Origin of the sequence: Peribacillus sp. RS7 (genome assembly GCF_041956845.1) — a bacterium.
In the GTDB taxonomy this organism is placed as follows: domain Bacteria; phylum Bacillota; class Bacilli; order Bacillales; family DSM-1321; genus Peribacillus.
The window spans coordinates 4,209,212-4,266,882 of the sequence record NZ_CP168135.1; the positions used below are offsets into that span (position 1 = coordinate 4,209,212).

48 protein-coding genes and 1 riboswitch (1 of these 49 cut by a window edge) are annotated in these 57,671 nt (G+C 38.6%); of the genes, 41 read left to right on the top strand and 7 right to left on the bottom strand.

The window, feature by feature from the left end; genetic code table 11:
- The 13 genes from rhaB to ACDZ29_RS21180 form a co-directional block, all read left to right on the top strand.
- Nucleotides 1–1,277 carry the 3' portion of a rhamnulokinase gene (gene rhaB / locus ACDZ29_RS21120; protein WP_375088567.1) on the top strand. Its footprint begins 181 nt before the window's first position, so only the last 1,277 of its 1,458 coding nucleotides appear in the window; its start codon lies off the left edge, out of view; the stop codon is at nucleotides 1,275–1,277.
- Nucleotides 1,278–1,292: 15 nt separating this feature from the next.
- Complete coding sequence (locus tag ACDZ29_RS21125) at nucleotides 1,293–2,588, top strand: class II aldolase/adducin family protein (RefSeq protein ID WP_375088568.1); 1,296 nt, start codon at nucleotides 1,293–1,295, stop codon at nucleotides 2,586–2,588.
- Nucleotides 2,589–2,707: 119 nt separating this feature from the next.
- Nucleotides 2,708–3,469 (top strand): DeoR/GlpR family DNA-binding transcription regulator, encoded by a 762-nt coding sequence (locus ACDZ29_RS21130; protein WP_375088569.1) that lies wholly within the window; start codon nucleotides 2,708–2,710, stop codon nucleotides 3,467–3,469.
- 572 nt (nucleotides 3,470–4,041) lie between these two features.
- On the top strand, nucleotides 4,042–4,941 hold the full coding sequence (locus tag ACDZ29_RS21135) for an ABC transporter ATP-binding protein (protein WP_375088570.1): 900 nt from the start codon (nucleotides 4,042–4,044) through the stop codon (nucleotides 4,939–4,941).
- Nucleotides 4,934–6,184, top strand: coding sequence for an ABC transporter permease (locus ACDZ29_RS21140; protein ID WP_375088571.1), 1,251 nt, complete (start codon nucleotides 4,934–4,936; stop codon nucleotides 6,182–6,184). The genes ACDZ29_RS21135 and ACDZ29_RS21140 overlap by 8 nt, the downstream gene beginning before the upstream one ends.
- Nucleotides 6,185–6,383: 199 nt before the next feature.
- Nucleotides 6,384–6,686, top strand: a complete 303-nt coding sequence (locus tag ACDZ29_RS21145; protein WP_375088572.1) for a hypothetical protein — start codon at nucleotides 6,384–6,386, stop codon at nucleotides 6,684–6,686.
- A gap of 315 nt (nucleotides 6,687–7,001) precedes the next feature.
- Entirely contained in the window at nucleotides 7,002–8,249 is a 1,248-nt protein-coding gene (locus ACDZ29_RS21150; RefSeq protein WP_375091191.1) for a glycoside hydrolase family 5 protein, read from the top strand.
- Between the two features lie 83 nt (nucleotides 8,250–8,332).
- A complete protein-coding gene (locus tag ACDZ29_RS21155) occupies nucleotides 8,333–8,980 on the top strand; it encodes a response regulator transcription factor (RefSeq protein WP_289324727.1) in 648 nt (215 codons plus the stop codon).
- On the top strand, nucleotides 8,964–10,355 hold the full coding sequence (locus ACDZ29_RS21160; protein WP_370014708.1) for a sensor histidine kinase: 1,392 nt from the start codon (nucleotides 8,964–8,966) through the stop codon (nucleotides 10,353–10,355). The genes ACDZ29_RS21155 and ACDZ29_RS21160 overlap by 17 nt, the downstream gene beginning before the upstream one ends.
- A 117-nt stretch (nucleotides 10,356–10,472) precedes the next feature.
- Nucleotides 10,473–11,360, top strand: a complete 888-nt coding sequence (locus ACDZ29_RS21165; RefSeq protein WP_375088573.1) for a glycoside hydrolase family 73 protein — start codon at nucleotides 10,473–10,475, stop codon at nucleotides 11,358–11,360.
- Nucleotides 11,361–11,569: 209 nt separating this feature from the next.
- The gene (locus tag ACDZ29_RS21170) at nucleotides 11,570–11,908 is read left to right on the top strand and encodes a metal-sensitive transcriptional regulator (protein WP_370017022.1); all 339 of its coding nucleotides are present in this window, start codon (nucleotides 11,570–11,572) and stop codon (nucleotides 11,906–11,908) included.
- Between the two features lie 16 nt (nucleotides 11,909–11,924).
- Nucleotides 11,925–12,131, top strand: coding sequence for a copper chaperone CopZ (gene copZ, locus ACDZ29_RS21175; protein WP_375088574.1), 207 nt, complete (start codon nucleotides 11,925–11,927; stop codon nucleotides 12,129–12,131).
- 104 nt (nucleotides 12,132–12,235) lie between these two features.
- Complete coding sequence (locus ACDZ29_RS21180) at nucleotides 12,236–14,623, top strand: heavy metal translocating P-type ATPase (protein ID WP_375091192.1); 2,388 nt, start codon at nucleotides 12,236–12,238, stop codon at nucleotides 14,621–14,623.
- A gap of 216 nt (nucleotides 14,624–14,839) precedes the next feature.
- On the opposite strand, the gene ACDZ29_RS21185 is transcribed toward ACDZ29_RS21180, so the two are convergent.
- Complete coding sequence (locus tag ACDZ29_RS21185) at nucleotides 14,840–15,343, bottom strand: DinB family protein (RefSeq protein ID WP_375088575.1); 504 nt, start codon at nucleotides 15,341–15,343, stop codon at nucleotides 14,840–14,842.
- Between the two features lie 655 nt (nucleotides 15,344–15,998).
- Between ACDZ29_RS21185 and ACDZ29_RS21190 the strand changes: the two genes are divergently transcribed.
- The 3 genes from ACDZ29_RS21190 to ACDZ29_RS21200 all read left to right on the top strand — a co-directional run bounded on the left by ACDZ29_RS21190 (nucleotide 15,999) and on the right by ACDZ29_RS21200 (nucleotide 20,311).
- Nucleotides 15,999–16,919: a patatin-like phospholipase family protein gene (locus ACDZ29_RS21190; RefSeq protein ID WP_375088576.1), complete on the top strand. Its 921-nt coding sequence runs from the start codon at nucleotides 15,999–16,001 to the stop codon at nucleotides 16,917–16,919.
- A gap of 1,094 nt (nucleotides 16,920–18,013) precedes the next feature.
- Nucleotides 18,014–19,312: an MFS transporter gene (locus tag ACDZ29_RS21195; protein WP_375088577.1), complete on the top strand. Its 1,299-nt coding sequence runs from the start codon at nucleotides 18,014–18,016 to the stop codon at nucleotides 19,310–19,312.
- 21 nt (nucleotides 19,313–19,333) lie between these two features.
- A complete protein-coding gene (locus ACDZ29_RS21200) occupies nucleotides 19,334–20,311 on the top strand; it encodes a 2-hydroxyacid dehydrogenase (RefSeq protein ID WP_375088578.1) in 978 nt (325 codons plus the stop codon).
- A 489-nt stretch (nucleotides 20,312–20,800) separates the two neighbouring features.
- On the opposite strand, the gene ACDZ29_RS21205 is transcribed toward ACDZ29_RS21200, so the two are convergent.
- Nucleotides 20,801–20,989 (bottom strand): Spo0E family sporulation regulatory protein-aspartic acid phosphatase, encoded by a 189-nt coding sequence (locus ACDZ29_RS21205; protein ID WP_370014715.1) that lies wholly within the window; start codon nucleotides 20,987–20,989, stop codon nucleotides 20,801–20,803.
- 577 nt (nucleotides 20,990–21,566) lie between these two features.
- A riboswitch (cobalamin riboswitch) is annotated at nucleotides 21,567–21,756 on the top strand.
- 153 nt (nucleotides 21,757–21,909) lie between these two features.
- Between ACDZ29_RS21205 and nikA the strand changes: the two genes are divergently transcribed.
- The 15 genes from nikA (at nucleotide 21,910) to ACDZ29_RS21280 (ending at nucleotide 39,526) form a co-directional block, all read left to right on the top strand.
- Nucleotides 21,910–23,541, top strand: coding sequence for a nickel ABC transporter substrate-binding protein (gene nikA / locus ACDZ29_RS21210; protein ID WP_375088579.1), 1,632 nt, complete (start codon nucleotides 21,910–21,912; stop codon nucleotides 23,539–23,541).
- 37 nt (nucleotides 23,542–23,578) lie between these two features.
- Complete coding sequence (gene nikB, locus ACDZ29_RS21215; protein WP_289324739.1) at nucleotides 23,579–24,517, top strand: nickel ABC transporter permease; 939 nt, start codon at nucleotides 23,579–23,581, stop codon at nucleotides 24,515–24,517.
- A 2-nt stretch (nucleotides 24,518–24,519) separates the two neighbouring features.
- A complete protein-coding gene (gene nikC / locus ACDZ29_RS21220; RefSeq protein ID WP_289324740.1) occupies nucleotides 24,520–25,350 on the top strand; it encodes a nickel transporter permease in 831 nt (276 codons plus the stop codon).
- 394 nt (nucleotides 25,351–25,744) lie between these two features.
- Nucleotides 25,745–27,487 carry an alkaline phosphatase D family protein gene (locus ACDZ29_RS21225; RefSeq protein ID WP_375088580.1) on the top strand — a complete coding sequence of 581 codons (1,743 nt, stop codon included), beginning with the start codon at nucleotides 25,745–25,747 and terminating at the stop codon, nucleotides 27,485–27,487.
- A 74-nt stretch (nucleotides 27,488–27,561) separates the two neighbouring features.
- On the top strand, nucleotides 27,562–27,774 hold the full coding sequence (locus tag ACDZ29_RS21230) for a twin-arginine translocase TatA/TatE family subunit (protein WP_063233420.1): 213 nt from the start codon (nucleotides 27,562–27,564) through the stop codon (nucleotides 27,772–27,774).
- Between the two features lie 147 nt (nucleotides 27,775–27,921).
- Nucleotides 27,922–28,623 (top strand): twin-arginine translocase subunit TatC, encoded by a 702-nt coding sequence (gene tatC / locus ACDZ29_RS21235; protein WP_370017025.1) that lies wholly within the window; start codon nucleotides 27,922–27,924, stop codon nucleotides 28,621–28,623.
- A 536-nt stretch (nucleotides 28,624–29,159) separates the two neighbouring features.
- On the top strand, nucleotides 29,160–29,780 hold the full coding sequence (locus ACDZ29_RS21240) for a YitT family protein (protein ID WP_375088581.1): 621 nt from the start codon (nucleotides 29,160–29,162) through the stop codon (nucleotides 29,778–29,780).
- A gap of 372 nt (nucleotides 29,781–30,152) precedes the next feature.
- Nucleotides 30,153–31,565, top strand: coding sequence for an amino acid permease (locus ACDZ29_RS21245; RefSeq protein ID WP_375088582.1), 1,413 nt, complete (start codon nucleotides 30,153–30,155; stop codon nucleotides 31,563–31,565).
- 173 nt (nucleotides 31,566–31,738) lie between these two features.
- Nucleotides 31,739–32,194: a hypothetical protein gene (locus tag ACDZ29_RS21250; RefSeq protein ID WP_375088583.1), complete on the top strand. Its 456-nt coding sequence runs from the start codon at nucleotides 31,739–31,741 to the stop codon at nucleotides 32,192–32,194.
- 92 nt (nucleotides 32,195–32,286) lie between these two features.
- The gene (phnX, locus tag ACDZ29_RS21255; RefSeq protein ID WP_375088584.1) at nucleotides 32,287–33,117 is read left to right on the top strand and encodes a phosphonoacetaldehyde hydrolase; all 831 of its coding nucleotides are present in this window, start codon (nucleotides 32,287–32,289) and stop codon (nucleotides 33,115–33,117) included.
- Nucleotides 33,118–33,298: 181 nt separating this feature from the next.
- Entirely contained in the window at nucleotides 33,299–35,062 is a 1,764-nt protein-coding gene (gene xsc, locus ACDZ29_RS21260) for a sulfoacetaldehyde acetyltransferase (RefSeq protein ID WP_289316742.1), read from the top strand.
- Nucleotides 35,063–35,215: 153 nt separating this feature from the next.
- Entirely contained in the window at nucleotides 35,216–36,568 is a 1,353-nt protein-coding gene (locus tag ACDZ29_RS21265; RefSeq protein ID WP_375091193.1) for an aminotransferase, read from the top strand.
- Between the two features lie 140 nt (nucleotides 36,569–36,708).
- Nucleotides 36,709–37,458, top strand: coding sequence for a PIG-L family deacetylase (locus ACDZ29_RS21270; protein ID WP_375088585.1), 750 nt, complete (start codon nucleotides 36,709–36,711; stop codon nucleotides 37,456–37,458).
- Between the two features lie 41 nt (nucleotides 37,459–37,499).
- A complete protein-coding gene (locus ACDZ29_RS21275; RefSeq protein WP_375088586.1) occupies nucleotides 37,500–38,561 on the top strand; it encodes a YeiH family protein in 1,062 nt (353 codons plus the stop codon).
- A gap of 254 nt (nucleotides 38,562–38,815) precedes the next feature.
- Nucleotides 38,816–39,526: a GntR family transcriptional regulator gene (locus ACDZ29_RS21280; RefSeq protein WP_289316740.1), complete on the top strand. Its 711-nt coding sequence runs from the start codon at nucleotides 38,816–38,818 to the stop codon at nucleotides 39,524–39,526.
- A 158-nt stretch (nucleotides 39,527–39,684) separates the two neighbouring features.
- Here ACDZ29_RS21280 and ACDZ29_RS21285 read toward each other — a convergent pair whose 3' ends face one another.
- Nucleotides 39,685–40,173, bottom strand: a complete 489-nt coding sequence (locus ACDZ29_RS21285) for a divergent PAP2 family protein (RefSeq protein WP_289324744.1) — start codon at nucleotides 40,171–40,173, stop codon at nucleotides 39,685–39,687.
- Nucleotides 40,174–40,423: 250 nt separating this feature from the next.
- On the opposite strand from ACDZ29_RS21285, the gene ACDZ29_RS21290 reads away from it, so the two are divergent.
- Together ACDZ29_RS21290 and ACDZ29_RS21295 are read left to right on the top strand one after the other, a co-directional pair.
- Nucleotides 40,424–40,795, top strand: a complete 372-nt coding sequence (locus ACDZ29_RS21290; protein WP_375088587.1) for a hypothetical protein — start codon at nucleotides 40,424–40,426, stop codon at nucleotides 40,793–40,795.
- Between the two features lie 30 nt (nucleotides 40,796–40,825).
- Nucleotides 40,826–42,094: an erythromycin esterase family protein gene (locus ACDZ29_RS21295; protein WP_375088588.1), complete on the top strand. Its 1,269-nt coding sequence runs from the start codon at nucleotides 40,826–40,828 to the stop codon at nucleotides 42,092–42,094.
- Nucleotides 42,095–42,848: 754 nt separating this feature from the next.
- Here ACDZ29_RS21295 and ACDZ29_RS21300 read toward each other — a convergent pair.
- Complete coding sequence (locus ACDZ29_RS21300; protein WP_375088589.1) at nucleotides 42,849–43,289, bottom strand: GNAT family N-acetyltransferase; 441 nt, start codon at nucleotides 43,287–43,289, stop codon at nucleotides 42,849–42,851.
- Between the two features lie 123 nt (nucleotides 43,290–43,412).
- On the opposite strand from ACDZ29_RS21300, the gene ACDZ29_RS21305 reads away from it, so the two are divergent.
- On the top strand, nucleotides 43,413–43,865 hold the full coding sequence (locus tag ACDZ29_RS21305) for a MarR family winged helix-turn-helix transcriptional regulator (protein ID WP_289316735.1): 453 nt from the start codon (nucleotides 43,413–43,415) through the stop codon (nucleotides 43,863–43,865).
- A gap of 128 nt (nucleotides 43,866–43,993) precedes the next feature.
- Here the strand turns inward: ACDZ29_RS21305 and ACDZ29_RS21310 are convergent, their stop codons facing one another.
- From ACDZ29_RS21310 to ACDZ29_RS21320, 3 genes are read right to left on the bottom strand one after another with little or no spacing between them, the layout of a single operon-like run.
- On the bottom strand, nucleotides 43,994–45,853 hold the full coding sequence (locus ACDZ29_RS21310) for an ABC transporter ATP-binding protein (RefSeq protein ID WP_289324748.1): 1,860 nt from the start codon (nucleotides 45,851–45,853) through the stop codon (nucleotides 43,994–43,996).
- Entirely contained in the window at nucleotides 45,850–47,574 is a 1,725-nt protein-coding gene (locus tag ACDZ29_RS21315; protein ID WP_375088590.1) for an ABC transporter ATP-binding protein, read from the bottom strand. Before ACDZ29_RS21315 ends, ACDZ29_RS21310 begins: the two co-directional genes overlap by 4 nt.
- On the bottom strand, nucleotides 47,571–48,050 hold the full coding sequence (locus ACDZ29_RS21320; protein WP_289324750.1) for a MarR family winged helix-turn-helix transcriptional regulator: 480 nt from the start codon (nucleotides 48,048–48,050) through the stop codon (nucleotides 47,571–47,573). Before ACDZ29_RS21320 ends, ACDZ29_RS21315 begins: the two co-directional genes overlap by 4 nt.
- Before the next feature lie 493 nt (nucleotides 48,051–48,543).
- On the opposite strand from ACDZ29_RS21320, the gene ACDZ29_RS21325 reads away from it, so the two are divergent.
- From ACDZ29_RS21325 to ACDZ29_RS21355, 7 genes are all read left to right on the top strand, one after another.
- Nucleotides 48,544–49,539, top strand: a complete 996-nt coding sequence (locus tag ACDZ29_RS21325) for a thiamine pyrophosphate-dependent dehydrogenase E1 component subunit alpha (protein WP_289324751.1) — start codon at nucleotides 48,544–48,546, stop codon at nucleotides 49,537–49,539.
- A 12-nt stretch (nucleotides 49,540–49,551) separates the two neighbouring features.
- Nucleotides 49,552–50,535: an alpha-ketoacid dehydrogenase subunit beta gene (locus ACDZ29_RS21330; protein WP_289316730.1), complete on the top strand. Its 984-nt coding sequence runs from the start codon at nucleotides 49,552–49,554 to the stop codon at nucleotides 50,533–50,535.
- A 314-nt stretch (nucleotides 50,536–50,849) separates the two neighbouring features.
- Nucleotides 50,850–52,220: a sigma-54 interaction domain-containing protein gene (locus ACDZ29_RS21335; protein WP_370014722.1), complete on the top strand. Its 1,371-nt coding sequence runs from the start codon at nucleotides 50,850–50,852 to the stop codon at nucleotides 52,218–52,220.
- 444 nt (nucleotides 52,221–52,664) lie between these two features.
- Nucleotides 52,665–54,218: a long-chain fatty acid--CoA ligase gene (locus tag ACDZ29_RS21340; RefSeq protein WP_289324753.1), complete on the top strand. Its 1,554-nt coding sequence runs from the start codon at nucleotides 52,665–52,667 to the stop codon at nucleotides 54,216–54,218.
- A 189-nt stretch (nucleotides 54,219–54,407) separates the two neighbouring features.
- A complete protein-coding gene (locus ACDZ29_RS21345) occupies nucleotides 54,408–55,202 on the top strand; it encodes an enoyl-CoA hydratase (protein WP_375088591.1) in 795 nt (264 codons plus the stop codon).
- Between the two features lie 255 nt (nucleotides 55,203–55,457).
- Nucleotides 55,458–56,924 carry a GntP family permease gene (locus ACDZ29_RS21350; protein ID WP_370014725.1) on the top strand — a complete coding sequence of 489 codons (1,467 nt, stop codon included), beginning with the start codon at nucleotides 55,458–55,460 and terminating at the stop codon, nucleotides 56,922–56,924.
- Nucleotides 56,925–57,119: 195 nt separating this feature from the next.
- Nucleotides 57,120–57,563 (top strand): MaoC/PaaZ C-terminal domain-containing protein, encoded by a 444-nt coding sequence (locus ACDZ29_RS21355; RefSeq protein ID WP_375088592.1) that lies wholly within the window; start codon nucleotides 57,120–57,122, stop codon nucleotides 57,561–57,563.
- The last annotated feature ends 108 nt before the right edge of the window (nucleotides 57,564–57,671 follow it).

Genomic DNA, 57,671 nt, shown 5'->3' on the forward strand with positions numbered 1-57,671 from the left:
CAGCAAAAAAGCTTGGATACGACCACTGTACACTTGGCATTGATACGTGGGGAACGGATTACGTATTGTTGGATGATGATGGACAGAGAGTGCAAGAAGTTATCTCTTATCGTGATAAGCGCACCGAAAATACAATCGAAAAGGTCACAAGAACCCTACCTAAAGAAATCATTTATCAAAAAACGGGGATTCAATTCTTATCATTTAACACGTTATATCAATTGTACGAAGAAGACCCCAAGAAGCTGAAAGGTACCATGAATGTCATGACTGTGCCTGATTATTTAGGTTACTGCCTAACGGGAAAAAAGGTCACAGAAGTTACAAGTGCTTCTTCGATGCAATTATTGAATGTAAACACGAAGAAGTTTGATGAAGAGTTACTGAACCTGATTGCATTATCTAAAGATCAATTCCCGCCTTTTGCTAATCCGGGAGAACGATTAGGAAAACTGATGAAAGAATGTTTTTCTACTTTTGATCTTCCCGATACAGAAGTGATTATCGTTGCTTCACATGATACTGCTTCCGCCATAGTCGGTTCACCTGGTAATGGAGAGGAATGGGCCTATATTAGTAGCGGAACGTGGTCGTTGCTTGGGATTGAAAGCGATAAACCGATCGTGAATGAGTTAGCCCTTAAAAACAATTATACAAATGAATGGGGTGCATACGGAACCTTCCGCTTCCTGAAAAATATCATTGGCATGTGGGTTATTCAAGAAGTCAGAAGACATTTGAAGGAAGACTATAACTTCGAGCAGTTTGTATTTGAGGCAGAGAAAATAAATGAGTGCAGGCAGTTCATCAACTTTTATGATAAACGATTTTTAAATCCAGAAAATATGATTCAAGAAATTCAGCAGTATTGTCGCGAGACGAATCAGGAGATTCCACATACAGTGGGTGAATTAGCGAACTGTATATTTACAAATATGTCTATTATTTATGCGATGTCCATTCGGCAAATAGAAGAGGTAACGGGGAAAAGAATCGAGCAACTTCATATTGTCGGTGGAGGAGCGAAAAATGAATTCGTTAATCAACTTACGGCAGACCTTAGCGGGAAAACCATATACGCTGGACCAACAGAGGCTACAGCGATTGGGAATATACTAGTGCAAATGATTTCAGGCAATGAATTAAGCGATTTACAAACGGCACGTAAGTTAATACAACACTCGTTTCTTGTAAAAAAATATGAGCCAAAAGAAAAAATTGGATCATCCTTGATTGAAAAATTCAAACAAGCAATTTCCATGAAAGAATATAAATAATAGGAGTGATAAAGTATGAATGAAAATCTGCATCCAGCCGAACAAATTGTTATGATCATGGAACGTGTCTATAAGTATGGCATGACAACAATTTCAGGAGGAAACCTGTCTATTCTAGATGAAAATGGTGACCTTTGGATTACTCCATCGGGCATTGATAAAGGAACATTAACCATGAATGATATCATGTGCGTCAAAAAAGACGGTACAGTCATAGGGAAACATAAACCATCGGTAGAACTTCCCTTTCATCAGGGGATTTATGAAGCTAGGCCGGACATTAAAGCTGTCGTACATGCACATCCCCCGGCATTGGTTTCCTTTAGTATGGCACGCAAGGGACCAAACCCAAAGTTGCTTTTACATGCATATAAGAGTGTAGCAGACTCCCTTCAGGTTGCACCCTATGCGATTCCTGGAAGCGACAAGTTAAAAGAAAATATTTCGGCTGAATTTGCAAAAGGAGGGGATGCAGTCATATTGGAGAATCATGGTATAGTGGTAGGGAAACCCACTATTTTTGATGCTTTTATGTTGTTTGAAACCCTTGAAGATACTGCATGTATGGAAATAAATGCGAGAAATATAGGGAAACCCTTTGAACTGACCGAACAAAATTTACAAGAAATAGATTTATATAAAGTGGATAAATTAACACAGATAGAAATGAAGCACCATTCTGTCGAAGAGGATTCTTGCCGTCAAGAAATGATCAGGTTATTGGAACGGTTATATGATCGTCAGCTTTTTACAAGTATATCAGGCAGCTTTTCAACACGACTTAAAGATGGATCTATCTTAATCACGCCTTCTCAACAAGACCGTAAATATATTAAGGAAGATGAATTGGTTCTTATTCATCAGGATTTTAGTGAAGCTGGCAAGGAACCATGTGAGTTTTATGAACTTCATCAAAAAATATATGAGTTAAACCCGGAGCTTACATCGGTAATCATTGCGAACCCAAGATTTTTAATGGCCTATGCAGTGACAGATGTTAAATATAATACACACATAATTCCAGAGGCCTACATTGTTCTTCGGGATATAGATAAAGTCCCTTTTGGAATGGGGGAAGATCATAATAGAATGATTGCCGATAAACTAGCAGAGGATAATCCTGTCCTATTAATTGAAAATGGGTATGCAGTTGTCTCAGGAAAAAGTTTACTGAGTGTATTTGATAGGCTAGAAGTAGCTGAATATAGTGCAAAAGCATTGGTGTACGCTAAAAGTATTGGCGAAGTAATCGATATTAGTGATGAAGATATTGAAGAAATTATTGAAGGTTTTAAACTAATTGCCAAATAACGATATTAATGAAAAAAAGCAGTTCCTAAGCTCTCTATTTATATAGAGGGCTTAATATATGTTACAATACAAAAACAAACAAAAGTAAACAAAGATTATATAGATAGGAGAAAGTTGGAATGCTTGTAGCTCAAAGACACCAAAAAATTGTCGAACTCGTAAATGAACGTTCGAGTATTCGTGTTACAGAATTAAGTGAAATCTTTTCAGTTACGGAGGAAACAATCCGGCGTGATCTCGAAAAGCTTGAGAAAGAAACAAAACTTATACGCAGCCACGGCGGTGCGGTTAGCCTGCAAGAAGATGATTCGGAAATCCATTTTTCCGAAAGAGTGATAACAAATGTCAACGAAAAAAAAGTGATAGCATATGAAGCGGCAAAGCGGGTAGTGGAAGGTGACAGGATTATTTTAGATGCAAGTACAACTGCCTGGTATATGTCAAAAGCCTTACCAAACATACCGCTAACGGTTATTACCAATTCCACTAAAGTGATTATGGAATTGAGTAAAAAAGAAAAAATAGAGGTTATTTCAACAGGGGGAAGATTGCTGTCAAAGTCTTTATCATTTGTTGGTCCGATAGCAGAGAAATCATTAACGATGTATCATGTCAACAAAACGTTTTTGTCTTGCAAGGGGATTCACCTAGAAGAAGGACTCAGTGATTCTAATGAGGGGCAGGCTCTATTAAAAAAGAAAATGATCGAAAGGTCGGATTCAGTGATTTTGATGGTAGATTCCTCAAAGTTTGGAAAAAAGGCGTTTTCGCTAATCGTACCGCCTAGTGAAGTGGATGAGATCATTACGGATGTAGAAATCGATGAAGCATCAAGACAATTGCTTGAAAATTGTCATGTAAAAGTGACGGTAGTAAAATAAAAACACACTTGCATCAGTTTAAATTTATCGCAAGCAAATAGACGAATTTATGGAAATAGGTTGGGTACCCAACCTATTTTTTGTTACGTTGGAACACTGTATATTTGATTATTCAGAGTGAATCGAAAGATAAAAATTTGGAAGAAAACGATGACCACCATTTATATTTCATCGACAACATTTTGCCGAAGTGATGGATAGCATAGCTGACATATACCTTTCTTTGCAATCGTATACGTTGGAAATGAGTTAACCGGATGCGAAAGGGGACATAAGGCTATTCAGTTTCGTGACATACTGGCTGTTAGGGGTAGGATGGAGACGTTACGGGAATGTGAATAACTCCATGTCATGCAATAAGAGGAGGAAAGGGAGGAGTATTTCTAAGATTCGCAGAAAAATCTTATTGCAAACTTTGCATTTCTTTTGAAATGGTGGATAGTGGAAATGTTTTTTTAGGAATTTGCATATAATCGTAGGAGAAAAGGAGTGATTTTTTTCTTGGTGATAGTTGAATTTGGAAAACATTTCCGATAATATAGATAAAGAATCATATAATAGGAGGTTGTCCATTGGCTTTACAAATCAAGGAAGTCACGAAAAAATTTGGGGATTTCACAGCTGTCAATCAGCTTGATTTAACGATCCCAGAGAAAGAAATGTTTGGGTTTTTAGGTGGGAACGGAGCGGGGAAAACGACCACGTTTCGGATGGTACTCGGCCTGCTTGACCCAACTGAAGGAGAAATAAGTTGGGGTGGTAAGAAAATCGATTATACGAATAGCTCATTGATTGGTTATCTTCCGGAGGAACGGGGGCTATATCCTAAACTGAAGGTGCGCGATCAAATAGTGTATTTGGCTAGATTAAGAGGGATGAATAAACGGGATGCTTTGAAAGAGCTAGAGTATTGGTTAGACCGCTTTATGGTACCCGAGTACATCGATAAACGAGTTGAAGAGCTTTCAAAGGGAAATCAGCAAAAAATCCAGCTGATCGCTTCCATGATACATAAACCAGAATTACTTATTCTTGACGAACCATTTAGCGGGCTGGATCCGGTTAATGTGGAAATACTGAAGAAAGCGGTCATCGACTTAAGGGACGGCGGGACGACGATCGTTTTCTCGAGCCATCGCATGGAGCATGTTGAGGAGATGTGTGAGCATCTATGCATCATGCATAAAGGTTCCCCGGTTGTGGCTGGGAAATTAAAAGAAATTAAGCGTTCTTTTGGTAAAAAGAATGTGTCGATTAAAGCTGATTTTGATTTATCTTTCTTGGATACCTATCCTGGTGTAACAAAAGTTAAGAACACGATGGAAGGGAAAATCCTTCAAGTCACTGGTGAAGATGTAGCAGAGACCATGATTCGTGATCTTGTTCCAAGAGGGTTCGTCCGGAAATTCGAATTGGAAGAACCTTCGCTGACTGATATTTTCATTGAAAAAGTAGGTGCAGTCTATGAATAAATTTTGGATTGTTCTTTCCCATACATATCTATCAAAATTAAAAACGAAATCCTTTATCATTTCTACAATCATTATGATGGCCTTGATTCTTGTTCTTACGAATATTTCGAAGCTTATTGATACTTTCGATAGTGATGATCAGGAAAAGGTTACCGTTATCGATCAAACTGAAAATCGCTTATTTGCTCCTTATAAGAGTGCGGTAGCAAGTGTGAACGAAGATCTCTCGGTACTATCCGCCAAGGATGAAAAGGAAGCGGAGGAAATGGTTAGCGCTGAAGAAATCGTTGGGTATCTGTTAATCGAAAACGATGACAGCGTCGGTTTCAAGGGAACGTATAAAGCGAATCAAATTTCAGATTCCATGGTAAGCAATGATTTGCTTCTCGCACTTACCCAATTGAAAGGTCAAATAACGGCGAAGGAATTGAAATTGACAGAGCAGCAAATCGCTCGATTGAATACACCGCCAGCCTTTGAAACGGTTGCGCTCCAGAAGAATGCCAAAACGGAAGAAGATCTTAATCAAGCACGCGGTCTCGTGTATGTGCTCTTATTCGTCATTTACTTCGGTGTATTGATGTATGCAACGATGATTGCAATGGAAGTAGCCACTGAAAAAACATCACGAGTCATGGAAATCCTGATTTCAAGTGTCCCGCCCGTCACGCAGATGTTTGCCAAAATAATGGGGGTGGCTTTGCTTAGTCTTACTCAAATGATTTTATTTTTTGGAGTGGGCTATTTCTCGATTAAACAAAACCTGACAGGTATGAATGAAGGATTCTTTTCATTTTTTGGTTTCGGCAACATCAATATCTCCACGATCATTTATGCGATCATTTTCGCATTGCTTGGCTATCTTCTGTACGCGACTCTTGCGGCATGCCTTGGGTCCGTTGTCAGCAAAATTGAAGATGTCCAGCAAATGATTTCACCGATGACCATGTTGGTGGTCATTGCCTTTATGATTGCGATGTTTGGACTGGGTAATCCTTCAGCCAGTTATATTACGATTACCTCTTTCATTCCATTTTTCACGCCAATGATCATGTTCCTACGCGTAGGCATGCTCGATGTCCCATTTTGGGAAATCGCCATCAGCATTGCAGTATTGATCTTAACCATTGTTTTACTTGGAATAATCGGAGCAAAAATCTATCGTGGTGGAGTCTTGATGTATGGAAGCTCAAAATCACTGAAAAGCATCAAGAATGCATTGCAATTATCAAAGAAACATTAACATGAAACCTGGATCCTTCATTGCCTTTTGGAGGTATTCAGGTTTTTTTAAAAAAGATGTGCCTATATTCAGCAGTAAACAAAGTGAATGATTAATAAATATTATGGGATAAATGAAAAAGGATTGAAAAGGAACATATATATAAGTGAACACATCTAAAATATTCCATTTATGCAACCACGATTAGGAGTGAATTATGATGAGCAATCTGGTAACTTTGACGATAGCATCAGAAGCGTTTCTCTTGCTATCCTTTATCATTATGATTTTATCAATAAGGAACCCGAAATGGAATGTTCTCTTGGTCATCCTGCTCATCATTGGAGGTGCACCGCTTCTATATTTAGCCATAGATCACGTGAAAAGCGATTATATGGATGCAAATATTGGATTGGGTCTGGCCTTTATGTTTACCTGGATCTATAGCGTAGTAGCCTTTATCATTGCCATCATCCTTTTAGTGAAAAAGAAAAGGAATCATAATAGTTCAAACGGACTGTAAGCATCACATTTTGTCATTTTAACTCAAAATGAAAATACAAAACGCAGAGGATACATGAAAAAATGTATCCCCTGCGTTTTTTTATGTTTTCGAGAAGCAAAAATTCAATGTAGAATTGTTTCTTACTATATAGGAACCTATCTTAAATGATGTCCTGTAAGCGAAGGAAATCATTCTTTTTTGTTCAATGTTCATTGTGACATTCCTGTAACAAACGTTTTCTACAATACATTTGAGTGGTGAACTTGAAAAAAATAAAGGCTAGGGGAGAACTACATGAAGACATTTAAAATTTTGATTTCCTTTATATTGACAATGATGGCATTATTCGTATCTGGATGCAGTACGATGATTCCGAAGGAAGAGGAGGAGCTAGAACTAATAGCTGACGACACCTCTAGTGGAAAAGTAGGGTTTTGGGATGAACAGAAAAGAGGAACGAATTTCATGAATTCCAAATCCTTGCCTGAAAACTATAAAGCAGCCAATGAGTTTAATATTGAATTTATTCGTTTGGCTCCCGATAAATGGGCAAAAGACTATGACTTTTTGTTTAATGACCAGCCTGATGATCATCCTAAAAGAGATTTTTTAATGGGAAACGCAGATGAATACAAAGGTATTGATGAGGAAGATTTTTCTAAATTGAAGTCAGATTTGGATGCTGCGTATGAACGTGGATCTAAGGTTGTTTTGACAGTACTCAGTCTTCCAGGAAACCGGTGGAGACAGTTTAACAATTATGAAAACGATGATCGCATTTGGAAAGATTTTAGATATCATCAACAATCCGCTTTATTCTGGAGAGATCTTGCACAGAGATTGAAAGATCATCCGGCTGTGGTAGGTTATAACTTGATTAATGAACCACATCCCGAAACAGCTACAGGATTCAATGATTTTTGGACAGAGGATTATAGGGAGTGGTATAACAATGTAGAACATACAGCAGCAGATTTAAATGAATTGTATAAAACAATTGTACATTCTGTTCGAACTGTGGATAAAGAAACACCGATTATTCTTAATTCGGGTCTTTATGCCACGCCATGGGCATTTGAATATTTAAAACCAATTAAGGATGATAAGGTTTTATATGCGTTCCATATGTATGAGCCATATGAAATGACAAGTCAAAATAAAAGAAAAGGTTTTAAATATAAATACCCTGGTCCCGTGAGAGTTGGAGAACAGCAAACAGTGAAAACATTTGATAAAAGTGCCTTAAAGGAATTTTTAGAACCTGTTAGGAAGTGGGCAAAAGAAAATAATATACCAGATAATCGTATTATTGCCGAAGAATTTGGTATTAATCGTAGGGTCGAAGGCTCTGACAGGTATATTGATGACTTAATTTCAGTTTTCAATGATTATGGGTGGCATTGGGCCTTTTATGCATTCCGTGAAGATACTTGGGAGGGGATGGATTATCAACTCGGGAATCAGGCGCCTAACTGGAAATACTGGGGGGCGTTGGATAATGGTGAAAAGCCAAACCGAGAAGAAATAGAAATAAATAATCCGATTTGGAATGTGCTGAAAAAGGAATTAATGGGGAAATAACTTCTATTTGTAATAAAACATAAAAAGAAAGTGAAGTCTTATATTAAGGTTTCACTTTTTTGGATGAATAAGGAGAGTTTTCAATGAACATTTTGATAGCTGATGATGAAAAACGGTTGACAGTCATATTGAAGACTTATTTCGAGAAAGAAGGATTTAATGTGTATGTTGCTTATGATGGTGATGAGGCTTTGAACCTCTTCTTTTCTAATAAAATCGATTTGGTTGTGTTGGATTGGATGATGCCGAAATTAAATGGAATGGAAGTCTGTTCTGAAATAAAGAAAGTGAGCTTGGTGAAAGTAGTGATGCTGACAGCTAGATCATCTAATGATGATGAATTCAGTGCACTAGATATTGGAGCCGATGAGTATATCCGAAAACCATTTGACCCGCGAATATTGATTCTAAGAGTGAAAAAGATGCTTGGTATGGAAAAAATAGTAGGGATCAGGGATTTGAAAATCGATTTGCTTAGACTGAAAGTATATAAAAATGGTAATGAAGTAATCCTTTACAAAAAAGAATTTGAGTTGTTGGCATTTTTATATAAAAATAAGGGGCAAATATTGTCCAGGGATACTTTGTTATCAATGGTATGGGGAATGAGTTATATCGGGGAAGAAAGAACAGTCGACACGCATATTAATAGATTGCGGGATAAGATTGGGGCTCACAACATTCTCACTCATAGGGGATTGGGGTATAGCTTCCATGATAAAGAGCAATAAAATAAGCACTAAATTATTATCCATGGTCAGTATAATAATGGTTATCGTTTTCGGTATATCTTATTTATTAAACAACTATTTTTTGTCTGATTATTATTTGTATAAAATGAAGCAAAAACTCACATCAACTTACGATGAAATAAATGATTTGAGTATCAATAAATTAAAGGAAATTGAAAATTCCACTGAAATTACTAACAATGTAACAATCGTTATCATCGAAAATAAAAGTAATATCGATGAACTGAATGAGCTTATGCAATTTAGTCTATATAAAGAAAAAATTCCATTGAATAAGTTTTGGATAACGGAGGATACATTAAAAAAGGTAAACGAGGGTGAAATTGTCAAACAGTTATATAATCAAGGGAAAATAAAGTCAAGCTTGCTGACTTTATTGTATGAGCAGGAGGGTCACCTGGTTTTAATCGGTACAGTTGTCGTTCATAATACCGATGCCATGGAAATTATCAATCAACTAAATTTTTACTCCATTGTTTTCGGTATCATCATCATCTTATTGTTAGTCGCATATTATTCCAAAAAAATCATTACTCCATTAGAAAAGCTACAAAGTGTGGCAAAAGATATTGCCAATTTGAACTTTAAACAAGTAGATATAAAGTCAGGAGATGAAATAGAGGAATTATCTCACAGTATCAATGATATGAGCACTCGCTTAAAAAATGCCCATTTACAATTGGAAATGAAAAATCAGAATTTAAATTCATTGGTAACAAACATATCCCATGAGGTGAAGACACCGTTATCATTAATACAAGCCTATACAATCGGCATAATGGATGGCTTAGATGATGGGACATATACAAATGTTATCTTGGAACAAGTGAAAAATACATCTGATATGGTAGATCATTTAATTATGCTTGCTAAAGTGCAAGCCTTGGATGCCAGCAAAGAAACGTTCGATTTAAGAGAGTTTCTCCAAAAGTTAATTTTCCATTATAAAGCTCTATTGAATAACGCTGGCATAGAAGTTCGCGATCACTTAGATTCAGCTGAGAAATGCATGGTAAAAGCAGATAAAAGACAAATGGATATTGTATTTAACAACCTTATTAGCAACGCCATTAAGTATGGGGAAGAAGATTTTTTTGTCATAACATTGGAGAATGATTTTGACGGCAGTTTGAAATTCGAAATAAAAAATAAAACAACAATAGTAAAAGAAGAACATTTGCAAAATATATGGGATTCTTTTTATGTGATAGAAAAATCGAGAAATAAAGAAATTTCTGGAACGGGATTGGGCTTGGCAATAGTAGCCAATATATTGGCTAAAAATGATTTAAGATATGAAGTTACTTTAAACGAGATGAATATTCATTTTACGATATGGTTTGAAACACAGTAGGGCATCACCACATTGGTGATGCTTTTTTTGTCATACTGTTGTGACATATGAAAGGTACTATATTAATCAGAGATGGACTTTCGATGTTCCAAATAAGGGATGAAAAGGGGAAGAAAAGTGAAACGAGCAAGATTAGGGAAAATTATTATTTTTGCATTGATATTGATAGGAGCTCTGAATTTTATAAAATTATTTGATATTAACTCAATTTCTACAGAAAAAATGAAAGAAATTCAAAATGTTATTGATGAGACAAGTATTGGGAAAATACAAGTGAACTGGAAAGACGTTGCTGCGATAGCGAGTGTGGAATATGCACTAGACACAATGACAAAGCAAGAAATAGAAAAGACGGCAAATCTGTTTATTGAGAAGAAGAAAAATCAATATCGATTGAAAGAGGTTGATGAAGTGATTGAAGCATTAGGTTATAGTGAAAAACAAAAAAAAGAAGTCCATGCATATTTGAAATATTTAAATGCTGAGGGTACTAGCTCAAATAAAGAAAATAAAGATAGCTTGCAAGTGAGTTTCATTTCCAGCATAAAAGAGGGGGCCATTGATAATTATAAAGAATATGGTATTCTTCCTTCAATTACAATAGCACAAGCTATATTGGAATCCGGTTGGGGAAAATCAGAGTTGTCAGTGAAGTATAACAATATTTTTGGGATAAAAAGTTATAACTGGGATGGCAAGTCGGCAAATATTAGTACGAGTGAATTTCATGAAGAGAATATTCAAGCTGATTTTAGAGTGTATGATACGATTTCCGATTCTCTCCAAGATCATTCAGTTTTTTTAACTGAAAATCCCCGATATGAAAAGAATGGTTTATTTTCTTCTAAAACTTATACGGAGCAGGCGACAGCATTACAGAAAGCAGGGTATAGTACAGTAGAAAATGAAGCGGGCGAGAAAATATATAGTGAGTTATTAATAGAATTGATTAGGCAGTATCAATTACAATTGATTGATAGTGAAGCACATCTTAATTATGGTTAATGTTTTAATAAACTGTATGGATGATCTGCTAATTACCTGTCCCTTAAACAGTATATTGTGAAAGTGAGTTTAGTTGCTAGAAAGACCTAATCCCAATGATATGAATAAAGAACTAAGATTGTAGTAAATAATGAACAAAAAACTAATTCTTTGCATAGGGTAGGAGGGTATGGTATATTAATTTTCGAGGAGGGATGGGAATGGATGAAATGATGAATAGTCAAGATTCTATGAATGAAGAAGAATGCTGTACGACTTCTTCTCACGGCCGAAAGAGTCATCACTCAGAAGCAGTAAAAAAGAATTTAACAACCCGGTTAAATCGAATCGAAGGTCAAATTCGCGGTATAAAGGGTCTTATTGAAAAAGATACGTACTGTGATGATGTGATTACCCAAATAGCAGCTACACAAAGTGCGATGAATAGTGTGGCCAAGATTTTATTGGAAGGCCATCTAAGGAATTGTGTGGTCGAACGCCTGAATGATGGGGATACAGAGGTTATAGATGAAGTGCTTGTAACGATACAAAAATTAATGAAAAAATAAAGGAGTAGTGGTTAAAATGGAAAAGGTAACATTGAATGTAAGTGGAATGTCTTGTGGTCATTGTGTGAATGCAGTTGAAGGGAATGTAGGTAAACTGGCAGGTGTTGAAAGCGTAAAAGTGAATTTGGATGCAGGCAAAGTGGATGTAGCGTTTGATCATGAAAAAGTATCACTTGAAAAAATAAAAGAAACGATTGATGATCAAGGCTACGATGTCGAGTAAGATTTGAGGGTGCTGTTAAAGCACTTCTTTTTTACAAAGAATTATACCCCAGAGTGGTATAGGAAGGCGGGGATGATGTGAGCAGACAGATAAAAGAAACAAGTATGCAGATTTCAGGCATGACTTGCGCTGCCTGTGCAACCAGGATTGAAAAAGGGTTAAACAGGATGGAAGGCGTTGAGGAAGCCACCGTTAATTTGGCCCTTGAGAAATCGGTCATAAAATATGATTCGGAAAAATTAAGCACCCATGACTTTGAAAAGAAGATACAAGACCTTGGCTATGATGTAGTGAAAGAGAAAAAGGAATTTACGATTACTGGCATGACCTGTGCTGCCTGTGCTACCCGAATTGAGAAAGGGTTAAATAAGTTGGATGGAGTGAGTATGGCTAATGTGAATCTTGCGCTCGAAAATGCGACCGTCGAGTATGATCCTTCCGAAGCCTCCCCACTTGATATCATTCAACGAGTGGAGAAGTTGGGGTATGGGGCGATCATCAAGGAAGATAATAGGGATTCAGTGGATTTCCGTCAGAAAGAAATTCAAAAACAAAAGAATAACTTCATCTTTTCGGTGATTTTATCTTTTCCATTGTTATGGGCGATGGTAAGTCATTTCAGTTTTACTTCGTTCATCTATATGCCTGATTTCCTCATGAATCCCTGGGTGCAAATGGCATTTGCCACCCCTGTGCAATTCATCATTGGGAAGCAGTTTTATGTTGGTGCTTATAAAGCCTTAAAAAACAAAAGTGCCAATATGGATGTATTGGTTGCAATGGGAACATCCGCTGCTTATTTTTACAGTGTCTATCAGGCAATCACCTCAAGCGGTTCCCATCACAATACAGCACAACTTTACTTCGAAACTAGTTCGATTCTTATCACCCTCATTCTTTTAGGGAAGCTTTTTGAAGCAAAAGCAAAAGGGCGTTCTTCCGAGGCCATCAAAAAATTGATGGGGCTTCAGGCCAAAACGGCATTGGTGTTAAGGAATGGGGAAGAACGTGAAATACCGCTTGAAGAAGTCATTGTAGGGGATACTGTTTTGGTGAAGCCGGGTGAAAAGATCCCTGTCGATGGAGAAGTGATCGAAGGGAACTCTGCAGTCGATGAATCCATGTTAACGGGTGAGAGCATTCCGGTGGATAAAACAAACGGGGATCCTGTGATCGGATCAACATTGAATAAAAATGGTTTTCTCAAAATGAAAGCGACAAAGATCGGAAGGGATACAGCTCTTTCCCAAATCATCAAAGTCGTCGAAGATGCGCAAGGGTCCAAAGCTCCGATTCAACGGCTTGCTGACCAAATTTCCGGTGTTTTCGTTCCAATTGTTGTCGGGATCGCCCTTTTAACTTTTCTGGTTTGGATGATATGGGTTAACCCTGGAGAATTCACACCAGCTTTTGAAGCGATGATTGCAGTGCTTGTCATAGCCTGTCCATGTGCTTTAGGTCTGGCCACCCCCACATCCATCATGGCAGGATCAGGTCGGGCCGCCGAATTCGGTATTTTATTTAAAGGCGGGGAACACTTGGAAACCACTCACCATATTGATACGGTCATTTTGGATAAGACGGGAACGGTAACGAATGGTACCCCTGTACTGACCGATGTCCTCATCGAGAATGGAATGGAACAAGAACAGTTTTTATCTCTTATCGGTGCAGCTGAAAAACAATCTGAACACCCTCTTGCCCAATCGATCGTTCAAGGAATTCAAGCAAGACAGATATCACTTGCGGTGGTTGAGGAATTTGAAGCGATTCCTGGTTACGGGGTGAGAGCTGTAGTGGATCAAAAAGTGTTATTCGTGGGAACGCGTAAATTGATGAAGCAAAATAACGTGGATATCACAAAGGCGCTAACAGCGATGGAAGAACTTGAAGAGCAAGGGAAAACCGCGATGCTCGCAAGCATTGGAGGAGAATATGCAGGCATCATTGCTGTTGCGGATACGATTAAAGATACCTCCCTAACGGCGATTAAAAGGTTAAAAGCAATGGATATCCAGGTCATCATGATAACCGGGGATAATCAAAAGACAGCAAATGCAATCGGAGATCAAGTGGGCATTGACCAAGTGATTGCAGAAGTCCTTCCAGAAGGGAAAGCGGAAGAAGTTAAAAAACTTCAGTCAGCCGGTAAAAGAGTGGCAATGGTCGGGGATGGGATTAATGATGCACCCGCGCTTGCACTTGCTGATATAGGAATGGCTATCGGAACAGGGACGGACGTAGCCATGGAAGCTGCTGATATCACTTTGATCCGGGGTGATTTGAACAGTATTGCAGATGCAATCCTCATGAGCAGGAAAACGATGCGAAATATCAAACAAAACCTATTCTGGGCATTTGCCTATAACGTAATCGGAATACCAATTGCGGCAATTGGACTGCTTGCCCCATGGTTAGCGGGTGCTGCCATGGCTTTCAGTTCTGTATCAGTCGTATTAAATGCACTTCGTCTTCAACGGGTAAAGCTCTAAAGAGCATGTAACCATATATTGAAGGCATTGGTACTTATATCAATGCCTTTTTTCTATCTGCCATACGCCTCGAGCAATCGGATTGTCATTCCTTATAGTAAAAGAGCAGACGATCCTGGAAAGGGAATCATCTGCATTCATCTGGAATGAGCTTTAGATATTTACAGCCACACCTCCTAATTGATGTTTCTTTGTTTTCGAGGTGCCATACCGAGCTTATTTTAAACAGTAAAATACATAATCTGTAGGTGTGCCACGCTCGCCTTGTTGATGGAGCATCGCCGACACATTACCGCGATGATAGGTCCCGTGATTCACTACATGATGGATGAGGTCGGCAAGTACAAACTCACACGCCCCCATTTTGGGATGTTCGGTTACAATGGTCCGTTCAAGATCAGGCTGCGTAGCAAGAAAAACGTCATAATCCTTTGCAAGTTCATCATAGTAGGATTCAAGTTCATTTATTGAAACTCCATCCACTTCTTCCCGTCGCCTTTTAACTTTCTTAAAAGTATCTTGAATGGTGCTTCCTTTCATTATCTCCAACCATGTGACGTCTGTTGCGTAAAGGTGAACCAGGACTTCCTTAATTGAGGGAAAGACACTTTTTATCGTGTCGCCATAGACTCCGTCCGGTAATTGTTTTAGGTTTTGGAACACTTGCTGATTAGCCCAAACGTGGTAATCATACATTTTCTTGGCACGGTCCTTTTCCATTTTCTCACTCCTTCCATTGTTACTAAATCCCTTTCGACATAATTTAAAGAATACCTTTATCAAAAGCTGATTCCTAATCTGATAATTTGTCCATGCAAATGCCTCGTTTTATACATATCATGATAATAGATGCTATCCTACTACTATTATTACGTTTGATTACCATCAAAGTTGCGTTAAGGATAGTCTATCCCCTTTTAATAATATTGCAGTAGAGCCAGAGTAAATGATTAAGGGTTTCTCAAGTAGGGAATCCACAGACATGAAGTAATAATAAAGGTGATAAAAAATAAAAAAGGAAATTGGATAGATAAGCAACCAATTGTCAATCGGGGATGGATTGCATAAACAGAGATTAGAAGTACGGTTAATTCTGCGAACAACCTGAAAAGCTGGCAAGGTCAAAGAACATGACATTACAGAATTTGTGTTACAGATTAAAAAACACAACCTTTTAAACTCATATGATTCTTGCTACTGTTAGCGAATTAATTGGTTAAAAAAATAGAACCGTCATTAATTCCAGTCATGGATGGCAAGCGGTTTTATTCTTCAACTGAAGGGGCTGATTTTTAGTATCCAAGAGTGTGAAAATTCGCTTTATTTTAAAATATTGTTAATAATAATAATAACTCTTATCGAGAGGTGGAAAAAAATGAAAGCAGATGCCGTTTTTGAAGGTGGGGGGGCCAGGGGAATTGCTTTTATTGGAGCGATTCAAGCAATGGAAGAGGAAAAAGTCGAATGGGAAAGACTTGCTGGGACATCAGCAGGAGCAGTAATAGCTGCTCTTTTGGCTAGTGGCTATAAAAGCCATGAAATTAGAGAACGGTTTAGTGAAATAAATTACTCAAAGATTCGAGGCAGGACAATTCTGAATCGAATTCCCATTTTGGGCTTCTCTTTGGAACTTATGGTTCATCTTGGGATTTACAAAAACGATTATTTGGAATCATGGGTGGATTCTCTTCTTTCAGAAAAAGGGATTAAGACATTCGCGGATCTTCCAGATGGAAAGTTGAAGATAATCGCGTCTGATGTTTCGAATGGTCAGATGCTTATTTTGCCAGATGATTTGGAACGCTATGGGATGTCTCCTGCTGATTTAAAAGTTTCAACTGCCGTAATGATGAGTGCCTCTCTACCATTTTTCTTCCGTCCGGTTATTTGGAAATCAAAAGACCGGAAAAAATCCTACATTTTAGATGGTGGTTTACTTAGTAACTTCCCAATATGGATATTTGATACAGACAATCCTCGTTTTCCAACATTCGGATTCCATTTTGTGAAAGATGAAGTTAACATAGATCCGGTTATACCAACGCCAATTCACCTTTTTAAAAATATATTTAAAACGATGCTTCAAGCCCATGATTTACGACATATGAACGAAGAAACGATTGAACGCACGATTCAAATTCCTACTGGCGGCATCAACGCAACGGATTTTGAACTGAATGAGGATGAAATCTACTTTCTCTATAAATCAGGCTATACTTCTGCAAAAGAATTTTTGTCGATTTGGGATTTTGAACAATATAAGCACAAACGGATGCAAAGAGTAAAAAATAAGTAGGAGAAACATTACGCTATCGTTTCAAAAGGGTGAAAGTGGGGGACAAGGAGCTGTTACCACGGCTCTTTTTCTTATTGAACTAACGATCAATAGTTTAATATGAGGCATAGTTGTCTTGAGCTTAAAAGCAATAAATGGAAATACGAAATCATAAAAAATTAACAAGAGATATTATTTTAGAATTTTTTAAATGGATAAACGGAAATAAAAGATTAAAAAAAGAAAACAACGTTGGAAGAAATATATACCATAAATGAATTCCCTTACCAGATTCAGGAGATGGATCAATCGAACAAATCGTTTCCGCTATAAATTATGAAATTTAATGAACAGATCCTCAAGGAGAAGAGGTGGGAGTAACTCAATGTCACTGTGAGGATTGGACGACGATGAGCCAGCCCTTCATAAAAAATATAGTTGTAGTAAATGTGCGAAGGGATGGAATCACCACATCAAATGAAAACAGTATTCCGGGTGCTTATTAGGAAGTAGTGGAAGCTCCGTTAACCATCACGGCTTCCATTAAGATTTTGTAATACCAATAGAAAAGTAGATTCAATAGCGCCAAGCGAACAATTAATGTCCCACTTATCTAGTAAACTACATGCTGCTTTATCAGGTACGTATATGGCCGTCCCACATGTATCAGGAGCGCTTGCTTTTCTTATAGAAAAATGATAAAAAAACTTAACCGCCGGTTAACGTTGCCCGAGATTTTTGAGATACAATGGTCTCTAAGCCCTTCCGGTAGCAAAACTAGAGATGGAAAAGAATCGTGGGCTAAAGTTTGTTATGATTTTACTATACAAAAAAACGTCAATCAATTTTCGCCATTTGGCATAAAACGTTAACTAGGAATATAATCCTGAAAATAAGAATAAAGATTGACAATCACAAATCCTCATAATACGATACTTTACAGAATAAACAGAATTATCTTTTTTTATTTTTTGACATAAAACAAAAACTGAGTTTTATATTATAAAACAAAAACCTCCTTGTATATACATATAATCCAAGCGTGAACTCTGGCTTTTTCTTATTTTGGAAGCGCTGCCAATTATGGCGTTTTATATAACAAGGGGGGATAAGGTATGGAAGCAAGAGTGGAAACAAAGCAAGAAAAGCCATTAAATATTGGCCGGAAATTTCGCTGGACCGTTGTCATCTGGTTATTGATTGGGGGAATAATCAACTATCTTGATCGGGCCAACCTCTCCATTGCAGCTCCCGAAATGATGAAGGAACTCGGACTAAGCGTGACCGAAATCGGGTTGTTGGGAACCTTTTTTTCTTGGAGTTATGCATTAATGCAGCTTCCTTCCGGATGGCTGATCGATCGGTTCGGGACCAAAAAGGTGTATACAATCGCGCTTATTTGGTGGAGTGGCGCGACCATTTTAACGGGAGCCGTTCATAAAATGAGTTCATTTATTGCTGCACGGATTTTACTTGGAGTGGGAGAAGCACCGTGTTTTCCTACGATGGCTAAGATCACATCGTATTGGTTCCCTAAAAAGGAACGAGGCTTGGTAACTGGAATTTGGGATTCTTCGTCCAAATGGGGACCAGCCATTGCACCGCCACTTCTCGTTTTCATTATGGTGACTTTTGGGTGGAGAGCGTTGTTTTATATAACGGGTGTGATCGGCATCATCTTCGCAATCGGTTTTGTTATTTTTTATAAAAATCCTGAAAAAAGCCAAAAACTTTCCAAGGAGGAATTTGAATACATTAAGTCGGAAGGTGGTGGAGTAGAGCAAGGCATTCAATCATCAAAAATAAAATGGGGTTCGTTATTTAAATATCGAAGCGTGTGGGGGATGATTCTGGGCTTCTTCTGTACCATTTGGATCTGGAATATTTTCCTTGTCTTCCTTCCCCTTTATTTGTTTGATGTCCATCATGTCTCACTTAAAGAAATGGGTATATATGCTGGTATTCCTTGGCTTGGCGGAATCTTTGGCAATATTTTCGGAGGATATCTTACTAAAAAATTGGTTGACAAGGAAATTACTACACCTATTAAAGCAAAGCGTGCCTTAATTAGTATATGTGCCATCTCGGCCGCAATTGTTGTATGTGCAGTTCCATTTGTCAAAGGGCTCGCTATTACCTTAACATTACTGACCCTTGCTCTTTGTTTTATTTCTGCCATTACAGGCAGCGCGTGGGCACTTGCCGGTGACATTGCCCCTCCTTCTATGGTTGCTTCTGTAGGTGCAATTCAGAATTTTGGCGGTTATTTTGGTGGAGCCTTTTCCCCTGTTGTGGCAGGCATGATAGTGGATGCTACTGGTTCTTACTCTCTTGCCTTTATATCTGGCGGTTTAATCGCCGGATGCGCCGCAATCTGTTATTGGTTTATTGTAAAACATCCTATTCAAGAATAGTGTAACCGAGGAGGACATAAATTGATGCCAAAAGTGTATATTGCAAGACCAGTACCGGCCGAGGTAGAGGCGAAGGATTGCCAGTATGAAAAATGGAACGGCGCTGAACCCATTACCAGAAGCCAGCTGTTTAAGCAAATTTCCGATGCGGAGGGACTGCTCATCACCGGAGAAAAAATAGATGATGAACTTCTGGACCATGCACCATGTCTAAAGGCTGTCAGCAATATCTCGGTAGGCTACAACAACTTTGATCTTGAGGCAATGAAAAAGAGAAGCATAATCGGTACAAATACACCTGATGTTCTCGATGAAACCGTGGCCGACCTAGCTTTAGCCTTAATGCTCTCAGCAGCCCGTCGTATACCGGAACTGGACAAGCTTGTAAAGGATGGCAAGTGGGGAAATAAAGGCGCTGAACCCCTCTTTGGCGTTGATGTTCATGGAAAAACATTGGGCATCATCGGTATGGGGAGGATTGGGGAATCTATTGCAAGACGAGGAAAATTCGGTTTTAACATGGAAGTTTTATATTATAATCGGCGAAGAAAATTCGAAGTGGAGGAAACGCTCAGTACAACCTATTCCTCTTTAGAGCACCTTTTACGGGAATCCGATTTCGTTCTTTTAATGGTCCCTTATACTCCGGAGACGAGGCATCTTATGGGACGGGAGCAATTCGCACTGATGAAAAAATCTGCGATCTTTATCAATACATCCCGCGGTCAGACGGTGGACGAAAAGGCCCTCATAGAAGCACTGCGAACTAAGGAAATCCTTGCAGCTGGTTTGGATGTATTTGAACAGGAACCCGTATCGCCTGACAATCCGCTTTTAGCCATGCCGAACGTGGTTACCCTGCCGCATATAGGTTCAGCTACTCATCAAACACGATTTGATATGGCCATGCTTGCGGCGAAGAAACTCGTTGCAGCGGTTACTGGAAGGGAGATAAGCAATGTTGTCCCTGAATTGAAAGGACTTCAGTCACTAAAATAGTAAAAATTCATTAACTCAGCAGAAATATTAGGTTGTCCATGACAATTTAAATGAAGCGTTGATATTTGAAAACTCACACCATTCATAAACTTAGATGAGATAGATTGTTTGTTATTAAATGAAGGACATTAAAGCAAAATTTGATAAAAAGGCATCCATTCATTTTGGATGCTTTTTAATGGGGAGAAAGAATGTGATCAAAATGACCCTAAGTAATTTGTTCACGGCACAATTCCAATAAACAAAATAAAACGTAGAAAACTATACTGAAGCCTTATGTAAGAAGTGATGATCATTTTCATTAAATAATCCAGAAAAATTAGTCCACGAGTCCAAGAATTGAACACGAGGTGGTTAAGTAAGGGAAATATACTGCATGAAATACACAGTGATCATTAAAAATAATTCCAATATAATTCAGAGAGATAGTTCCTACAGCTATCATGATTGAATGAAGTTAGAAAGATTAAATCAAATTTCATTCCTGTTTTAGAAATATTGTACATTTGGTTCTTTTTCATGCTCAAGTAAATTCAATAGTTTATCCAGTTCCTGGCTATTATGTAATGTTTTTGGAGAAGTTAATCCATATGTCAATGCGGTAGTTATTAAATCTTTCCTCAATATCTCAATTTTTTCATGTAATGCTTCAATACTTACCAATGCAAAATCCCTCAAGTACTTTCTTTTATTGTTATGAATCTATTATTACATAAATTAGGTTGCTTTCAAATACAAAGTAAGTGTTCACTTATAAAAAATAACTTATTCGGGAGGGAGCAATACAAATCTGAAAATGAAAAATCTACATACTATCATTCATATATGTCGTTACAAATAACTGTTTGTATAAGATTATTGCCTCCGTACAAAACGAACCGTTAAAAAACATCAGGATCTTAATTTGATATGGCATAAATTTGTGATAAGGAATATAATTTGTATTAGGTAAACTTTTTGATTTTATTTTCATATAGTTAATATCCATTTTTAGAGAGCTGTAATCGTAAAACCGTATAATATAGGAGAGTTTTTAATATTTGTTAAATTCTTAAGAATAGATATTTATTCTCCTTTTTACTAACTGTTTTTCGTTTATTGCTAGGATGGAAATGAGTAGTTGCTGAGTTGCTGAGTTTATCAAAAATTAATTAGAGATGAAACTATTAAAGTGTTAAGAAGCATCAAGAGGTTTTGACTTAATAATTTTAAGATGGACAAGCTCTATATTTTACTATGAAGATGAGGAAAAATTTCATATTTTATTGGAATGGGTATATTCGTTTAATAGCGAATATTTAAAAGGGAAGCCGGTGCAAAATCCGGCACGGTCCCGCCGCTGTAAGGGTGAGTCCTATGCAAGAAAGTCACTGGATAATATCCGGGAAGACGCATGGAGATGATGAACCTAAGTCAGAAGACCTGCCTGTTCTAGAAATGCTGTTAACCTACGGGAGATAGGGAGGTGTTAGAGTGCTAGAAGACGAATTTGTTCTTAATATATAAGCATTTCTGACCGTTAAATCTGGTTGGAAATGCTTTTTTGTATTTCGTGATTTTTCAAATAGTTAAAATTCCATAATTGAAGGTGAGAAAGCATGTTTATAAAACGGTCTAATTTATTCCATTCTTTTGTTGGACTACTAGTAATTTTCACAATCTTAGTTACAGGTTGCAGCAACACAACAATAGATCAAGAAAGTACATCAGATAATGAAAAGCAAAAAGTTGTTACTTTTTCATGGCCTGGGGATATAGGTGACTTAAATCCACACACATATTTTCCGAATGAGTTTTTTTCCCAGGCTATGGTATATGAATCCCTTGTTTATTACGGTAAAGGTGGAGAAATTCAGCCTTGGCTTGCGGAGAGCTGGGATATATCGAAAGATGGAAAAGAATATGTATTCCATCTAAGAAAAGATGTTAAATTTTCCGATGGTTCGCTATTTAATGCTGCAATCGTCAAGAAAAACTTTGATACCATTTTAGATAATCGCAAACAACATGAATGGGTGGGATTAATTAACCAAATCAAAGATACAAAAATAATAGATGAATATACTATTAAACTTATTTTGAACAACGCGTATTATCCAACTCTTCAAGAACTAACTTACATCAGACCTTTGAGATTTGTAGGAGAAGCTGCTTTTCCTGACAGCCAAAACACATTTAAGGACGGACTCAAGTCTCAGATTGGCACTGGACCGTGGGTATTGAGCGAGTATAAGAAAAATGAGTTTGCTGTTTTCAAAAGGAACGAACATTATTGGGGCACTAAGCCTAAAGTAGATAAGGTGGTTGTTAAAGTCATTACTGATGGAGAGTCAAGAGTGTTAGCTTTTGAGAAAAAGGAACTCGACTTTATATTTGGAAACGGGGTCATCAGCCAAGATTCATTCCAATTTTTGAAGAATTCAGGGCAATATGAAACCAAATTGTCAGAACCTACAGCTACAAGAACGCTGCTTCTTAACTCAAACAGAGAAGCGACTAAAGATCTTAAAGTTCGGTTAGCTCTCCAACATGCTTTTAATAAACAAGCTGTTATCGATAAGATCTTTTATGGTATGGAAAAAAAGGCTGATACTTTGTTTCCACCTATTTTGCCTTATACGAAAATTAATATAGAGCCATATGAGTATGATGCAGAAAAAGCAAAAATGTTATTGGATGAAGCTGGATGGAAACAAGTGAAGGGGAAACCATTTAGAGAAAAAGACGGAAAAGAATTGCAATTGGAATTACTGTTTAATAGTACAGATAACATCCAAAAGTCAATCGCAGAATTTACACAAGGTGATTTTAGAAAACTGGGAATAGATGTTAAGTTGACCAGTCAGGAAACTAATACTTTTTGGACAACGGCATTTCAAGGTAAGTTTGATTTATTATTTACAGCAACATGGTCTGTACCGTTTGATCCACATTCCTATTTAGCGTCTATGACGACTAATTCGGAAAATGGTAGTCCAGATTATAACGCTCAATTAGGGTTGCCAGTAAAAAAAGAAATAGACCAGAAAATTAAGAAAGTATTATTAACTACTGACGAGGAAGATAGAAAAATACTGTATTCAGATATATTAACGACATTGCACGAACAAGCCATTTATTTACCGATATCTTATCAGTCTAATATAGCGGTGTATCAAAAAAACATTAGTGGAGTAGATTTTTTACCTCAAGAAGCTGAGGTCCCTTTAACTTCAATTGATGTTAATTGAAATAGGGGATACTTAAAAACAACTTAAGGAGTGCTACATGAGTTGGTTTATTTTTAAACGTCTCACAAGTTTAATTCCAATATTATTCGGAGTTTCGCTCATTACTTTTATCTTGCTTCACTTAATTCCTGGAGATCCGGCAGTAGCTTACTTAAGGGCGTCACATATTCCTCCTACGAATGAGACAGTGGCTGCCCTTCGAGTTGAGCTTGGTTTAAACAAGCCTTTATATGTCCAGTATTTTGGATGGCTGGGAAAAGTGTTGCAATTGGATTTAGGGATGTCTTACGTGTCCAATAACTCCGTATGGGAAGAAATTGTGGTACATTTCTTCCCAACAGTTCAATTAACATTTGCTTCGCTTATCTTAATTGTTGTTATTAGTTTACCTATAGGCATGATTTCTGCTATTTACAAGGGGAAATTTGTTGATCAGTTTAGCAGAATAGCAGCCTTTGTAAGTGTCTCTATGCCAACCTTTTGGTTTGGGTTTCTTTTGATCTATTTTTTATCTGTAAAGTTAGATTTATTTCCTGTATTGGGAAGGGGGACCTTGGCGCATCTAGTGCTTCCTTCCTTGACATTGGCTTTTACCTATATAGGGACGTATATGCGATTGCTTCGAGCTAGTATGCTAGGAAATTTGAATGAGCCATTCGTTGTGTATGCTAGAGTGAGAGGGTTACGCCAAAGACTAATCGTTATCAGACATGTCTTAAAAATGTCCTTATTACCTATGATAACTGGACTTGGAATGAGCTTCGGGAACATGCTAAGCGGAGCGGTTATTGTTGAAACAATTTTTTCTTGGCCCGGCATGGGACAGTTATTTGTCACATCTATTTTAAATCAAGATTATCCAATGATTCAGGGGTGTGTATTGTTTATGGGTGTGATCTTTGTGGTCTGCAATCTTCTTGTGGATCTTACTTATTCTTTCCTGGATCCCCGTATACGCTGGGAAGGAGAGAAATAAGAATGGTGCAAAACATGAAAAGAATGCTGATGACACATATGCTCATGATGATCAGTATCATGATTATTTCCTTTCTGACAGTATTGGCTCTTTTTGCTCCTTTTTTGGCTCCTAATGATCCGAACTTGATTGATATCGTTCAGAAGCTGCAAGGGCCCTCCTCTCAGTTTCCATTGGGGACTGATCATTTAGGGAGATGTATATTGTCCCGATTAATCTATGGAACACGAACCTCGTTGGGAACAGCTTTCCTTGTCATGGGATTAATGATGATTATTAGTATCCCACTTGGTATTTATGCAGGCTTTATAGGGGGTAAAGTTGATTATCTCTTCATGAGAATGTGTGACATTCTCATGGCATTTCCAAGCTTTCTGCTGTCCTTAGCTTTAATCGGAATTTTAGGACCAAGTCTTGGCAATCTGATCTTGGCGATGGTGCTTGTCCAATGGGTTTTTTATGCACGCGTCATCCGAGGAATGGTTCTTAGTGTAAAGGAGCAAAACTTTGTCTTAGCAGCCAAAATATGCGGGACACCAATGAGAGTAATTGTCATCAAACATATTTTACCTGCCATCATTTCTCAAGTTGTTGTATTAATCTTTATGGACATCGGAGGAGTTATTTTAGCAATTTCTGGACTCTCTTTTCTTGGTCTTGGCATACAGCCGCCAGAGGCAGAGTGGGGAATGATGATCAATGATAGTAAGCCATTTTTTAGAGAAACCCCTTCATTGATGCTTTACCCTGGGTTGATGATCTTCATCGTTGTGTTTGCTTTTAACTTGTTTGGCGAAGCTTTGAGGGATGCTCTAGACCTAAAAAAGGAATAGAAGGGAGGATGGATGGAAGATGGGACAACACCCCAATCTAACGTTTAGGGTACGAAAATGATTCGCAGATAAAAGTGAATAAAACTTAAACGATTATCAAATAATATGAAGCATTAATTGCTGCATCCTATTTGAGCTTAAACCCAGTTATTTGTAACGATTAAATAAATGATTCATGAAGAAAAATAGGTTGAAAGACTGTCGTTGTTTGTAAAAGTTTATAGGTCTATGTAAATGCATGAGTGAATAATTTCCTTTTTTTTAAAAAAAGTGTTCCATAGGACCTGCATGAAAACTCCTAGTTGGGATTTTATTGTTTTTACACTTCTTCATACACCTTTAAAATTGTCCTTTTATACTTGAACCAGATTCAAATAATAGGAGGGAAAGATCAATGAATAATGAAAGAGCAATGGATGATTTAATTAAGAATTGGAGCGAATTAGGTAAGAACATGGACCGCCGGAACTTTATCCAGGGAGCAAGTAAGCTTGCCGGACTTTCATTAGGTCTTGCCCTTGCCCAATCAATGGGCGGTATTGAAGTGAATGCTGCCCCGAAATTCAGTGATTATCCATTTACTCTCGGAGTAGCTTCAGGTGATCCGCTCTCGGATAGTGTAGTTTTATGGACAAGGTTGGCACCTGATCCTTTGAATGGCGGAGGAATGCCACAAGAAGCCATTTCCGTTAAATGGGAAGTGGCAAAGGATGAGAATTTCAGAAAGATTGTCCAGCAGGGCAAGGAAATAGCCAGGCCGGAACTTGGCCACTCCGTTCATGTGGAAGTAAGCGGGTTAAAACCTGATAAGGTCTATTTTTACCGATTTAAAAGCGGTGGGGAAGTAAGTCAGACTGGGAAAACGAAAACACTTCCGCCAGTAGGTTCAAGTGTTTCGAGCTTGTCATTCGCGTTTGTTTCATGCCAGCAATTTGAGCATGGTTATTATACGGCCTATAAACATTTGGCAAAAGAAGATTTGGATATTGTCTTCCACCTTGGCGATTATATATATGAATATGGACCAAATGAATATGTTGCTTCTACAGGTAATGTCCGTGTACATAGTGGTCCGGAGATCATCACGCTTGAGGATTATCGAAATAGATACGCACAATACCGCTCTGATACCCATTTAAAAGCCGCACACGCAGCTTTCCCATGGGTCGTGACTTGGGATGATCATGAAGTTGAAAACAATTATGCAAATGTCATCCCGGAAAAAGGGCAATCGGTTGAAGCGTTCATCAAGAGAAGGGCAGCGGCTTATCAGGCTTATTATGAGCATATGCCCCTTCGTAAATCGTCTTTGCCTAAAGGAGCGGATATGCGGTTATACCGAAATTTCACGTATGGCGACCTGGCCTCTTTCTTTGTACTGGATTCACGTCAATACCGCGATGATCAGGCAAACGGAGATGGAAGTACACCGCAAACGCCTGAGTCACTTGATCCGAAGCGGACATTGCTAGGTCCCGAGCAGGAACAGTGGCTAACTGACAATCTATCAAAATCAAAAACGAAGTGGAATGTACTGCCGCAGCAGATTTTCTTTTCACAACGGAATTATGGAACACCTACCGCTCCCAAATTCAGCATGGATTCCTGGGATGGTTACCCGGCTGCGCGTGATCGTTTGATTGATGTAATCAAAAGAAACAACCTGGAAAATCTGGTCGTGTTGACCGGTGATGTACATGCAAGCTGGGCAGCCAATTTAAAGGTTGATTTCGATGATCCAAATTCCAAGCTTTTCGGTGTGGAGTTTGTTGGCACTTCCATCACATCTGGTGGAAATGGTGCGGATAAGCGTGCGGATACGGATAAAATACTAAGTCAGAATCCACATATAAAGTTCTTTAATGATTACCGGGGATATGTCCGATGCAAAGTAACACCAGAACAATGGAAGGCGGACTACCGTGTAGTCCCATTCGTGACAGAACCAGGTGCGGATATATCCACAAGAGCATCCTTTGTTTTTGATAAGGATCAAACAGGGCTGAGAAAGGTTGCATCAGCAGCGGTTACGGAAGGTGTACAAAAAACGAACGAAGTCGAGGACGATCGGACACGTGCCCATAATCGCGCGCATGAAAAACAAAGATTGAACAAGCAGGGGAAAGTTACTCACTAATTGATAGGGAAAGATTATGATGCTTGACAAGGACATTGTGAAGAAAAATGAGAATATCAAAGGAGTGAATAAGAATGCTTTCAAATATAGGGATACCCGGTCTGGTAATCGTCCTAGTGATTGCACTGATTATTTTTGGACCGTCCAAGCTTCCGGAAATAGGCCGTGCATTTGGCCGGACATTATCCGAATTCAAAAGTGCAACCAAAGGATTGGTGAATGATTCAGAAAAAGAGGATGAAAACGAGAATAAAGCCGCGTTAAGAGCTGTTAAAAAAGAGGGATGAATTAAATGAGAAATAGCGGGCGGAAAGACTCGCCTGCTTCTTTTCATGAAAAGAGTTCGAGTGGAAGTGCTATTTGCAATATAGCAAGAAAATATCTAAAAAGGAGGAGTGAAAGTGGAGAGTAAGGATTTACATGTTATAGAGCATATGGAGGAACTACGAGGAAGAATCATTAAAACACTGATAGGCTTTCTTGTTTTCTTCATAGTGAGTTTCATATTTGTACAGGATATTTATGAACTACTAATTAAGGATTTAGATGGGAAGCTTGCTGTGCTTGGTCCAAGTGACATTCTGTGGGTATATATGATAATTGCCGCGGTTTGCGCAATAGCCGCAACAATTCCGCTAGCTGCCTATCAGTTATGGCGCTTTGTGGCTCCTGCGTTGAAACCTGAAGAGAGAAAAGTTACATTTCGGTTCATTCCGGGGCTGTTCATTCTATTCATAACAGGTATCTCATTTGGATATTTTGTGTTGTTCCCGATAGTGCTGGGTTTCCTCACTTCCCTATCCGCTGGGCAGTTCGAGATGATGTTCACAGCGGAAAAGTATTTTCGGTTCATGATTAATTTGATCTTACCATTCGGGGTTTTATTCGAAATGCCGCTTGTGGTCATGTTCCTGACTAGATTAGGAATCATCAATCCAACAGTGTTGAAAAAGTCTCGTAAGATTTCTTATTTCGTCCTGGTCATCATCTCAATCTTGATTACGCCTCCTGATATAATTTCGGACATTTTGGTTATCGTCCCATTGCTTGTGCTTTATGAAGTGAGTGTACAGCTGTCCAATATGGTTTATCGAAAAAGGCTGATGAAAGATGAGTCAGCATTACCTGTAACATGAAATGCATTCTGAAAAAACATTTCTTGGGAAATAGTTAATGGAACACACTTAAAAGTTGAGGGGGCGATTCCTCAACTTTTTTTATTGCGGAATAATACTTGATGGATTAAGTAAGTGCCTTACCCTTAAAAAATAAGCTTTTGCTTCCTCTAAGTGGACTTTTTGAATTGCGTAACCCATTTTAAAATTGTCAGGTTCCCAGATCTTTTGGATTTGTATCTTTGTCATTCGTAAAAACATGCTCCTGATAAAATGGGGCATGTTTTATTTTATATTTTAGAAGGAGCGAGGATTCTGGTTAGCGAATAAATGTAATCACTTGAACATAAAACCAGTAATCTTCATTTCGCCCATTCCAACATGAATGAGGTAAGGGGTCATTTTGAAGATTAGTTTGAGTAGAAAGGTGAATGATCCGGAAAAATTGGGGTGCAGAAATGAATGTTGATTCGTCGTTCAAGTATAAATATATATCTAGGGGGGAAAAGCATCATCAAAATATTGAAAGGGATGGTGAGAAGTTTATGAGGGATTTAATGAAAATTATCGCAGGAAACATTTCAATGACATTTGCCTATGCCTTTTTAATCGTTCCCAATGAAATTATTAATGGAGGCGTAACTAGCTCGGCCTTATTATTGCATGCATTATCGGGTTATAACATTGCCATGCTCGCCAATTTCGTTACAGGATTCCTATTAATCATTTGTTTAGTTTTTCTAGGGAAAGAGTACTTTTTTAAGTCGATTGTAAGTTCCCTTAGCTATATGCTGTTTTTCAATTTTTTTTATTCATTGAATATTAATTTTGATGTAAATATCTTTTTAGTGATTATCTTTTCGTCGATTTTGATAGCGATAGGATACTATTTATGTATAACAGCAAATGCATCCACTGTTGGGTTTGACGTGCTCGCCTTAATTCTACATCATAAAAATGATAAAATAGATATTGCAGTGACAATAAGGATCATTAATCTTATCGTACTGATGTTGGGTCTTCTCGTTTATGGCTATACATCGATTATTAAGGGTGTTGCGTATACATTGCTTTTTTCATACCTTTTAAAGAAAATGCTGGATAGGAAGCCGAAGGCACGAAAGGCAGGAACGGATAGTGCGTTCGATGAAAATTCCAGTGTGAAAGAAGTAAAATGAAAAAATTAGAGGTTTGAAGAGAGCTGTATTAATGGCCGCCATTTGTTTTATTTTTATTTCGTTATCTAAATATTCAGATTTTAAATTGACTTTAAAAATGTCAGAGTGTATTATACACATAGAAAGTGGTACTAACATCATGACGTAGTGATGTTATGTTCGCTTTGAATTTCAAAATAGCCTGAGGAAGGGGGAAGAAGTGAGTTATAGACTCTTAAGTTCATAGTGTTCCTGTGTTGTTTGAATATACCATGTTTCCAAGTTCCCAAGTTCCCACTATCTTGTACATGTAAAGGACAGGCAGCAGTAAAGCCTTGTTTTTTAGCGATTATTTTAGTTGATTCCCCAAAATATTGAAAGTTGGTGGAGGGTATGAAACATCAACAGGAAGAACTGAAACCAGGTCTGAAACAAAGACATTTAACGATGATATCTTTGAGTGGTGTCATAGGCGCTGGTTTATTCGTAGGAAGCGGTATCATTATTGGTCAAACGGGTCCCGGGGCGATATTATCCTATGTTTTGGCAGGCTTGATCGTTGTTTTAGTCATGAGGATGCTGGGGGAAATGGCTACAGTGAATCCCGATACTGGATCATTTGCCGTATATGCAAGGGATGGGATTGGTGAATGGGCCGGTTTCACTACAGGTTGGTTATATTGGTTCTTTTGGGTTATCGTAATTGCATTGGAAGCAACAGCTGGAGCTGCGATCATACATGGATGGCTTCCTTCCGTTCCCGTCTGGGTCATAAGTCTATCATTGATAATCCTATTGAAACTGACGAATATATTTTCCGTAAAATCGTTTGGTGAGTTTGAATACTGGTTTTCTATCATTAAAATAATCAGTATCATCTTATTTTTGTGTCTGGGTATGGCAGTGATCTTAGGATTTATCCCAACGATAAAACCACCCGGAACTTCCAATCTTTTGAATTTTGGCGGTTTTATTCCAAATGGGATAAGTTCTGTACTTGTTGGCGTCGCAATCGTTTTTCATGCATTTGTTGGAGTGGAAATTCCTGCGATAGCTGCTGGTGAGACGAGTGATCCGGTCAAGTCAGTTAGAAGTGCATTGAATAGCGTGGTTTGGAGAATCCTGATTTTCTATATTGGGTCCATAGCCGTACTAGTGACGCTTTTACCCTGGAATTCAGCTTCCTTGCTGAAAAGTCCATTTGTTGCCGTACTTGAAATGCTAGGAATCCCTTCTGCTGCGCTAATCATGAATATAGTTATTCTCATTGCATTGCTTTCCTGTTTGAATTCAGGATTATATACAAGCTCACGCATGTTGTTTTCACTTGCACAAAAGGGGGACGCTCCAAGGGTATTTTCAAAAGTGAGCAAGAATGGTGTCCCTATATTTGCTGTAGTCGGTTCTACTTTATTTGCCTTTATCAGTACCATTTTCAGTTACGTTTCACCTGATAAAATCTTTTTCTTTTTAGTGAATTCCTCGGGCGGGGTCGGAATTCTTGTCTATCTGGCCATTGCGGTTTCCCATCTCCGATTAAGGAAGAGAATGGAGAAAGAGAATCCCGGAATTTTCAAGATCAAGATGTGGCTGTTCCCGTATTTGACGTATGCAACCATTCTTTCCATGATTTCCGTGTTGATATTAATGGCATTTATCGATTCACAGCGTCCACAGTTTATCTTTACCATGCTATTTAGCTTGTTCATTATCTGTTCATTCTTTTTCATACGACGTAAAAAAGCGAAATATATCGAGAATGAATTAAATATTGTTTCTGGTTCCCCTAATTCTGAAAAGTTATAGCTTTAGCTCTATACCATCGATTATTAACTTAAGGTAATGCTTCGTTTACTTCTATGGAATTCCTCAGACAAAATTCTTCAATCACATTTCACCTAGAATATGATTCCCATAGAAAAAGAGAGTTGTGCCAACTAGATGGCATCTGTCTTTTAAATCATGAAGGAGGGATTATGTTGAATGGTTTCCGTGTATTAACTAATGGGTTCATCCTTGGAGCCGTATTGTTATCAGGCTGCAACGATTCAGCTAAACCGGAAGAGGGCCAACAAGAAAAAAATCCAGTAATAAAAGAAAAGTCGGATCCAAATCCAGGTGAGGCCCAAAATGCAGAGGTTATTAAAAAAGGTGTCGGCGAAGTGCTTCAATCCATTAACGCATTAGAAACAGAAGTAAGTACAAAGGCGGATGTTGAGAAAATTCAAAAAGTGGGAAAAGAGATCAGTTCTGCCTGGGATTCGATAGAAAAGCAAGTGGAAGATGAATATCCCGATTGGTATGAACGAATTGAGAAAAACCTTTACCCATTAATTGGGGAGTCAGGGAATCCTGATAAAGACCCGCAAAAAATTAAACGACACTCTGAAGCTACTAAAGAAGACCTACAGCTATTTTTGGAAGAAATGAAATGAATTCACTTTATACCCGGGTTGATCACCAGTGGAGAATTTACGGGTGTGGATGGTGGTTTTGAAGGAGGTAAGGATGAGGAGGGGAGCATAGATTGGAAAGTGCCAAAAAATGCAAAGAAGTGCAAGCAGTAATATTTGATTGGGCAGGAACTACGGTGGATTATGGTTGTTTTGCACCGGTACAGGCATTTGTCGAGATATTCAGGATAAGGGGGATTGATATTACCATTGAGGAAGCAAGGGAACCTATGGGGTTATTGAAAATGGATCATATAAGGGAACTCTTGAAAATGAATAGAATATCCAAGTTATGGATTTCGAAAAATGGAAAAGAACCGGATGAAATTGAGCTTAGATCGTTATATAAGGACTTTGAGGCTTTGCTTTTTAAGGTTCTCAAGGAGAACGCCAAGCCTATACCAGGCGTAATTGAATTAGTCAGCCGTTTAAGGCAGCAGGGAATAAAAATCGGTTCGACAACAGGGTATACTCGTGAAATGATTAATGTTGTTAAAGAAGAGGCGGAAAAATGGGGCTATCACCCGGATTCCATTGTTGCATCCAACGAAGTGCCTGCAGGACGGCCTGCCCCTTGGATGTGCTTTCAGACGGCGATGAATCTCCAAGTGTATCCCCTCAGTAAAATTGTCAAAGTCGGCGATACGATCAGTGACATCAAAGAAGGCATTTCTGCAGGAATGTGGACTGTTGCCGTATTGAAAGGCGGCAGTGAAATCGGTCTTTCAGAAACAGAAATCAACGATATGGACCCATATGATCTGCAAAAACGGATGAAACATGCAGAAAACCGTTTTCTGAATGCAGGTGCCGATTTCGTAATTGATGAAATAGGCGATTTATTGGAGATCATCGACAGGATCAACTACAGATTGACAGAAAAAAAGGATAGATTTATTGTTTAACGAAAAATCATTGATGTAATGCATAAGTTTGTGACCTTGATGGATAATGATCTTGTTTAAATTCAAAATATTCAATTTATTCATTGACTGTTTCACCCAATGGTAGTATTATACATCTTATAACTGGTACGGACGTTGCAACGTCATTATCAGAAATAAATATAATTAAGGAGAATGCGCTATGGTCGAAACAAAAATGTTAAGAGGAACGAAAGTTAAAATGACACCAAGTGAAGCCATCGTTGAGACATTGGTGGCTGAGGGAGTTAAACATATCTCGGGAATCCTGGGATCCGCTTTCATGGATATGCTTGATTTATTGCCAACTGCAGGCATCCGTTTCATTGGTGTCCGCCATGAACAAAGTGCTGCACATATGGAAGATGCCTATTGTCGGGTCTCAGGTGTTGCAGGGGTTGTCATCGGGCAAAACGGACCTGGAATGACCAATATGGTCACCTCTGTTGCAGCGGCCAATCAAGCTCATACTCCTATGGTGGTCATTTCTCCATCAGCTGGTACACCAACGGTTGGATGGGATGGTTTTCAAGAATGTGATCAGGTTTCCATATTCAAGGCCATCACGAAAGAAACGGTTAGAGTGACACATCCAGGCCGGGTCGCTGATTGCCTTAGGACAGCATTTCGGATTGCCTATGCAGAGAGGGGTCCGGTTTTATTCGATATCCCCCGTGATTATTTCTATGGTGAAGTGGAAGATCAAATACTGCAACCACATCAATATCGCGTAGATGAACGGGGCTGCGGATCTTCTGCATCATTGGATAGAGCGGCTGAAATTTTAGCTAAGGCTGAGTATCCTGTCATCATTTCCGGTAGGGGAACCGTTGATTCAGATGGCATTGAGGAAATTAAGAATATTGCAGAATATTTAACAGCTCCGGTAGCTGTCTCCTATATGCATAATGATGCCTTTCCTGCTGATCACCCATTGTCAGTCGGCCCAATCGGTTACATGGGTTCAAAGGCTGCCATGAATACACTTAAGAAAGCGGATGTCATTTTAGCGGTCGGTACAAGATTATCGGTATTTGGAACGTTACCATGCTATGACATTGATTATTTTCCTAAAGATGCACAAATCATCCAAATAGACATTAACCCAAGGCAAATAGCGAGGACGCACCCTGTGGAAGTCGGGATCATCGGAGATGCCCGTGAAGCGAGTCGTGAAATCTTGAAACGCTTGAAGGCAAGTAAACCTAATCTAAAACAAGAAAAAAAGCGGATAGTCGAAATAACGAATGAAAAACAAAAATGGGAAGAAGAATTGGTGAAACTTGCGATGATCGATGGAACCCCGATCAATCCGCGTCGAGCCCTACTGGAATTGACTAAAGTGTTGCCTGAAAATGCCATCGTCACTACAGATATCGGTAATGTATCGTCAACTGCAAACGCTTACTTGAAATTCAATCAGAGCCGCAGGCATATCGCTGCGCTTACATTCGGGAATACGGGATTTGCTTACCCATCCGCACTAGGTGCCAAATTAGCTGAGCCGAATACTCCTGTTATAGCCATTGTTGGAGATGGCGCGTGGGGTATGAGCTTACATGAAGTGAGTACGGCTGTTGAAGAAAACATACCGGTCATTGCATGTGTCTTCAATAATAATGCATGGTGCGCAGAGAAAAAGAACCAGGTCGATTTTTATAATAACCGTTTTGTAGGGGCGGATATCCAAAATCCTGATTTTGCAGAAGTTGCCCGATCTATGGGTGCTGTTGGTATAAGAGTGGAAAAACCTGAGGAGTTAGGCTCTGTCATTGAAAAAGCAATAAAATCAAACAAACCGACTGTGATTGACATACAAGTGGATGGAACACAATTAGCTCCTCCTTTTAGAAAAGACGCATTAAAAATGCCTACTAGATTATTAGAAAAATATTCTCACTTAGATCATAAAAACTGGGATAAATAATGGTGTGAAAAGAGTGATATCACTTGTGCGATGACTTGGTGAACTATTCGGGTCATCGCACCATCACCAACAATTCTCCTAAAAGATCTGTAACAGCATGGGAACTTAACTTAATTGCATTCAATGAAAAATAAGGGGGTTTCAATAGTGAAGATGGAAACTGAAACGAAAGACCTTGTTCAAATGGATAAAGACCATTTATGGCATGCGATGCATCGCTATAATGAGAAGGATGCTCCCATGATGGCTACAGAAGGATCCGGCTCATGGTTCACAGATTCTAAAGGTGATAAATATTTAGATGGGGTTTCCGGTTTATGGTGCTTGAACCTGGGGCACGGACGAAAAGAAATTGCCCAGGCAGCCTATGAACAAATGATTAACTTATCTTACTTCCCTTTAACGTTAAGCCATAAGCCGGCAATCGAATTATCTGCAAAAATTAGTGAACATTTAAAGGGCTCTTATACAACCTTTTTTACGAACAGCGGCTCTGAGGCGAATGAAACAGCTTTTAAAATAGCAAGGCAATATCATTCTCAAAATGGGAATCAGGGTAAATACAAATTCATCTCAAGGTATAGAGCTTATCATGGCAATACTTACGGCGCGCTTAGTGCAACAGCACAGGCTAATCGGAGAGTGAAATATGATCCGGCGGTTCCGGGTTTCCTGCATGTTCCACCGCCGTACAATTATCGAAGCCCGTTTGGGGAAAACGTTGAAAATTCCGATTTGCTTGCAGCTGAATATATCGATCAGGTCATTAACTTTGAAGGGGCTGAAACGGTAGCAGGTGTTATTCTTGAACCATTCATTTCTGGTGGCGGAGTCCTTATTCCTTCGAAGGAATACTTAACGAGGGTTTCGGAAATCTGTAAGAAGCACGATGTTCTTTTAATTGTGGATGAAGTGGTTTCAGGTTTTGGGAGAACCGGAAAAATGTTTGGGTTCATGCACTCAGATGGGGTTCAACCGGATATTGTAACGATGGCAAAGGGTTTGACCAGTGGTTATCTTCCACTTGGAGCAACGGCAGTGAATTCCAGGATTTATGAGAAATTCAAGGATAACGGAAATTTAAATCATTTCAGGCATGTGTCAACATATGGAGGCCATCCTGCATCTTGCGCAGTTGCGCTAAAGAACATTGAAATCTTAGAAAATGAAAAAATCGTGCAACGAGTATCTGAACTTAGTGAATCGACACTAAGTGAGCTCTTTGAATTGACAGCCCTGGATAAAGTAGGGGAAGTTCGGGGAGTTGGGTTTTTATATGGTATTGAATTAGTGAAAGATAAAAAGACAAAAACGCCTGTTTCCGATGAATTCATGGGTAAAATAATAGGGGCTTGCAAGGAAAAGGGTCTTATCATCGGTCGTAATGGTGATACAGTTCCTGGATATGGAAATGTATTGATCATTGCACCGCCTTTATCTTCGACCATTGAAGATTTACGCTTTGTCATAGAAACGGTTAAATCCGTTTTATATGAATTATGCTAAAGATGATTAGCTTTAGGGTGCTATATTTATAGACGAATTTGAAGATGGGCATGATATGTCTAACTGTTTTGACATCCATGTCCATTTTTTCATATTGGGTCTCACAGTGTGGGAAAACTGGATCCGAAGTAGGAGGAAATATGCAATCACAACAAAGGTTATTAGTGGTTCTTGCACATCCCGATGATGAATCATTCTTGTGTGGCGGAACCATTGCCAAAATATCCGAGCAAGGTGTTCATATAACTTTACTATGTGCGACAAAAGGCGAAATGGGTAGGCGGATGGGGAATCCGATTCTTGCAACGAGGGAGTCATTGCCTGGACTAAGGGTAAAGGAGTTAAACAGCGCTTGTGATGAGTTAGGGATCAACGACCTTCGATTTTTACATGTAAGGGATAAAACCATTGAATTTGAATCCATCGATTTATTAGCAGAGAGAATCGTAAAGGTGATTCGTGAAGTTAGACCGGATGCACTAGTCACATTCCATGAGAAATATGGGGGACACCCAGACCATTGTGCAATTGGTCGTGCAGCAGAATTGGCTTTTTTAAAATGCGGTGATCCCGGTTTTTATCCAGATCCCGTTTTTCCCGCTATTAAGGTTCATAGCCTGTACTTTGTCCTATGGCATGCTTTTCATGAAAAATGGTTAAAGGAAAACGGGCTGAGCAGTATCACAAGAGTGAATATAGCAGGGACTTTACAGAAAAAGATCCGTGCCCTAAGGTCCCACCGTTCACAGACTCTAGCCGTTCCTGAATTGTGGGGGAATCAGATTCCAAGCTTGCCTTTTTTAAAGAAATCCGAGTATTTTATCAAAGGGAATTCTCCTAATGATATGGAAGACAACGATCTTTTTCAAACGATAGAAAGAATGAGATGATCCGTAATGCTTTGGTTTATCCGGAAAGGGGGAAGGAATGTATGGAATTAGAAAAATATGAACCACTGGAAGAAACAATTCAGGAACAGCAAAATTCGAAATCACCGCTTCAAAATAGAGTGCTAATGTGGATGAGCGGTATCGCTTTCACCTTTTTTATTGCACTTTTAGGCTTGGGGCTGTCCAAGATTGCAGGATTCAATCGAATCGGCCCTCTTGCGTGTTCGATCATCATTGCCGTGATTTATCGTCAAATCGCTGGATATCCAGAAAGGTTCCGGACGGGAATTGAATTTTCCGCTAAAAAACTCTTGCGTTTTGCCATTATTTTATACGGATTGAAATTAAATATCGATGTGATTTACAATCAGGGTTTGCCATTGTTGGTCCGTGATATAGGGACAGTAACATTTGCTATAGTCGTGATGGTCCTGATTGCAAAGTGGTTTAAGGCAGATGCCTCCATTTCCCTTCTTCTTGCTGTTGGAACTGGGATATGCGGTGCAGCAGCCATCGCGGCAATATCTCCAATAGTGAAAGCTAAGGAAGAAGATACAGCCATAGGCGTTGGGATAATCGCTTTAATGGGAACACTCTTCTCCATTATTTATACCCTTTTACGTCCGATCCTTCCGATCTCTGCTTTGGATTATGGTATATGGTCCGGGATCAGTCTTCATGAAATCGCCCATGTTGCATTGGCAGGAGCCCCGGCTGGTGAAGATGCGCTAGCGATTGCACTCCTCGCGAAATTGGGCCGTGTCTTTTTACTTATCCCTTTATGTTTCATTTTTATGTATTGGATGAAAAAACGTACACCCGGGAAAATGGGCCATGATGCCAAAATTGATTTTCCATGGTTCCTCGTGGGTTTTATAATCATGAGTCTAATAGGAAGTTATGTTTTTGGAACTTATATTACGGTGTCTCCAATTGTAATGGATGGTATTTCGAACACGACTACATTCATATTAACGATGGCCATGATCGGTCTTGGACTGAATGTCAGCCTGCAGGCGCTTCGTACAAAAGCCATGCGTCCTCTTTTAGCCATGACCATTACCTCTTTGTTGCTTTCGATTATCTCATACTTTATCGTTTAATATATTTATCCATTGTGGCCCCACTAAGTAGACTTGATAAACCTTGAATACGCGGTATTATTCGGGCTTATTTTTTCTTCAAAAGAAAACGGTCTTTGAACGTGATGTATTGGAAAAGGAGTAAAGGAAACTCATAAGTTTCTAATTTGTGGAAAAAATGGACGCTGGCATGTTTGAAAATTATAACTATTTGGTTTACAATATAAGAACTGATACGAACATTACGATGTCTTTTTCTGTTTGGAGGAAATTTTATGGAGTTAGACTTTAAAAATCCAATCCCATTACACGCTCAATTAAAAACCATATTGGAAAACCAGATTTTAGAAGGTTACTATAAGGACAAAATCCCGAGTGAAAGGGAACTCATGGATATGTATTCTGTCAGCAGGAGCACTGTACGAGAAGCCGTATCCATCCTGGTTCGTGAAGGGATATTGGAAAAAAGGCATGGGAAGGGAACATTCGTTTCCCTTAAACCTGTACAGGAATGGCTTAAGATGATAAGTTTCACTGAAACCACTAAAAGCATGGGGATTAAATTACTGGACCATGGCCGTGTTTTGACACCAGAAAATATTGCTGATGCAAATGGTTTTGAAGATGAATCTTACCATATTAAAAGGCTGCGGCTGCAGGGAGATGTCCCCATAGCGATAGAATTACATTATTATTCTTTGGACTTAGGACAAAAATTGACGAAATTCGATTTAAGCACCACAGTATTATATGACGCGCTCGAAGGTGATCTGAACATTAACTTTTGTGAAGCGGAACAAATTATAACATGCGGCTTTCCAACAAAAGAAGATGCTGAACATTTAGGTATAACAGAAACGATGTGCTTGCTGATTACAGAAAGAATGATTTTTGATTCTGATGGTAATTTAGTAGAATATTATAAAGGTTTATTCAGGTCGGATATGTACTCATTCGCTATGAAAATGTCCCGGAAGAATAACTGATTTTATTTTACCGACGCAAAAAATGACCTAAGCCTTTAGAGTGGTTTAGGTCATTTTCGGTTCTCAAATTTTATAAATATGATCAACAAAATTATTCGTGACTTTACATTTTTCCGGATGGATAACTAAGAAAAAACACCTTTAATAAGCTGGTTTTTTTATTCAGCCGAATTAGTGGGCTTACCATCCTCCAATTTAGCCGAAATAAGGCCAAGTAGAACTCCAAGCAGCGCACCTGCTCCTACTTCCACAGGCTGATGTCCGAGCAGTTCATTCAGTTCTTTCTCACGCTCCACATACTCAAAACTTGGAAACTCACCAGAAAATTTCGCCAGATTATCTTCAAGATCATTCACAAGCTTTGCAATTTCGCCTGTATGGCGCCGAATCCCTTGAGCATCATACATCACAATTACGCCAAACACTGTCGCAAGTGATGTCTCCGTATGCAACCATCCTTTATTGGCTGCCACATAGGATGCCAGTGCTGCCACACCCGCAGAGTGCGAACTAGGCATGCCGCCTGTTGTTAAAGCCTGCTTCAAGTCCCACTTTCCCGTAAGCCTATTATGCGTTAAAATTTTCAATCCTTGAGCAATGCCAATTGCCGATAGCGCCGTTAAAATTCCCCGATTCATCTTTTCCATGAGCAACTCCTCCACTCCAGACCAGTCCCAATCCAATCCGGGAATTTGTCTTCTCTCTTTTGATACCCAAAATATAATCTTTATATGCGGAAGTCATCCATGATTTATCAGCATTTATTAAAAGTCTACTTGTGATATTTTGCTTCAGTTTTTACGGGGAAAGGCGTTATTTCATATTAATATTTATAGGATTGGTCCCTTAAGGAAAATCTATAACGGAAGATTAACAAGGTGTTAAGGTGGCTATGGAATGAACAAGTTCAAGGATATAAATCCGGAAGAGTTAAAAAGGATTCAGACTGTAACCAAGCAATTGTCTTTCACAAAAAACTTCAGGTCTGCTACTGCTGAAGAATGGTTTGTTTTCATTCCCGGCTTTAAGGATCCAGTTTCTGGGGGTGCTGCTGGAAAGGCTATAGTTCACTACAATCTATATGGGAACAAAGATATGTTTATTAACACAACGGTCATTCTGGATGACCCTGTTCTATTTGAGGAAGAAAATTTTCAACTGGTTTACTCTATATGTGATGAACTTGTAAATCGACTGGTAGGATACGCTGATACATTGCTGTCAGTGCACGCAGGTTCAAATTCTTATAATGCTGAGTACAAACGGTAATGGTGGTAAGAAGAATAAGGAGGAAAAACTGTGCATCATAATCTGGTTCAATCAATAATTGAACATTCAGTACCGCTTACAAATGATGGTGATTGGGGTAAGCTCGTTCAACAAGTTGAAAATTCAAAATTTGTTTTGCTGGGAGAGGCATCACATGGAACATCCGAATTTTACACGGCCCGAGTTGAAATAACAAAAAAACTGATTAAAGAAAAAGGGTTCACCTTTGTAGCCGTTGAAGGCGATTGGCCCGCATGTCAGGCAATTAATAGATATGTTAAAGGCTATGACCTAGTGACGAAAACCGCAAAGGATGTGCTTAAAAGTTTTGACCGCTGGCCAACCTGGATGTGGGCAAACGAGGAAATGATCGACCTGATTGAATGGATGAAAGAATACAATGAATCTGGACAAAAACAAACGAAAGTTGGATTTTATGGGATAGATATCTATAGTCTTTGGGAATCCATGGATGAAGTCATCCATTACTTAAAACAAATAGATTCACCTGACCTCGAAGCTGCCAGACAGGCGTTCACATGCTTTGAGCCATTCAATCGGAATAACGAAGAGTACGCAGTTTCCGCAGGCATTTTTTCTGAAGACTGCATAGAGGAAGTAGCCAAATTACTGACAACCATTCAGAGAAAAAAAGAAAAATACCCCCATCACGAGGAATTGAATTTGAATCTTCAAGTGAATGCATTGGTAGCTTATAATGCGGAAAATTATTACAGGACTATGGTGGTTCATGACGATAGATCATGGAATATTCGAGATATGCATATGGTGGATGCACTTAATGAAATTATGGATTTTTACGGTTCAGAAGGCAAGGCGATTGTATGGGAACATAATACCCATGTCGGCGATGCCAGCGCTACTGATATGAAGGATTCCGGGATGATTAATGTCGGCCAGGTCATTCGTGAGCAAAACCCAACTGAAGATGTATTTATCACAGGTTTCGGAACCTACAGGGGAACTGTTATTGCAGCAGATGAGTGGGGCATGGATTTTGAAATAAAAACAGTACCCCCGGCAATGAATGGAAGTTGGGAGGAGGCAATGCACCTTTCGGGGGCGAATGATAAGTTGCTCATTTTCACCGATGAAAATCGTCAGCTATTCCAAGATAGTATTGGACATCGGGCGATTGGAGTTGTTTACAGACCGGAATATGAACAATATGGAAACTATGTACCATCTGTAATGTCAGATAGATATGATGCTTTTGTGTACATTGATGAAACTCAGGCCCTTCACCCGCTTGTTCACGAAAAAGCACCCGTTATGTAAAAAATATAAATATACAAGCCCTTTATAACATGTCGAGTTATAAAGGGCTTTGCCTTTTTGTTCGTGCTAATTCTTAATGCTACCCAATGTGGTCTTATCATCTTAACGGAAACTAAAGTCTTTGCGTTTGATCGCTTCTGTTTTTTAAGCTTTATTAAAAGGGATTAAAATATTTAAAAACCATTCTATAAAGAATGGTTTTTATCTTGATATCTATTCGCGGATGGACTGGATTTTTTAAATGAACCTTCAATTAATAAGGTGAGTAATTAAGAATCGGGCCCCCTAAACAGACGGTTAATAAAGTTCCGAAACCAATTGATCCTGAAAATGACTGCCATAACTAAGAAGAAAAGATAAATGAATGTTTTTGAATATGGTGTATTTCTTCCAGTTAAATCTTGAATGATCAGCATCAAAAGGTCTACAGGATTTGGGGCGGAATTTGTGCATGTAAGTAGATAGCCGTTCCTATCCTAGTACAATAACCATTAACCCAAACGTTAAACAAACAAGTTTAATGAGCAGTTGCTCTGGCTTTACCAAGTTATTAAGTAAAAAAAGCCTTTTATCGATACCAAAACCTATTATTAAAGCAGTTAGTAGACCCAATAATTCTGGTCATTGCCTTTTTAAAAGCGAATTTAGAAATATCATGATAGGTCTGATTGAATGGTTAAAGAACAACCAAGGGTTAATAGTATGATCCCCATCAGATAAAGGTTAATATTTGTTTTACTCGCATTTAACACACTTATTCATTAACTAATTCTTTTATCATCAAAAGATGTGGACCGCCATCTTCCATAAAGACATCGGATGAAGTGTGATAGCCAAGTTTTTTATAAAAACCCTCTGCCTGTGTTTGCCCATGTAATTTAACCTGGGATATTTCCTTTTTATTTGCAATTTCTTCCAATGTTTTAATTATTATTTTTCCAAGACCAAATTTACGGTAAGGCTCTAAGATGCAAATTCTCTCTAATTTACCTAAACCATCAACAACTCTTAACCTACCAGTTCCGACTGGTTTTTCATTATAATAGACTAATATGTGTTCAGATAAAGCATTAAGTGTATCAAATTCATCAAATTCACTTTCTAAAGGGAAATCTTGTTCCTCGACAAATACTTCTTTTCTGATTTGAAAGGCTATTTTTAAATCATTTTCTGTAGTTATTCTCTTTGAATCCAATGTTCTTCATCCCTTTTCTAGATTTATTCAGTAAGACAAGTCATAATATATGTATATCCTTTTTATAGTATATACGAAATTATTTTTGTTGTAAATACAACAAAAAAGTCGGGAGCTTTTTGAATGAAGGAAATACTCCGTGAAATTGGAATGATAGCAAGGGCATTGGATTCTATAAGTAATATCGAATTTAAAGAATTAGACCTTACAAAAGGGCAGTATTTGTATCTTGTACGAATATGTGAAAATCCAGGAATTATTCAGGAAAAGGTAGCAGAAATGATAAAGGTTGACCGAACGACAGCAGCTCGTGCAATTAAAAAACTTGAGATACAAGGTTTTATTGAAAAGAAAGATGATGCTGACAACAAAAAAATCAAAAAGTTATACCCTACTGATAAAGGTGAAAAAGTATATCCCTTTTTACAGAAAGAAGGGGAGTATACCGACAAGGTGGCATTAACAGGATTTTCTAGGGACGAAACGGAATTGATTTTTCATCTTCTTCAAAGGGTCAGAAAAAATATTGAGGTAGATTGGGAATTTGTGAAAAAAGGAAATAAAAGGGAGTATTGACGCATCTTAGAAGTTATTTGCTTCATGGATGACTGATTGGAGCTATTAGTTAAAGCGCTTATAAAGGTTGTGGAGATAAATTGATAAAAAGAGGCTCGATTTCGTTTGGAAATCGAGCCTCTTTCATATTATCCAGCTACATTTTCAGTGAACTGACTATTGTATAACTCTGCATAGAAACCATTCACCCTTAAAAGTTCTGAATGTGTTCCTTTCTCTATCACTTTTCCTTGATCCATAACTAGAATCAAATCTGCATCCTTAATCGTTGAGAGACGATGGGCGATGACAAAGCTAGTTCGTCCTTCCATGAGTCGGTTCATGGCCTTTTGGATAAAGACTTCGGTCCGAGTGTCAACACTGGACGTCGCTTCATCCAATATCATGATTGGTGGATCTGCTAGAACAGCTCGGGCGATTGTCAAAAGCTGCTTTTGTCCTTGTGAGATGTTAGAAGCTTCTTCGTTTAAGATTGTCTCATACCCATCTGGCAGTGTCCGAATGAAATGGTCGGCATGTGCCGTGCGGGCAGCTGCAAAAATTTCTTCATCAGTTGCTCCATTTTTGCCATATGCGATATTTTCTTTAATCGTGCCATTAAAGAGCCAGGTATCTTGAAGCACCATCCCAAAGTTTTTTCGAAGATCACTCCTGGACATATTTCGTGTATCAAGACCATCAATATTAATCTTTCCGCCATTTAGTTCATAAAATCTCATCAAGAGATTTATCATGGTCGTTTTTCCAGCACCAGTCGGTCCAACAATTGCGACCGTCTGTCCAGGCAAGACATCGATGTTCATATCTTCAATTAACATTTCTTCCCCATATCCAAAGTCCACATGTTCAAAAGTGACAGCACCATTTGCTCTCTTTATATTAGCTGTGGTTTTTTCTTTCATTTCCTCTTCTTCATCAAGTAGCTCAAAGACACGCTCAGCTGCTGCAACCGTCGACTGAATAATGTTTGCGATGTTAGCTGTCTGTGTGATCGGCTGGGTGAACTGCTTTGAATATGTGATGAATGCCTGAATATCACCAATCGAGATCGAACGTTGCGTTACCAATATTCCGCCGACAACGCTGATGAGTACATAACTCAAATTTCCGATAAAGAACATCATGGGCATGATGATACCGGATATAAACTGAGCTTTGCTTCCCGCTTTATACAACTCTTCATTAACCATGGTAAACTGGGCACTCGCCTTTTTTTCATGTCCGAATGCTTTAACGACTTGATGGCCAGTATACATTTCTTCAATGTGTCCATTTAATTGTCCGAGTGTACGCTGTTGATCGGCGAAATGTTTTTGGGATCTTTTTAAAATAGGCCGGATTGCAAATATTGACAAAGGTAAGCTTACTATCGAGATTAATGTCAATAACGGGCTAATCGAAAGCATCATGATGATAATCCCCAAAATCGTTACGATCGAAGTGATGAACTGCGTTAAGCTTTGCTGAAGGGTGCTTCCGATCGTATCAATATCATTTGTCATTCGGCTAAGTGTTTCCCCGTTTGGACGTCCCTCAAAATATTTGAGAGGAAGTTTCCCGAGCTTTTCGTTAACATCTTCTCGTAAATCATATACTGTGTCCTGTGCAACACTTGACATAATGTATTGTTGTACATAGTTGAAAAGGCTGCTTAAGGCATAAAGTCCGGCAAGCAGTAGAAGGATCTGGCCAATTTTATCAAAGTTAATAGCTGCTCCTGGTATTCCCTGGAATTTCCCGTAAGCTCCTTCGAATAATTCTGTAATTGCATTTCCCATGATCTTTGGTCCAACAATCATAAAAATGGTACTCATGATTGCAGCGAAGAACACGGAAATCAATTTGTTGCGCCGCGGTTTTAAATAGGCCAAGAGGCGTCTTAGTGTTCCTTTAAAATCTTTTGCTTTTTGACCCATCATCATCATGTTACCGCCACCGGGACCATGCCCAACCTGACCGCCGCTTTGAGGTTTTTTTTGATTACTCATGCAATTTCCTCCTCTGTGAGCTGTGATAAGGCGATCTCACGGTAAATGTCGTTTGTACTAAGCAACTCTTGGTGTGTTCCCATACCTACAATGTGGCCTTCGTCCAACACAATGATTCGGTCAGCGTCCACGACCGTACTGACACGCTGGGCAACGAGTAGTACTGTCGAATTTTTCGTTTCATCTTTCAGGGCTGCGCGAAGGTTGGCATCCGTCTTGAAGTCTAGTGCAGAAAAACTATCATCGAATATATAAATATCGGGTTTCCGAATGAGTGCCCGTGCGATCGAAAGTCGTTGTTTTTGCCCTCCTGATAGGTTTGAACCGCCTTGTTCGATTTCTGCCTGATATCCGTCTTTCATTTTGCTGATAAAATCTTCCGCTTGCGCGATCCGAGCCGCATGCTCGACTTCATCTTGTGTGGCTGTTTGTTTTCCAAAGCGAATGTTTTCAGCGATAGTACCAGTAAAGAGGACGGCCTTTTGTGGTACAAAGCCAATTTTTGAGCGAACTTCATCTTGTGATGACTTACGAATATCAACACCATTGACGCGAATCGTTCCACTTGAAATATCATAGAAGCGAGGGATCAAATTGACGAGCGTCGTTTTCCCTGAGCCTGTTCCACCGATTATTGCGGTGATTTCACCAGGACTTGCAGAAAAACTAATATCCGATAATGCAGGTTCTTCTGCTCCTGGGTAACTGAACGTCACATGTTCAAATTCAAGTGTACCGTGTTCACGATCTGCCTTTTCTGTACCCTCATCCAGGAATGAAGGTTTCATGTCAAGGACTTCGTTTATCCTTGTTGCCGACACGGCCGCACGTGGAACCATAACGAACATCATGGATGCCATAACGAGGGCGAACATAATTTGCATAACATATTGGATAAAGGCCATTAAGTCCCCGATCTGCATACCGCCGTTATCAATACGAATTCCACCAAACCAAATGATACCAACAACCGTCAAGTTCATTACTAGCATCATTACAGGCATCATGAATGCCATGATTTTATTGACCTTGATCGAGACATCCGTCAATTCTTTATTCGCTTTCTTAAGTCGTTCCTTCTCTTGTGTTTCACGATTGAAGGCACGAATGACGCGAATACCAGTTAAATTTTCCCGTAATACAAGGTTCAACCTGTCTAATCGTTTTTGCACCGTTTGAAAGAGTGGCACACCTTTATATAGAATAAGCAGGATCGACCCAATCAACAAAGGCATTGTGACAACAATGACAAGGGATAATTTTGCATCCATGGATACTGCCATGATCAAACCGCCGATTAACATGATAGGTGCACTGATAACCATACGTAGCATCATGATAACCACTTGCTGGACTTGTGTTATATCATTGGTCGTCCGAGTAATCAATGATGCGGTACCTACTTCATCAAATTCTTGTAACGAAAATTTTTCAACATGATTAAAGACTTTCAGCCGGAGATCGCGTCCCATTCCCATAGCCGCTTTTGACGAATAGTAGCTTGCGATTATGGAAGCGCAAGCGCCAAGAGCGGAAACCAGCAGCATCAAACCACCAATTTTCCAAATGTATGGAGTGTCTCCTTGAACGACGCCTTTGTCAATAATATCGGCCATTAATGTAGGCAAAAAGAGGTCCGACATCGATTGAATAAAAACCAGTCCGATGACTGCTGAAATAATCCACTTATAAACGGATAAATTTTTCAGTATTTTTATCATTTTGTACACTCTCCCTGTTGGGTAGCTTGTGCTTCTAAAAAGTTTGTAATTTGAAGATGCGTTTCAAGCAGCTCTTCAAACTGTTCTTCCGAAAGCAATTCAATGGCCGATTGGAAAATTTGGTGAATGCTTCCTTCGTGAAAATGGATCGTTTTTAATAAATTTTCCCCCGTTTCGGTGATTGACAACTGAATCTCACGCCGATTGCCCTCCACATGCTCGCGATGGAGCATACCTGCCCGAACGAGACCATCAACCGCTTGGCTCAAGGTGCTTTTTGGAAGAAATGTTTTCGCCCCAACGGTTTTTTGAGTCATCTCCGTTTGAAGAGTGATGGCCATCAAAATGGAATATTGCGGAACTGTCAACCCATTTTCTGCCGTTGTCTTTTGAACGAACCGCATTATATTTTTCTGCACGTTCCAAAATGAACGCAAAAGTTGTACGGAACGCATCAACTGTTTTTCATTCTCCACTCAACATCACCATTCTTTCTTTTTCAAACTGTTCTATATTGAACAATTAATTTTATGAATCATTTTAATTTACATCTATCTTTCCGCTTCGTCAACAAAAAAACGACTTCAACACCCCAGGGTTATCTGGACTTTGCTACATATATGGAAATGGGTTTTAAAGTCAGGGGAGGCTTTCGCGTGAAAACAAACCATTCAATGTGAAATTAACTTGAAAATGTGAACTGATAAGTGTTAGGATAATATTGAGTTAGTACCAGGTAATAATAGTAGATGATAACGCAAATGAGAATGTACGGGTGTTAAATGGCAAGCATGTATACATAATAGAATTTTTCTTCCGTAGAACATAACAGGACTTAAGTTTGCGAGACAAACAGACAGCTAATAAGACACAGAGCCCCATTTTAAATAAGGTGCCAATATGAGGAAAATATTCTGGTTTTAACGGGGAAATGTTTTAATTATTAGGTAATAGGAGGGATGATGACATATGGTTGAAAACCGTCATCTACAGGTAGGTCTCAGTGACGAAAAAGTGCTTGAGATGTATAGAGTTATGTTGTTGGCAAGACGTATAGATGAACGGATGTGGCTGTTGAACAGATCTGGAAAAATCCCATTTGTCGTTTCTTGTCAAGGACAAGAAGCAGCGCAAGTGGGTGCAGCTTTTGCATTGAATCGTGAAAAGGATTATGTCCTTCCTTATTATCGGGATCTAGGAGTGGTGCTCGCGTTTGGGATGACCGCCAGGGATTTGATGTTATCCAGTTTTGCCAAAGCGGAAGATCCAAATTCAGGCGGGCGTCAAATGCCTGGGCATTTTGGGCAAAAAAAGAATCGGATTGTGACGGGATCTTCGCCAGTTACCACTCAAGTGCCACATGCAGTGGGGATTGCACTCGCTGCAAAAATGGAAGGAAAAGATATTGTTTCATTCGTTACATTCGGAGAGGGTTCATCAAACCAAGGTGATTTTCATGAAGGAGCGAATTTCGCAGGTGTACATAAACTTCCGGTCATCTTGATGTGCGAGAATAATCAGTATGCCATTTCCATCCCGATAGAAAAGCAATTGGCTTGCAAGAAAGTTTCGGACCGGGCCATTGGTTACGGCATGCCAGGGGTGACGGTTGATGGAAATGATCCGATCGAAGTATACCGGGTGGTGAAAGAAGCGGCTGAGAGAGGAAGGCGTGGTGAAGGCCCAAGCTTAATCGAAACGGTTTCATACAGGCTTACACCACACTCAAGCGATGATGATGATAGTCAATACAGGTCGCCTGATGAAGTATCGGAGGCAAAAAAAATGGATTCGATCATTACTTTTGCTGCCTATTTAAAAGCAGCAGGAATCATGGATGATTCACTGGAGAAGCAAATGAACGAGGAAATAATGGAAGTAGTGAACGAAGCGACGGATTATGCAGAAAATGCTCCATTTGCGAATGAAGACACGCTCTCAAAATACGTTTACGCAGAAAGGTAAGGAGGAAAGAAAATGGCAGTGATATCTTATATAGATGCGGTGATAATGGCGATGCGGGAAGAAATGGAACGTGATTCCCGTGTATTTGTATTAGGTGAGGACGTAGGGGTAAAAGGCGGCGTTTTTAAAGCGACTTCAGGGTTATACGAACAATTCGGGGAACAGCGTGTCATTGATACCCCGCTTGCTGAATCCGCAATCGCAGGAGTTGGCATCGGTGCGGCCATGTATGGAATGAGGCCGATTGCGGAAATGCAATTCGCTGATTTTATCATGCCTGCAATCAACCAAATTATTTCAGAAGCTGCTAAAATTCGTTATCGCTCCAATAATGACTGGCAATGCCCAATCGTCATCAGGGCACCATACGGTGGGGGCGTACATGGGGCGTTATACCATTCACAATCCGTTGAAGCCATTTTTGCCAATCAACCGGGACTTAAAATTGTCATGCCCTCAACACCGTATGACGTGAAAGGGTTATTGAAAGCAGCCATTCGCGATGACGACCCAGTCCTTTTCTTTGAACATAAACGTGCCTATCGCCTTATTAAAGAAGAAGTGCCGACTGATGATTATGTTTTACCCATTGGTAAAGCGGATGTAAAACGTGAAGGCGAGGACGTTACAGTGATTACTTACGGCCTTTGTGTTCATTTTGCGCTACAGGCAGCTGAAAGGCTGGCCAGTGATGGCATATCTGTTCATATACTTGATTTACGAACCGTTTACCCATTAGATCAAGAAGCCATTATGGAAGCTGCATCTAAAACAGGAAAAGTCCTATTGATTACTGAAGATAATAAGGAAGGGAGCATCATTAGTGAAGTATCGGCGATCATTGCAGAAAACTGCCTCTTCGATCTCGATGCCCCAATCATGAGACTTGCGGGTCCGGATGTTCCAGCAATGCCATATTCACCATCATTGGAGAAATCCTTCATGGTTAATCCTGAAAAAGTGGAAAAGGCACTGCGGGACCTGGTTGCCTATTAAATGATTGGCATGGAGGAACGAACCTTGCGCATCCGTTTAAATTGTTGTTTATATTGGGATTGATCTTAAAAATGAACTTAAGTCTAGCAACTATAAAAAAGGTTGCCAGGCTTTTTTTTTTGCTAAATAAATCATCTATAGTGAAAAAATAATCCGTTTGATTACGCTAGAGAGGGCATATAAAACTCCACCGAATTCTTTTTAATGAACACTTTATTTAGCAGTGATTTTTGGGGAATTTTCACTTCGTAAATATATATTAAATAGAAATGCGTGGTATTATATGGGAAAGCATTCTAGGTAAAGGAGAACTAATGATGAATACTGGACAATTATCCAATAATAAACTATTAGATATGGTGTTTGAAAGTACATATTATGGAATTGTAATTGTCGATAGTAACGCAAAAATTCAATATATTAGCAATAAATATTGTGAATTTTTAAATGTTGAACGCAGTACAGTGATTGGTGAACATGTGACGAATATAATTGAAAATACAAGGCTACACCTAGTAGTGCAAATAGGTAAATCGGAAATCGCTGATATACATTTTCTTCGTGGTGATTTTGTTATCGCTAATCGCATTCCTATTATCGAAAATAAGGAAATAATTGGTGCGATTGGGACAATAATGTTTCGTGATCTTGATGACTGGAACAAAATGAATAGCCACATTAAGGAGATACTGACAAAACATAATTTTTACACAAATGAAAGAGATGTTACAAATGGAGTAAAGTATTCCTTACACAATTTAATTGGAAATTCACAAGAAATACAACAGTTAAAAGAACGTGTGAAAAGGGTTGCTAGAGGTGATATCTCTGTACTAATTAGAGGAGAAAGCGGTACAGGCAAGGAAATAATAGCACATAGCATTCATCAGTTAAGTGGGAGAAGCGACAAACCACTTGTGAAAATAAATTGTACTTCAATTCCGGAACACTTGTTAGAATCTGAACTTTTCGGTTATGAAGAAGGTGCCTTTACAGGGGCAAACAAGGGAGGTAAAATAGGAAAGTTTCAATTTGCTGATGGTGGGACTGTTTTCCTTGACGAAATTGGTGATATGCCTCAGCAAATGCAAGTCAAGTTATTAAGGGTTCTTCAGGAGAAGGAATTTGAGCCTGTAGGTTCGCTTTATCCAAAAAAACTAAATGTTCGAGTGATTGCTGCAACAAATCGCCCTTTAGAAAAATTGGTTGAAGAAAAACTATTTCGTGAAGACCTTTTTTATAGAATTAATGCTGTCCAATTATTTGTTCCTCCTTTAAGAGATAGAATTGAAGATATCCCTTTACTCGTAGATTATTTTTTTAAAAAAGTCACAGCTCGAATAGGAAAACGAGTAACCTCTGTACATCCTGAGGTGCTTTCATTAATAGAGCAATATAACTGGCCAGGGAATATCAGAGAACTAGAGAATGTGATTGATGCAGGTGTTCACCTATCAAATGACGAAGTAATCGGAAAAGATGCTTTACCTGATTATCTAAAAGTTCATAAGGTTAAAATGAAAGAAGAAAGTTTAAAGGATATTGTGGAGGAAACAGAAAAGAAGGCAATCGAAAGAGCGTTAAGGAGGTTTAAGTTTGATAAAAAGCGGGTTGCGGAAACTCTTGGAATAGGGAATTCTACCCTTTACGATAAAATAAAAAAATATCGAATTTCTGACCAATAAAAATAAATCCAGGATTTCAGAATTCATTCCGAAATCCCGGATTTAATTTTAATTTCCGTATTAGTGTAGATAAAGTTACATTAAAGGAGAAAAAAGGCTATAGAACAGATTTAATTTTTATTTAAATTATGAAAATTAATGAATAAAAAATCAACTGATCTAACTTCAGTTGATTTTTTTTGATTCTTTTCTGAAAAATCAGAAAATAAATAATTGGATATTCCTCAATAATTAGGAAAAGTAAGTCAGTATAGGGGGTTTACGTTTTGGAATGAATCTTGCATTCAAATTAGAAGAAAGGAGGAAGGAATCGATAAAGACGAGTGGTCAATTTAATGGCATTTTAGAGGCACTTGTTTAGTAACAATTACTTTGAACATTATTGAATTTAGCGCTTCGATATCTGTAATTTGAATCTGCTTACATTGAAAAGGAGGAATTTCATTGGATGTCGGTTTTATAACAAGAAAAATGGCAAATGATTTAAATAATATAAATCATAGAAAAATAGCAATAAAAGAAGAAGTAGGAAAGTCAATGACGTACATGGATCTCCACCATATATCAAATGCGTATGCAAACAAGCTTTACGAATTAGGAGTTCGAAAAGGGGATCGTGTCGGTATTTTACTTTACAACTGTCTCGAATATTTTAGTCTATATTTTGCCATTGCGAAAATCGGCGCAATTGCCGTTCGACTTAACTTTAGGCTATCAAGTGCTGAGCTTGAGTATGCATTAAATGATTCACAGACAAAAATATTATGCTTCCATTCGAACTTATCCAATCAGCTGGAATCAGTTTGTAATCATGTTTCTGTTGAGCGATATTTTTGTCTTCCTCATAGAAATGGCTCAATCCCAGGTTGGTCTGAGTCATGGAGTGTTTTAGAAAGTGGTTCGGTAGATGAGGTCAAAGTCGATAACATTAAATTAAACGATCCGGTCATGCTTATGTACACATCAGGCACAACGGGAAGACCTAAAGGTGCGATTTGGACTCATGATACAACTTTCTGGTTTTCCACGATACAAGCGCTGAAATGGAAATTTACAGGGAGAGAAGTTGCGATGACGACAGGACCACTATATCATGTTGGAGCGATGGAAGATATCGCACTTCCTATTCTTATGATGGGTGGAAGCGTAGTAATTACAAAAAGCCAAGAATTCGAGATTGGAAGAATTCTTTCCGTTATTGAACAGGAAAATGTGACCGATGCTTTTTTATTCCCTTTTATGATTTATGAAATGCTAAATTTGCCTGAAATTGAAGAGTATCAGCTAAAATCTTTAAAAACTATTTATACAGGTGGTGACCCGCTAATGCCATGGGCATTAGAACAATTAAAAAAGAGGTTTCCTCAAATTGGAGTTGTTCAAGTTTACGGGTTAACTGAAGGACAACCAATTGCGGCTTCGCTTGAACCACAGGATGCTTTTACAAAAGGCCATACCGTTGGAAAGCCTATGCCACTTACAGAAATTAATATTATCGATGAGGATGGAACGCCCTTGCCTGTTGGTGAAATTGGTGAAATTGCTATTAAAAGTCCAGCGGTTTCTGAGGGTTATTGGAGGAAACCTGATGCCACAATGGAAACATTTGTGAATGGGTGGTGTAAAACAGGAGACATGGGAAAATTCGATCATGATGGGTATCTATCAATTGCAGGCAGAAAAAAAGATATGATTCGAAGCGGTGGTGAAAACATTTACTCAGCGGAAATTGAAGATGTCTTATACCGCCATGAGGAAGTGAAGGAAGTTTCTATAATTGGTATTCCTGATCCGAAATACATTGAGGCTGTATGTGCTGTTATTGTTAAAAAAGAAGGAGCCAAACTTACGGAAGAAGATGTTGTTAATTACTGTAAGGAACATCTTGCTAGCTACAAAAAACCTAGAAAGGTCACATTTGTTGATGAAATTCCACGTACCCCATCCGGTAAGGTTCAAAAGTTTATTCTTCGAAAACAGTATAGTGGTATGGAATAAATAAGGAATTTTCCAAAGGTTAAAAAGGTACAGGTTTTTTAAATACATTATTTCAATTTGTTTAAAAAATGCACATAACCACAAAGGATTCTATAAAGATAACTGGTTTACCCACACTGATGCACGTTTTCAGCAATGCAAGAACATCTGGAACCCCACAAGTACACTTAAGGTTGAGGAGGAAAGCCGATGAAGAATAAAAATCAAGTTGTTTCATGGTCGAAACAGGGTAATATTGCAACGATTATTATTGATAATCCACCTGTTAATGTATTAAGCGCTGATGTTATAGAACAATTGAATCTTGTGGTGGATGAAATTGAAAGCGATTACAATGTTAAGGTCATTATCCTTACAGGTGAAGGCGAAAGAGCTTTTGTTGCTGGTGGAGATATTAAAGAATTTCCAGCATGGATAGGAAAAGGAGTCGAAGAAGGAAAGGGGAAATCACTTTGGCTTCAGGAACCACTTAATAAAATTGAACGTCTATCTCGACCAACCATTGCTGCAATCAACGGATTAGCATTAGGTGGAGGATGTGAACTTGCCTTAAGTTGTGACATTCGGATTGCGGAGGAACAAATTAGGATTGGGCTTCCTGAAATTAAATTGGGGTTGTTTCCAGGGGCAGGGGGAACTCAAAGACTTCCTAGACTGATAGGTAAAGCAAAAGCAAAAGAATTGATCTTTACTGGTGAGCCACTGATTGCTGAAGAGGCCAAACAAATAGGACTTGTTAATCATGTCGTGCCAAAGGGGGAATCCATAAAAAAAGCAATGGAAATCGCAAAATGTATTTGCAATTATTCTTTACAATCTTTAACTTTTGCAAAGCACTCAATTGATTATGGTTATGAACAAACACTTGAAGATGGACTTGTGATTGAAGCTGAAAATTTTGGCCATGTTTTTCAGACTAGGGACATTAAGGAAGGCGTTGAAGCCTTTATTAATAAAAGAGAGCCTAACTTCGTTGATAAGTAATCCTTCATGACAAAACCAGAGTCAAGTCCAATTTTTGAAAAAAAGAAGATTCTGATGTAACTAATTTTTGTTTATAAACTAAATAGATAAAGTTATTTTTAAAAAAACAACGGATCTATTCGGGAAATTAATTAGAGTTCTTTACTATGTTCACTAGAAAAGTGAATTATGATGCCCAAGAAGTCTTGAGGCAATGCATTCAAACCAGCAACAAATGATAACATATTATATTTTGAGAAAAAGGGGGAAATCAATATGGATGTAATAATTATTATTATTTCACTAGGATTACTTATGTTTCTAGCATATCGAGGATTTTCTGTTATACTTTTTGCACCATTGTGCGCTTTGTTTGCTGTATTTTTAACGGATCCTGGACATGTTTTACCTTTCTTCTCTAATATATTTATGGTTAAGTTAGTTGAATTTGTTAAATTATATTTCCCGGTTTTTCTACTAGGTGCTATTTTTGGGAAATTGGTTGAAATAAGCGGTGTTGCAAAGAGCATAGCTAAAATTATTGTCCGTTTTATCGGGGCTAAACAAGCCATTCTAGCCATTGTGATAATGGGCGCAATCCTGACTTATAGCGGAGTTAGTTTGTTTGTTGCAGTGTTTGCCATCTATCCATTTGCTGCTCAGCTGTTTCGCGAAGCTAATATTCCAAAGCGTTTAATTCCTGCGACAATTGCAGTTAGTGCTTTTACCTTTTCCATGGATTCACTTCCAGGGTCTCCGCAAATTCAGAATGTCATTCCAACGGGGTTCTTTAAAACTGACATCTATGCTGCACCGACATTAGGAATTATTGGGGCAATATTTATCATTTCCTTGAGCCTTTTATACTTAAATCATTGTCGACATAAGGCAGCTAGAAATGGTGAAGGGTATTTTGGAATTGGGGATAAAGCTATTGATAAGGAAGCTGCTGAAGCAGAAATGGCAGCTAGTTCTGCTATATCGCTGGAAACGACTAATAAGTTGGGAATGGATTCTGAAAAAGCTATAAGTAGAAAAGACTGGCTTGCTTTTATTCCGTTGGTGTTAGTTGGAGTGATGAATAAGTTTTTTACTGAGTCTTTTCCTCTTTGGTATGCCAAAGGATTTGATTTTTCTACAATTGGGTTAAAAGATTATGGAAATGTTGATATGTCTAAAGTTATTGGTGTTTGGTCTGTAGAGATGGCTCTTATTCTCGGAATAATAGCAACCGTCTTATTAAACTTAAAAGCTGTCAAATTAAATTTCAATTCGAGTATTAATATAGGGATTAATGGGGCATTGCTTGCAACCATGAATACGGCAACCGAATATGGTTTTGGGGGTGTGATTGCTGCTTTACCCGGCTTTACTGTGATACAAGATTATCTTACTGGAATGTTTTCGAATCCTTTAATTAATGGGGCGATCATGACAAATGTTTTGTGCGGCATTACTGGTTCAGGATCTGGCGGGATGAGCATTACGTTGAGCCTAATGGCGGATACGTATATACAAACAGCTGCTCATTTTGACATTCCGTTGGAAGTTTTACATCGTGTCATTGCTATGTCAGCAGGTGGGTTTGATACTTTGCCACATAACGGAGCTATAATTACTCTTCTAGCTGTTACTGGACTCACACATCGCCAGGCATATAAAGACATTTTTGTTATTACCATTATAAAGACACTTGCTGTATTCTTTGTAATTGGTATATTCAGCTTGTTTGCCATCGTTTAAATATTTGCCGGTGAGCATTGGAAAATATATTTCGATTACTAGCTTTAAACGCTATTCACATCGAATAGTACGTCTTTGAAAAACATTTTTTATAGTGTTGATTTTAAAAACTATCACTAAATTATATAGTAAATAGTATTTAATATCTGAATTTTCCGCCAACTAATCCAAGCCCAAATAAAGGAGATTGGAATAATGTTTAATAAATATTTCCATCAATATGAAATCGGAGAAACATGGGTGTCGAAAGGACGTACTATAACCGAAGCAGATCTAGTAATGTTTTCTGCATTTAGCGGTGACTGGTTTCCCCTCCATACTGATAAGGAGTATGCAGCAAATACACAATTTAAGCAAAGGATAGCCCACGGAATGCTTATACTTTCGGCTGCAACCGGCTTATTTCAATTTGAACCAGGAATCGTCGTTGCATTTTATGGTTTGGAGAAAGTTCGATTTACAAACCCTACCTTTATTGGGGACACGATACATGTAGAATTAAAGGTGATTGACCTTTTTGAAAAGGGCTATCAAGGTGTTGTAACAGTCATCCAAGAAATAAAAAAACAAAACGGAGAAACTGTAGCCATCGCCAATATGAAAATAATGGTCAATTCTGATGCCGAAGTAAAAATATAGTAATCACTTGATCTATTAGGCGACAAACTTAAATATTCGAGCAGGTAAAACGTACTTATGACTACTATCAATATCAAATTAGGCAATTCGAAGTGAAAGGTATTATCC

Coding starts and splice junctions, on each gene's coding strand:
- ACDZ29_RS21265 (WP_375091193.1), top strand. CDS start 35,216: ATGGAAACTGAAACGAAAGACCTTGTTCAAATGGATAAAGACCATTTA.
- ACDZ29_RS21290 (WP_375088587.1), top strand. CDS start 40,424: ATGAACAAGTTCAAGGATATAAATCCGGAAGAGTTAAAAAGGATTCAG.
- ACDZ29_RS21275 (WP_375088586.1), top strand. CDS start 37,500: ATGGAATTAGAAAAATATGAACCACTGGAAGAAACAATTCAGGAACAG.
- ACDZ29_RS21325 (WP_289324751.1), top strand. CDS start 48,544: ATGGTTGAAAACCGTCATCTACAGGTAGGTCTCAGTGACGAAAAAGTG.
- ACDZ29_RS21195 (WP_375088577.1), top strand. CDS start 18,014: ATGGAAGCAAGAGTGGAAACAAAGCAAGAAAAGCCATTAAATATTGGC.
- nikB (WP_289324739.1), top strand. CDS start 23,579: ATGAGTTGGTTTATTTTTAAACGTCTCACAAGTTTAATTCCAATATTA.
- ACDZ29_RS21225 (WP_375088580.1), top strand. CDS start 25,745: ATGAATAATGAAAGAGCAATGGATGATTTAATTAAGAATTGGAGCGAA.
- ACDZ29_RS21310 (WP_289324748.1), bottom strand. CDS start 45,853: ATGAGTAATCAAAAAAAACCTCAAAGCGGCGGTCAGGTTGGGCATGGT.
- ACDZ29_RS21230 (WP_063233420.1), top strand. CDS start 27,562: ATGCTTTCAAATATAGGGATACCCGGTCTGGTAATCGTCCTAGTGATT.
- ACDZ29_RS21185 (WP_375088575.1), bottom strand. CDS start 15,343: ATGGAAAAGGACCGTGCCAAGAAAATGTATGATTACCACGTTTGGGCT.
- ACDZ29_RS21350 (WP_370014725.1), top strand. CDS start 55,458: ATGGATGTAATAATTATTATTATTTCACTAGGATTACTTATGTTTCTA.
- ACDZ29_RS21280 (WP_289316740.1), top strand. CDS start 38,816: ATGGAGTTAGACTTTAAAAATCCAATCCCATTACACGCTCAATTAAAA.
- ACDZ29_RS21190 (WP_375088576.1), top strand. CDS start 15,999: ATGAAAGCAGATGCCGTTTTTGAAGGTGGGGGGGCCAGGGGAATTGCT.
- ACDZ29_RS21180 (WP_375091192.1), top strand. CDS start 12,236: ATGCAGATTTCAGGCATGACTTGCGCTGCCTGTGCAACCAGGATTGAA.
- ACDZ29_RS21245 (WP_375088582.1), top strand. CDS start 30,153: ATGAAACATCAACAGGAAGAACTGAAACCAGGTCTGAAACAAAGACAT.
- ACDZ29_RS21330 (WP_289316730.1), top strand. CDS start 49,552: ATGGCAGTGATATCTTATATAGATGCGGTGATAATGGCGATGCGGGAA.
- ACDZ29_RS21240 (WP_375088581.1), top strand. CDS start 29,160: ATGAAAATTATCGCAGGAAACATTTCAATGACATTTGCCTATGCCTTT.
- tatC (WP_370017025.1), top strand. CDS start 27,922: ATGGAGGAACTACGAGGAAGAATCATTAAAACACTGATAGGCTTTCTT.
- ACDZ29_RS21155 (WP_289324727.1), top strand. CDS start 8,333: ATGAACATTTTGATAGCTGATGATGAAAAACGGTTGACAGTCATATTG.
- ACDZ29_RS21150 (WP_375091191.1), top strand. CDS start 7,002: ATGATGGCATTATTCGTATCTGGATGCAGTACGATGATTCCGAAGGAA.
- ACDZ29_RS21140 (WP_375088571.1), top strand. CDS start 4,934: ATGAATAAATTTTGGATTGTTCTTTCCCATACATATCTATCAAAATTA.
- nikC (WP_289324740.1), top strand. CDS start 24,520: ATGGTGCAAAACATGAAAAGAATGCTGATGACACATATGCTCATGATG.
- ACDZ29_RS21130 (WP_375088569.1), top strand. CDS start 2,708: ATGCTTGTAGCTCAAAGACACCAAAAAATTGTCGAACTCGTAAATGAA.
- ACDZ29_RS21270 (WP_375088585.1), top strand. CDS start 36,709: ATGCAATCACAACAAAGGTTATTAGTGGTTCTTGCACATCCCGATGAT.
- nikA (WP_375088579.1), top strand. CDS start 21,910: ATGTTTATAAAACGGTCTAATTTATTCCATTCTTTTGTTGGACTACTA.
- ACDZ29_RS21145 (WP_375088572.1), top strand. CDS start 6,384: ATGAGCAATCTGGTAACTTTGACGATAGCATCAGAAGCGTTTCTCTTG.
- ACDZ29_RS21355 (WP_375088592.1), top strand. CDS start 57,120: ATGTTTAATAAATATTTCCATCAATATGAAATCGGAGAAACATGGGTG.
- ACDZ29_RS21285 (WP_289324744.1), bottom strand. CDS start 40,173: ATGGAAAAGATGAATCGGGGAATTTTAACGGCGCTATCGGCAATTGGC.
- ACDZ29_RS21160 (WP_370014708.1), top strand. CDS start 8,964: ATGATAAAGAGCAATAAAATAAGCACTAAATTATTATCCATGGTCAGT.
- ACDZ29_RS21335 (WP_370014722.1), top strand. CDS start 50,850: ATGATGAATACTGGACAATTATCCAATAATAAACTATTAGATATGGTG.
- ACDZ29_RS21125 (WP_375088568.1), top strand. CDS start 1,293: ATGAATGAAAATCTGCATCCAGCCGAACAAATTGTTATGATCATGGAA.
- ACDZ29_RS21305 (WP_289316735.1), top strand. CDS start 43,413: ATGAAGGAAATACTCCGTGAAATTGGAATGATAGCAAGGGCATTGGAT.
- ACDZ29_RS21345 (WP_375088591.1), top strand. CDS start 54,408: ATGAAGAATAAAAATCAAGTTGTTTCATGGTCGAAACAGGGTAATATT.
- ACDZ29_RS21170 (WP_370017022.1), top strand. CDS start 11,570: ATGATGAATAGTCAAGATTCTATGAATGAAGAAGAATGCTGTACGACT.
- copZ (WP_375088574.1), top strand. CDS start 11,925: ATGGAAAAGGTAACATTGAATGTAAGTGGAATGTCTTGTGGTCATTGT.
- ACDZ29_RS21315 (WP_375088590.1), bottom strand. CDS start 47,574: ATGATAAAAATACTGAAAAATTTATCCGTTTATAAGTGGATTATTTCA.
- xsc (WP_289316742.1), top strand. CDS start 33,299: ATGGTCGAAACAAAAATGTTAAGAGGAACGAAAGTTAAAATGACACCA.